This is a genomic window from Clostridium saudiense (assembly GCF_000577815.1).
GTDB classification, from domain to species: domain Bacteria; phylum Bacillota; class Clostridia; order Clostridiales; family Clostridiaceae; genus Clostridium; species Clostridium saudiense.
In genome coordinates, this window is the sequence record NZ_CBYM010000006.1 from 57,672 (window position 1) to 115,342 (window position 57,671).

At 27.6% G+C, this 57,671-nt stretch carries 53 protein-coding genes and 1 riboswitch (2 of these 54 cut by a window edge); of the genes, 10 read left to right on the forward strand and 43 right to left on the reverse strand.

Annotated elements, in window-relative coordinates:
• From helD to TY07_RS04810, 3 genes are all read right to left on the reverse strand, one after another.
• Nucleotides 1–2,198: the 5' portion of an RNA polymerase recycling motor HelD gene (helD, locus tag TY07_RS04800; RefSeq protein ID WP_042396150.1), read on the reverse strand. The gene continues 88 nt to the left of window position 1, outside the view; the window shows 2,198 of its 2,286 coding nt (coding positions 1–2,198); the start codon lies at nucleotides 2,196–2,198; its stop codon lies beyond the left edge, outside the window.
• A 267-nt stretch (nucleotides 2,199–2,465) separates the two neighbouring features.
• Nucleotides 2,466–3,821 (reverse strand): PFL family protein, encoded by a 1,356-nt coding sequence (locus TY07_RS04805; RefSeq protein WP_042396154.1) that lies wholly within the window; start codon nucleotides 3,819–3,821, stop codon nucleotides 2,466–2,468.
• Nucleotides 3,822–3,848: 27 nt separating this feature from the next.
• Nucleotides 3,849–4,118: an ACT domain-containing protein gene (locus TY07_RS04810; RefSeq protein WP_042396157.1), complete on the reverse strand. Its 270-nt coding sequence runs from the start codon at nucleotides 4,116–4,118 to the stop codon at nucleotides 3,849–3,851.
• A 157-nt stretch (nucleotides 4,119–4,275) separates the two neighbouring features.
• On the opposite strand from TY07_RS04810, the gene TY07_RS18315 reads away from it, so the two are divergent.
• A complete protein-coding gene (locus TY07_RS18315) occupies nucleotides 4,276–4,428 on the forward strand; it encodes a hypothetical protein (protein ID WP_172676198.1) in 153 nt (50 codons plus the stop codon).
• A 45-nt stretch (nucleotides 4,429–4,473) separates the two neighbouring features.
• On the opposite strand, the gene TY07_RS04815 is transcribed toward TY07_RS18315, so the two are convergent.
• A complete protein-coding gene (locus tag TY07_RS04815; protein WP_042396159.1) occupies nucleotides 4,474–5,739 on the reverse strand; it encodes a sensor histidine kinase in 1,266 nt (421 codons plus the stop codon).
• Between the two features lie 240 nt (nucleotides 5,740–5,979).
• Between TY07_RS04815 and TY07_RS04820 the strand changes: the two genes are divergently transcribed.
• Both TY07_RS04820 and TY07_RS18010 read left to right on the forward strand, forming a co-directional pair.
• Nucleotides 5,980–6,561 carry an accessory gene regulator B family protein gene (locus tag TY07_RS04820; RefSeq protein WP_042396161.1) on the forward strand — a complete coding sequence of 194 codons (582 nt, stop codon included), beginning with the start codon at nucleotides 5,980–5,982 and terminating at the stop codon, nucleotides 6,559–6,561.
• Complete coding sequence (locus tag TY07_RS18010) at nucleotides 6,539–6,676, forward strand: hypothetical protein (RefSeq protein ID WP_156327507.1); 138 nt, start codon at nucleotides 6,539–6,541, stop codon at nucleotides 6,674–6,676. Before TY07_RS04820 ends, TY07_RS18010 begins: the two co-directional genes overlap by 23 nt.
• A gap of 99 nt (nucleotides 6,677–6,775) precedes the next feature.
• Here the strand turns inward: TY07_RS18010 and TY07_RS04825 are convergent, their stop codons facing one another.
• From TY07_RS04825 to TY07_RS04905, 17 genes are all read right to left on the reverse strand, one after another.
• Nucleotides 6,776–8,044 (reverse strand): sensor histidine kinase, encoded by a 1,269-nt coding sequence (locus TY07_RS04825; RefSeq protein ID WP_042396163.1) that lies wholly within the window; start codon nucleotides 8,042–8,044, stop codon nucleotides 6,776–6,778.
• The gene (locus TY07_RS04830; protein ID WP_042396165.1) at nucleotides 8,044–8,763 is read right to left on the reverse strand and encodes a LytR/AlgR family response regulator transcription factor; all 720 of its coding nucleotides are present in this window, start codon (nucleotides 8,761–8,763) and stop codon (nucleotides 8,044–8,046) included. Before TY07_RS04830 ends, TY07_RS04825 begins: the two co-directional genes overlap by 1 nt.
• A gap of 323 nt (nucleotides 8,764–9,086) precedes the next feature.
• On the reverse strand, nucleotides 9,087–9,542 hold the full coding sequence (locus TY07_RS04835; RefSeq protein WP_042396168.1) for an S-ribosylhomocysteine lyase: 456 nt from the start codon (nucleotides 9,540–9,542) through the stop codon (nucleotides 9,087–9,089).
• Nucleotides 9,543–9,553: 11 nt separating this feature from the next.
• On the reverse strand, nucleotides 9,554–10,441 hold the full coding sequence (gene metF, locus TY07_RS04840) for a methylenetetrahydrofolate reductase [NAD(P)H] (RefSeq protein WP_042396172.1): 888 nt from the start codon (nucleotides 10,439–10,441) through the stop codon (nucleotides 9,554–9,556).
• Nucleotides 10,442–10,586: 145 nt separating this feature from the next.
• A riboswitch (SAM riboswitch) is annotated at nucleotides 10,587–10,784 on the reverse strand.
• A gap of 63 nt (nucleotides 10,785–10,847) precedes the next feature.
• Nucleotides 10,848–11,795 (reverse strand): MraY family glycosyltransferase, encoded by a 948-nt coding sequence (locus tag TY07_RS04845; protein ID WP_042396176.1) that lies wholly within the window; start codon nucleotides 11,793–11,795, stop codon nucleotides 10,848–10,850.
• Nucleotides 11,796–11,996: 201 nt separating this feature from the next.
• The gene (locus tag TY07_RS04850) at nucleotides 11,997–12,638 is read right to left on the reverse strand and encodes a V-type ATP synthase subunit D (RefSeq protein ID WP_042396179.1); all 642 of its coding nucleotides are present in this window, start codon (nucleotides 12,636–12,638) and stop codon (nucleotides 11,997–11,999) included.
• 3 nt (nucleotides 12,639–12,641) lie between these two features.
• Complete coding sequence (locus TY07_RS04855) at nucleotides 12,642–14,024, reverse strand: V-type ATP synthase subunit B (protein WP_042396183.1); 1,383 nt, start codon at nucleotides 14,022–14,024, stop codon at nucleotides 12,642–12,644.
• The gene (locus tag TY07_RS04860) at nucleotides 14,017–15,792 is read right to left on the reverse strand and encodes a V-type ATP synthase subunit A (protein WP_042396187.1); all 1,776 of its coding nucleotides are present in this window, start codon (nucleotides 15,790–15,792) and stop codon (nucleotides 14,017–14,019) included. The genes TY07_RS04855 and TY07_RS04860 overlap by 8 nt, the downstream gene beginning before the upstream one ends.
• Nucleotides 15,793–15,809: 17 nt before the next feature.
• Nucleotides 15,810–16,121: a V-type ATP synthase subunit F gene (locus TY07_RS04865; RefSeq protein ID WP_042396298.1), complete on the reverse strand. Its 312-nt coding sequence runs from the start codon at nucleotides 16,119–16,121 to the stop codon at nucleotides 15,810–15,812.
• Nucleotides 16,114–17,115: a V-type ATP synthase subunit C gene (locus TY07_RS04870; RefSeq protein ID WP_042396190.1), complete on the reverse strand. Its 1,002-nt coding sequence runs from the start codon at nucleotides 17,113–17,115 to the stop codon at nucleotides 16,114–16,116. The genes TY07_RS04865 and TY07_RS04870 overlap by 8 nt, the downstream gene beginning before the upstream one ends.
• 11 nt (nucleotides 17,116–17,126) lie before the next feature.
• Entirely contained in the window at nucleotides 17,127–17,711 is a 585-nt protein-coding gene (locus TY07_RS04875) for a V-type ATP synthase subunit E (RefSeq protein WP_042396192.1), read from the reverse strand.
• Between the two features lie 48 nt (nucleotides 17,712–17,759).
• Complete coding sequence (locus TY07_RS04880; RefSeq protein ID WP_042396194.1) at nucleotides 17,760–18,242, reverse strand: V-type ATP synthase subunit K; 483 nt, start codon at nucleotides 18,240–18,242, stop codon at nucleotides 17,760–17,762.
• 13 nt (nucleotides 18,243–18,255) lie between these two features.
• Nucleotides 18,256–20,205: a V-type ATP synthase subunit I gene (locus TY07_RS04885; RefSeq protein WP_042396196.1), complete on the reverse strand. Its 1,950-nt coding sequence runs from the start codon at nucleotides 20,203–20,205 to the stop codon at nucleotides 18,256–18,258.
• Nucleotides 20,192–20,518, reverse strand: a complete 327-nt coding sequence (locus tag TY07_RS04890) for an ATPase (protein WP_042396199.1) — start codon at nucleotides 20,516–20,518, stop codon at nucleotides 20,192–20,194. Before TY07_RS04890 ends, TY07_RS04885 begins: the two co-directional genes overlap by 14 nt.
• A gap of 207 nt (nucleotides 20,519–20,725) precedes the next feature.
• A complete protein-coding gene (locus TY07_RS04895; protein WP_042396203.1) occupies nucleotides 20,726–22,411 on the reverse strand; it encodes a B12-binding domain-containing radical SAM protein in 1,686 nt (561 codons plus the stop codon).
• A 16-nt stretch (nucleotides 22,412–22,427) separates the two neighbouring features.
• Nucleotides 22,428–22,925: a hypothetical protein gene (locus tag TY07_RS04900; protein WP_042396204.1), complete on the reverse strand. Its 498-nt coding sequence runs from the start codon at nucleotides 22,923–22,925 to the stop codon at nucleotides 22,428–22,430.
• A 184-nt stretch (nucleotides 22,926–23,109) separates the two neighbouring features.
• The gene (locus TY07_RS04905; protein WP_042396207.1) at nucleotides 23,110–24,390 is read right to left on the reverse strand and encodes a PQQ-dependent sugar dehydrogenase family protein; all 1,281 of its coding nucleotides are present in this window, start codon (nucleotides 24,388–24,390) and stop codon (nucleotides 23,110–23,112) included.
• Between the two features lie 201 nt (nucleotides 24,391–24,591).
• Between TY07_RS04905 and spoVB the strand changes: the two genes are divergently transcribed.
• Nucleotides 24,592–26,091, forward strand: coding sequence for a stage V sporulation protein B (gene spoVB / locus TY07_RS04910; RefSeq protein ID WP_042396209.1), 1,500 nt, complete (start codon nucleotides 24,592–24,594; stop codon nucleotides 26,089–26,091).
• A 65-nt stretch (nucleotides 26,092–26,156) separates the two neighbouring features.
• Here the strand turns inward: spoVB and TY07_RS04915 are convergent, their stop codons facing one another.
• Complete coding sequence (locus tag TY07_RS04915) at nucleotides 26,157–27,614, reverse strand: catalase (RefSeq protein ID WP_042396211.1); 1,458 nt, start codon at nucleotides 27,612–27,614, stop codon at nucleotides 26,157–26,159.
• A gap of 250 nt (nucleotides 27,615–27,864) precedes the next feature.
• Here TY07_RS04915 and TY07_RS04920 point away from each other — a divergent pair, with 250 nt between their 5' ends.
• Nucleotides 27,865–31,095 (forward strand): GGDEF domain-containing protein, encoded by a 3,231-nt coding sequence (locus tag TY07_RS04920; protein ID WP_042396215.1) that lies wholly within the window; start codon nucleotides 27,865–27,867, stop codon nucleotides 31,093–31,095.
• A gap of 68 nt (nucleotides 31,096–31,163) precedes the next feature.
• Here TY07_RS04920 and TY07_RS04925 read toward each other — a convergent pair whose 3' ends face one another.
• The 5 genes from TY07_RS04925 to TY07_RS04945 form a co-directional block, all read right to left on the reverse strand.
• Complete coding sequence (locus tag TY07_RS04925) at nucleotides 31,164–32,768, reverse strand: putative polysaccharide biosynthesis protein (RefSeq protein WP_042396217.1); 1,605 nt, start codon at nucleotides 32,766–32,768, stop codon at nucleotides 31,164–31,166.
• 20 nt (nucleotides 32,769–32,788) lie between these two features.
• A complete protein-coding gene (locus TY07_RS04930; protein WP_042396219.1) occupies nucleotides 32,789–33,757 on the reverse strand; it encodes an RluA family pseudouridine synthase in 969 nt (322 codons plus the stop codon).
• 105 nt (nucleotides 33,758–33,862) lie between these two features.
• A complete protein-coding gene (locus TY07_RS04935) occupies nucleotides 33,863–35,044 on the reverse strand; it encodes a M20 metallopeptidase family protein (RefSeq protein WP_042396221.1) in 1,182 nt (393 codons plus the stop codon).
• Between the two features lie 119 nt (nucleotides 35,045–35,163).
• Nucleotides 35,164–35,550 carry a hypothetical protein gene (locus tag TY07_RS04940; protein WP_042396224.1) on the reverse strand — a complete coding sequence of 129 codons (387 nt, stop codon included), beginning with the start codon at nucleotides 35,548–35,550 and terminating at the stop codon, nucleotides 35,164–35,166.
• Nucleotides 35,551–35,631: 81 nt separating this feature from the next.
• Entirely contained in the window at nucleotides 35,632–37,626 is a 1,995-nt protein-coding gene (locus TY07_RS04945; protein ID WP_042396225.1) for an ATP-dependent helicase, read from the reverse strand.
• Nucleotides 37,627–37,748: 122 nt separating this feature from the next.
• On the opposite strand from TY07_RS04945, the gene TY07_RS04950 reads away from it, so the two are divergent.
• Nucleotides 37,749–39,215, forward strand: coding sequence for a nicotinate phosphoribosyltransferase (locus tag TY07_RS04950; protein ID WP_042396228.1), 1,467 nt, complete (start codon nucleotides 37,749–37,751; stop codon nucleotides 39,213–39,215).
• Nucleotides 39,216–39,254: 39 nt separating this feature from the next.
• On the opposite strand, the gene TY07_RS04955 is transcribed toward TY07_RS04950, so the two are convergent.
• Both TY07_RS04955 and TY07_RS04960 read right to left on the reverse strand, forming a co-directional pair.
• A complete protein-coding gene (locus tag TY07_RS04955) occupies nucleotides 39,255–39,479 on the reverse strand; it encodes a hypothetical protein (protein WP_042396235.1) in 225 nt (74 codons plus the stop codon).
• A 263-nt stretch (nucleotides 39,480–39,742) separates the two neighbouring features.
• The gene (locus tag TY07_RS04960) at nucleotides 39,743–40,072 is read right to left on the reverse strand and encodes a hypothetical protein (RefSeq protein ID WP_042396237.1); all 330 of its coding nucleotides are present in this window, start codon (nucleotides 40,070–40,072) and stop codon (nucleotides 39,743–39,745) included.
• Between the two features lie 219 nt (nucleotides 40,073–40,291).
• Between TY07_RS04960 and perR the strand changes: the two genes are divergently transcribed.
• Together perR and TY07_RS04970 are read left to right on the forward strand one after the other, a co-directional pair.
• A complete protein-coding gene (gene perR, locus TY07_RS04965; protein WP_042396239.1) occupies nucleotides 40,292–40,699 on the forward strand; it encodes a transcriptional regulator PerR in 408 nt (135 codons plus the stop codon).
• A gap of 75 nt (nucleotides 40,700–40,774) precedes the next feature.
• Complete coding sequence (locus tag TY07_RS04970; protein WP_042396241.1) at nucleotides 40,775–41,698, forward strand: hypothetical protein; 924 nt, start codon at nucleotides 40,775–40,777, stop codon at nucleotides 41,696–41,698.
• A gap of 149 nt (nucleotides 41,699–41,847) precedes the next feature.
• Here TY07_RS04970 and TY07_RS04975 read toward each other — a convergent pair whose 3' ends face one another.
• From TY07_RS04975 to TY07_RS05035, 13 genes are all read right to left on the reverse strand, one after another.
• A complete protein-coding gene (locus tag TY07_RS04975; RefSeq protein ID WP_042396243.1) occupies nucleotides 41,848–42,363 on the reverse strand; it encodes a hypothetical protein in 516 nt (171 codons plus the stop codon).
• 109 nt (nucleotides 42,364–42,472) lie between these two features.
• Entirely contained in the window at nucleotides 42,473–42,769 is a 297-nt protein-coding gene (locus TY07_RS04980; RefSeq protein WP_042396244.1) for a hypothetical protein, read from the reverse strand.
• Between the two features lie 23 nt (nucleotides 42,770–42,792).
• Nucleotides 42,793–43,152: a hypothetical protein gene (locus tag TY07_RS04985; RefSeq protein WP_052330613.1), complete on the reverse strand. Its 360-nt coding sequence runs from the start codon at nucleotides 43,150–43,152 to the stop codon at nucleotides 42,793–42,795.
• Nucleotides 43,153–43,303: 151 nt separating this feature from the next.
• The gene (yihA, locus tag TY07_RS04990; protein ID WP_042396246.1) at nucleotides 43,304–43,906 is read right to left on the reverse strand and encodes a ribosome biogenesis GTP-binding protein YihA/YsxC; all 603 of its coding nucleotides are present in this window, start codon (nucleotides 43,904–43,906) and stop codon (nucleotides 43,304–43,306) included.
• Nucleotides 43,896–46,226 (reverse strand): endopeptidase La, encoded by a 2,331-nt coding sequence (lon, locus tag TY07_RS04995; protein WP_042396247.1) that lies wholly within the window; start codon nucleotides 46,224–46,226, stop codon nucleotides 43,896–43,898. The genes yihA and lon overlap by 11 nt, the downstream gene beginning before the upstream one ends.
• Before the next feature lie 172 nt (nucleotides 46,227–46,398).
• Nucleotides 46,399–48,054: an ATP-dependent protease LonB gene (gene lonB, locus TY07_RS05000; RefSeq protein WP_042396249.1), complete on the reverse strand. Its 1,656-nt coding sequence runs from the start codon at nucleotides 48,052–48,054 to the stop codon at nucleotides 46,399–46,401.
• Between the two features lie 160 nt (nucleotides 48,055–48,214).
• On the reverse strand, nucleotides 48,215–49,510 hold the full coding sequence (gene clpX, locus TY07_RS05005; protein WP_042396251.1) for an ATP-dependent protease ATP-binding subunit ClpX: 1,296 nt from the start codon (nucleotides 49,508–49,510) through the stop codon (nucleotides 48,215–48,217).
• 38 nt (nucleotides 49,511–49,548) lie between these two features.
• Nucleotides 49,549–50,145: an ATP-dependent Clp endopeptidase proteolytic subunit ClpP gene (gene clpP, locus TY07_RS05010; protein WP_042396253.1), complete on the reverse strand. Its 597-nt coding sequence runs from the start codon at nucleotides 50,143–50,145 to the stop codon at nucleotides 49,549–49,551.
• A gap of 155 nt (nucleotides 50,146–50,300) precedes the next feature.
• Entirely contained in the window at nucleotides 50,301–51,584 is a 1,284-nt protein-coding gene (tig, locus tag TY07_RS05015) for a trigger factor (protein ID WP_042396259.1), read from the reverse strand.
• A 513-nt stretch (nucleotides 51,585–52,097) separates the two neighbouring features.
• Nucleotides 52,098–52,286, reverse strand: coding sequence for a hypothetical protein (locus TY07_RS05020; RefSeq protein ID WP_042396261.1), 189 nt, complete (start codon nucleotides 52,284–52,286; stop codon nucleotides 52,098–52,100).
• Between the two features lie 381 nt (nucleotides 52,287–52,667).
• Entirely contained in the window at nucleotides 52,668–53,954 is a 1,287-nt protein-coding gene (locus TY07_RS17195) for a murein hydrolase activator EnvC family protein (RefSeq protein WP_052330614.1), read from the reverse strand.
• 34 nt (nucleotides 53,955–53,988) lie between these two features.
• Nucleotides 53,989–55,254, reverse strand: coding sequence for a TcaA 3rd/4th domain-containing protein (locus tag TY07_RS05030; RefSeq protein ID WP_042396264.1), 1,266 nt, complete (start codon nucleotides 55,252–55,254; stop codon nucleotides 53,989–53,991).
• Between the two features lie 6 nt (nucleotides 55,255–55,260).
• Nucleotides 55,261–55,599 (reverse strand): hypothetical protein, encoded by a 339-nt coding sequence (locus TY07_RS05035; protein WP_423752209.1) that lies wholly within the window; start codon nucleotides 55,597–55,599, stop codon nucleotides 55,261–55,263.
• Between the two features lie 196 nt (nucleotides 55,600–55,795).
• Here TY07_RS05035 and TY07_RS05040 point away from each other — a divergent pair, with 196 nt between their 5' ends.
• Both TY07_RS05040 and TY07_RS05045 read left to right on the forward strand, forming a co-directional pair.
• Nucleotides 55,796–56,386 (forward strand): ECF transporter S component, encoded by a 591-nt coding sequence (locus TY07_RS05040; protein WP_042396268.1) that lies wholly within the window; start codon nucleotides 55,796–55,798, stop codon nucleotides 56,384–56,386.
• A 226-nt stretch (nucleotides 56,387–56,612) separates the two neighbouring features.
• A complete protein-coding gene (locus TY07_RS05045) occupies nucleotides 56,613–56,795 on the forward strand; it encodes an alpha/beta-type small acid-soluble spore protein (RefSeq protein WP_042396270.1) in 183 nt (60 codons plus the stop codon).
• A gap of 133 nt (nucleotides 56,796–56,928) precedes the next feature.
• Here the strand turns inward: TY07_RS05045 and TY07_RS05050 are convergent, their stop codons facing one another.
• On the reverse strand, nucleotides 56,929–57,671 hold the 3' portion of the coding sequence (locus TY07_RS05050; RefSeq protein ID WP_042396273.1) for an endonuclease/exonuclease/phosphatase family protein. 43 nt of this gene lie beyond the right edge of the window; only the last 743 of its 786 coding nucleotides appear in the window; the start codon falls outside the window, past its right edge; it ends in the stop codon at nucleotides 56,929–56,931.

Here is a 57,671-nt window from a genome sequence, read left to right on the forward strand (position 1 = left end):
CTTTGATTCAATGTATTATTTGGATAATTCTTTTCTGTTGGATTATAGATAATAGTACCATCAAATTCTAATCCCTTTGTTAAATAAGTCGGAATAATTACTATATCTGTATGTGCTGCTTCTTTCTCATTTCCTTTTATCAAAGTATATTCTAAGTCAGTATACTTCTTCAATTCCTTATCTAAAAGCTTAGCTTCACTATAAGTTTTAGTTATAATTGCAATGCTATGTTTCCCTTGAGAATTTAATCTCTTTACTATTTCATCAATTAACTTTACAGATTCTCTTCTTGATACTGATTTTATAATTTGAGGCTTATCCCCATGTCTTAATACTGGTTTTGCACTCTTTATATTTAATTCTTGTGCTTTTAAAGCTGAATTAGCAAATTCTATTATTTCGACAGTTGAACGATAACTTTGACTTAAAGAAATAAAGGTTGCTTTACCATCAAATACTCCTTCAATTATATCTTCCCATCGTCTAATTCCTTTATAATGATATATTCCTTGAGCTAAATCTCCTACTAAAGTTAATGAGTTTCCTTTAGTCATATTATTGATTAAATATATTTGAAGAGGACTATAATCTTGTGCTTCATCCACAACAATATGCTTAAACTTATTTTTCTCATCTATACCTTCTAGCATCATATGAATATAAAATAATGCTGGTAAGTCATCTTCATCTATTATTCCATTTTCATGATTTCTAATAACATCATTTTTAATATATTCTGCTAATTCTGCAGGAATTCTATTAGCAGTGGCTATTTCAAACACTTGGTCATCTTCAAATAACTTATAATAAATATCACTACAAGTTATACCTCTCCAATGCTTAAAATAATCATTCATTACTTTTTTAGAATCATGGTTAACATGTTCTTTTAAGCTATCTCTTTCGTTATATATTTCTATTAATCTATGTCTTCTTTCTTCACCATCATTCATTCTCTTTTTTATTTCTCTAATTTTCAAATCCCATTCTCTATCAATTTGAATAAGAAGACTCGATATCCTTTCTTTCAATTTTAAACTTAGATATCTTTTTATTTCATCTTTTCTTTTGTTTATAGGATAATTTGAAAGGTCCTTTAAATAAAGTCTCATTATTTCTCTCTTTGAAAATAAGACATAACCTGAAATTAATATATCATCTATTTCTAGTGAACTTCCTTCTAATAGTGCTATGTATCTATCTATTATTGTTTTAAAAGTTAAATTCCCCTTTACTCTAGAGGAATCAATTATAAATTGCTTTTCTACATTATCTTCAATTTCAATAAGTTCTTTTAATTTATCATCCTTAGTTTTAATCTTTCCTCTTAACTTTAACTGTTTCATAACTAGCTCTTGAAATGTTGTTTGCTTCACATCACTCGTTCCCAATGTAGGAAGAATATCTGAAATATAATCTAAAAATAATTTATTTGGTGCTAAAACTAAAATATCTTTACCATCCATAGACTCTCTATATCTATATAGTAAATACGCCAATCTATGTAATGCAACTGTGGTTTTACCCGATCCCGCTGACCCCTGAACTATTATAGGTAAATTTTTAGGCCATCTGATTATATCATTTTGCTCTTTTTGAATTGTTGCAACTACTTCTTTTAGCTTCTTACCACGACTTTCTTCTAAATTAATCTTTAAGAATTCATCAACAAGTCCAGAACCTTCTTCACTATTTATAATAATCTCGTTTGTAGCCTCATCAAAAATTCTATCTATATTTTCATATTTATATAAAAATTTTCTTTTTAAATTCAAATCGCCTTCAATAACTCCCATTGGAGCCCTATAATATGCTTCTCCACCTGTACCACTATAATAAAGATCTGCTATAGGCGCTCGCCAATCTACAACTATTTCTTCACCATCATAAGTTGATGTTATTCCCTTTTTACCTATATATATCTTTTCTTGGTTTCCAAACTTTTCATCAAAATCAACTCTACCAAAGTAAGGATTTTTTATTGCCTCTTCATAATTTTCTATTTCCTTCTTTAAAAGATTATATATCTTTTCTGTATTTTCTTTTTCTTGACTATAACTTCCTTTAGCCTCTTTTGTTACTACTCTTAATTTTTGTTCTATTTCTTCTTGATACTTTTTCTTTTGTTCTACTTCTTTTAATATATCTTTACGCTTTTGTTCAAGAATTTCTTTCTCTAAAGCTAAATTTTCATTCATTTGTTCTCATCACGACCAATCTATTTTTTTCTAATATTTTATGCAACATTTAATAATAATCCACTATCTTTAATTTGTATAGTGATAATTATTTATAGTATTGCCTATTTTAAACACTTTTATTTTGTCTTTTCCAAATTTTATTATATTAAAAATATTAATTACTGTCCAAATCCCTTATTATAACATAAAAAATAGAGATATATAATGAAATATATTAATTTATAACTAATAAATTCATGTGATATCTCTAAATAATAAAATGATTTAATTCTTAAATGAATGTATCGGTGCTGGTATTCTACCACCTCTTTGAATAAAATCGAATGAAGAATATTTATTTACTTGCATTACAGGCGCTCTACCTAATAATCCCCCAAACTCAACCATATCACCAACTTTGCATCCTGGAGCTGGAATTATTCTAACAGCCGTAGTTTTGTTATTTATAACTCCTATTGCACTTTCATCTGCAATCATAGCCGATAATGTCTCTGCAGATGTATCTCCTGGAACTGCAATCATATCTAATCCAACTGAACATATTGCTGTCATTGCCTCAAGTTTTTCTAAATTTAATGATCCATTTAAAACAGCATCTATCATGCCGGCATCTTCAGATACTGGAATAAATGCTCCACTTAACCCGCCAACATGACTACATGCCATTACTCCACCTTTTTTAACTTGGTCATTTAATAATGCAAGCGCAGCTGTGGTTCCATGTGTTCCTACTACTTCTAACCCCATTGCTTCTAATATATGTGCAACAGAATCTCCAATTGCAGGTGTTGGTGCTAATGATAAATCTACTATCCCAAATGGTGTGTCTAATCTTTTTGAAGCTTCATGTGCAACTAATTGTCCAATTCTTGTTATTTTAAATGCTGTCTTTTTAATAGTTTCAGCAACTACATCAAAGCTCTCTCCTTTTACCTTTTCAATAGCTCTTTGAACTACTCCAGGTCCACTTACTCCTACATTAATAACCCTGTCAGCTTCTCCTACCCCATGAAAAGCTCCTGCCATAAAAGGATTATCTTCTACTGCATTTGCAAATACTACAAGCTTTGCACATCCAAACCCCTTTTTATCTGCAGTTAAATCAGCAGTTCTCTTAATAACTTGTCCCATTTCTTTTACTGCATCCATATTAATACCACATCTAGTTGAACCCACATTTACAGATGCACATACTTTGCTTGTTTTTGCTAAGGCTTCTGGAATTGAATTAATTAAAATTCTATCACCTTTAGTATATCCTTTATGTACTAGTGCTGAAAATCCTCCTATAAAATCAATTCCTAATTCATGAGCTGCCTTATCTAATGTTTCTGCAAATTTTACATAATCTGTTTCATCAGTTGCACCTGCTATTATAGAAATTGGTGTAACAGAAACTCTTTTATTAACTATTGGTACTCCAAATTCATTTGCTATTTCGTTTCCTACCTTTACCAAATCTTTAGCACATGTAGTAATTTTATTATATATTTTTTCCCTAGCTTTATCTCCATCACTATCTATACAATCTAAAAGAGAAATTCCCATTGTTATTGTTCTTATATCTAATTTCTCTTCCTCAATCATTTTAATCGTCTCTAAAATATTATTTGCATTCATAATTTTCCTCCATTAAAGCTTATAATTTTATACTGTATACATTGAGTTAAATATTTCTTCTCTTTGTATTTTTACTTCAACACCAAGTTCTTTTCCTTTTAACTCTAAAGCCTTCTTAATTTCTTCAAAATTATTACTGCTTAATTTTAAATCCAACATCATTATCATAGTAAAAAACTCACCCATGATTGTTTGATTAACATCTAAAATATTTATATTTAGCTTTTGTAATTCTGTGCTAACCCCAGCTATAATCCCTACTTTATCCTTGCCTATTACTGTTAATATCGCTTTCATTTTACTCTCTCCCTCATATATTTATAATTTAAGGAATTTTGCCCCATAAATTATATTAATTCTACACTTATATAGAATTATTGTCAATTTAATCCATATAGTTAAATAATAGATTTTTTATCATTTGGAATACTATTATTAAATGAGAGTGTTTTTTATGAGTAAAAATGTTAATTCTATTAATTCATCGCATCTAGCATCTATCGGAAATTTTACAAAACATGCTGTAGAATCTTTTGAAGAAGGCATTGTAAATGAACATAATTATTTAGAAAAAGTTGATAAAAATCTTAAAAGTAAAACTAAATAAAAAAATGATATGAAAAATACCTAGTATTTTTCATATCATTTTGCTTTATATTTCAATTAAAACATTAAATATGTCTTCTTCTAATGACATATTAACTTTACCCTTATATTTTTCAACTATATTTTTGACATTATATAAACCATATCCTCGGCCTGTCCCTTTAGTAGAAAATCTTATTTTTGAAATATCAGCTACCATACTTTTTGTAAGATTATCTACACTGTTAGATACTTCAATTATATATTTTCCTTCATAATACTCAGTTGAAATTTCAATTACTTTTTTCTCACTCTTACTTGCAGCTTCAATTGCATTATTTAATAAGTTGCTTAAAACTACTGTAAGTTCGCTATCATCTAAAGGCACTCCTTCAAGCTGGCTATCAATAAAATAATAGCAATCTATTTCATTTTTTTCAGCTTGATTTATTTTGCTTAATAAAACTGCTTTTAAAATTGTATTTTCTACTTTAGATAAATTATTTAATAAGTTTTTATTTTCAAAAACATTACCTATGTACTTTTTAGCTTTATCCTTTAATTCATCTTCTTTGCATACCTGTATCATACAATATAATATATTTAAATGATTCTTATATTCATGTTCATTAGCCTTCATTTCATCTATTAGCTCTTGTATAAGTGGATTCATACTTTCTTTTATTTCTGAACTTTTTTTCTTTTTATCTTTTTTATAAACATCATAAAAATAAAATACGTTTATTGAAATTATAGCCAAAAAAAGCACTGCAATTTCTGCAATAACACCTTGTTCAATGCTACTATCCCTAAGTAATATTCTATAAACAAATAAAAACATCGCTATATTAATAATAGCTAAAATAAAGTTATTATATGTACTAATAAACTTACTAAACTTCTCAATATTATATTTTTTATTCTTCAGTAATTTAAAAATTAAATAAATCACACAAATAAAATAAATAATTACAACAAATAAATACGGTCCCGTGATATATAAATCCCCCAAGAAACTAATACTTAATATCATGTATATAGATTCTAAAATTGCTACAAAAAAATATGTAAAAACTAATTGTATAATACATATAATAATATTTTCATCATAAATTTTACTAATTATTAAAGAAATACTTATAAGTGTTATTAGCAGGCTTACAATATTCCATGTTTCAATTTTATTAATTATAAAGAATAGACCTGTAGACATAATTGAAATGACTAACCCATTTAATAAATATTTAATTATTTTATCTTTTGCTCCTAAAAAAGCTATGCAATAAATCATTATCATACTTATTGTTTCAATAAAAGTAAATATCGTACCCATTGCAGCCCTCCTTTTCCGTTAAAATTTTACCATATTTCCATTTTTATTAAAAGACATTTTTTTACTATTATACTTTATAATGTATTATTATGTTCATTTTTAGAAAGTTTCTAATATATTTTTTCTTTTTTTCTTTTTTTCTTTCATTTTATACTAAATTTAATGAAAATTATGTTTTTAATGGTATTTAATTTTTATTTATATTATAATTATTAACGTAGTACTTAAGGAGGTATACTTTTGAGTAATAAGTTTATAAAAAAGCAATTAGATTTTATTGTTACTAATATTGAAATAACTGATATTTATGAAATTGATAAAATTAGATATGGTTTAGAAGTATTTTATGGTGAATTTTCTAAACTAATTATTATGATTTTAATTTCATTTATTTTGGACAAATTCTTAGCTTTTGTGTTAATGATTACTTTATTAATGCTAATAAGGCCTTATATTGGCGGAAGTCATGCTAAAAGCTATATAAGTTGTATGATTCAAAGTAATTTATCTTTTATCTTAATATATTACTTAGCCTATTTAATACCTTCACTACATATAATTTTACAATTTATATTTATATTATTATGTATTATGGTCATAAGGAAATTTAAACCTATTAATCCACTAAGAAAAACCGTTAATACACAATTCAAGAATTTAAAATTTAAAAACTTTGTAACAGTTATATTATTAATATGGTTTATTATTTCTAATGTATTTTTACCAAAGTATTATATCAATTGTGGTTTACTAATAATTTTTTATATAATAATAGATTTTTTATGGGAGGTTTGTAAAAATGAAAAAAAAGCTTATGGTTAAATTAGCTGCCTTAATGTGTTTAATTACTGCAACAACTTCAGATATTATGACATTAGCAGCTCCAAATAGTCTTTTCTTATGGGGAGAACCAACTCCACCAAAGAAAAAAAAATAATTAAGTTACCAATAAAAATAAGACAAAGTCAATTGACTTTGTCTTATTTTTTATATACATTTTTATTATCATATAAGATTTTTTTATAAAGTTTGTTCACTATCTTAGAAATATAATACTAATGTTAACAATATTTTCTTCTAAGCTCATTTGTATTTTCCCTTTATACTTATCTACAATAGCTTTAACATTAGCTAATCCATATCCTCTACCTTCACCTTTTGTCGTATACCCCACTTTAAAAATTTGAGTTAAATTTTCTGATTTTAAATTTTCAGTATAATTTTTAACTTCTATCTTATAATATTTTTCATCTTCAGATATATTTATTTCAACTTCCTTTTTATCAATTGATGAAGTTGCCTCAATCGCATTATTTAATAAATTGCTTAATATCACTGTTAATTCTGAATTATCTAATTTTATATCCTTAAAATCACTTAAAACATTATAAGTATATTTTACACCTAATTTCTCAGCTCTTTGAGCCTTATTGTACAATACAGCTTTAATTATTGTATTTTCAATATTTAATAACATAGAAAATTCTTCTGTATCATCAACAATATTCCCTATATATTCTTTTAACTTATCTCTGATTTCCTCAGCAGGAGTGACCTGAGCTATACTCCAAATAGTATTTAGATGATTTTTATATTCATGTTCATTTGCTTTTAATTTACTTATTAAATCATTAATAAGAGGGTTAAATGACTTTTTAATTTCTTTTTTCTTCTTTTCACTTAAAATTTTATATAAAAATACATAAAAATAACAATTTACTCCTATAAGTATTAACCCTAAAATTGTAATCGGAATCATAATCTTTGTATTCATTATTTTATTACTCATTAATACTTTTATAAATAAGAAAAATACAAATAAATTTAAAATAATAATATTTATACTTTTATATTTTGAAAAGAGTTTAGAAAATTCTATTTGCTTAATAGCTTTGCTAGTGCTAAGAAGGTATATTACTATAGACATTGTAAACACTAATATTATTAAATACATAAAAGGACTTAAATCATCACTTCCCATACTTACATATACAATTAGGCTAACTATTAATTCGACTCCAAGTAAAATTATTGAGCTGACAATAAATTCAATATAAGTTACTATTGTATCCTTATTTTCCTGTTTGCTTATTATCATAGAATTTAAAAATAATATTCCTATAAGAATTATTAAGGGATCTGCATAATATATGTTAGTAAATATAAAATATATCAATGAAATCACTACAGAAAGTAATATTTTTTTACATATATTTTTTTTAATATCTCCATTTATTAAAACATTATATATTAAAAATATAGACGTCATTTCAATAAATGAAATTACTAAACTCATCATTTCCATTATTCAATCCCCCTTAAGAATGCTTGTCTATATGTGTAACTTAATAAAGCAATATCGTCACATGATCTTAGCTTAATGTTCCACACCTTTTCATAAGTCTTCTCTATTTCCTTTACATACTTAAGATTAACTGCAAAAGATCTATGAGTTTGAATAATATTCTCATCATTTATACTTTTTAACACCTTAGCTAAAGAGGTTCTTTTCACGCTATATATTCCTGAAATAGTATGTATATCACATGTCTTATCACTATACTCAATATAAATAATATCATTATGATATAATTTAACTGATATATTTGAATCTATATCAATAAATGTATAATTTCCTTCCTTAATACTCTTTAAAGGTGATGAGTTTAAAAATACATCAATAATCTTGATGATATCCTTTTCCTTATAAGGCTTTACAATAAAATCATAACAATGAATACTCTTAAATGCTTCTATAATGTGTATAAGCTCTCCTGTTACAAATACGATTCCAGTTAAAGCATGTTGCTTGTATTGCCTTATTTTTTTTGCTAATTCTAATCCTGAAGAATCTTTTAATTGAATATCAATAAAAAATAGATGTATATCTTTTTCATTAATTATCTTTATTGCTTCAGCTTGTGATGCAGCTTCATATATTCGAACATCGATGAAATTTGACTTAATAATAGATGCCAGTGCCACACGCTGAATTCTTTCATCTTCAACTAATAATATGTTCATGTTCGCCCCTCCAAAATATGCATATAAGCTTATTATAATACAATATTGGACATTTTTCCACACCATCTATAAATTATTACTTTATCCAAGTTATAGTACTATACAAAAATTAATAATATAACTATTAAAGAATACGTATATTTAGCCATTAGAAAAATACTCTTTATTTATAATTATGCTAAAAATGAAAATTAAAAAAGCCAGTAAAAACTGGCTTTTTATTTATTAATAAATTAAATATTATAAAGTGAGTTACTATACTTAATATTTATGCAAAACAAACAAATCTACCCTCAAACTTGCACTAATTAGTGTATTATCTTCTACTCTCCATATATATTTAAAGAAAATCCTTTATTTAATACTTCTTTGGCATACTCTTTTGCTCCAAATAGTGATAAATCTCTATAGTTTCCACATTGGACTTCATTTGCTGCTGGTATTTCATTTGCATTTAAAATATCTTTTAGTGATTTTTCAACTGCAACTTTAATTTCACTAGCTTCTCTATCACCAAATATACTTAGATAAAATCCAGTTCTACATCCCATTGGAGATAAGTCTATTATTCCATCTAAATTACTTCTTAACTCATGTGCTAATAAATGCTCTAATCCATGCATAGCAGCAGTACCAAATGCTTCTTTATTAGGTTGTAAAAATCTAATATCAAATTTTGTTACAAAATCTCCTTGTGGTCCATTTAATGTACAACACTTTCTAATATAAGGTGCCTTTACCTTTCTATGATCTAATTCAAAACTTTCTACTTTATTCATTCTAATACCTCCTAAATTGCTTTTTGTTTATTAATAGAATTAATTATCGAACTTATACTTTCTGTTATTTTCCTAGCAACATATGGATTATTCATTGTATATAAATGAATTCCATCTACACCACTTGAAACTAAATCAACTATTTGCTCAACAGCATATGCAATTCCAGCATCTCTTAATGCCACTCTATCATATTCATATTTATTAACTATCTTTATAAATTTTTCTGGTAAATTAACACCACATAACGAAGTTAATCTTTCTATTTGAGCTTTGTTAGTTACAGGCATAATCCCTGCCTCAATAGACGATTTTATATTTAATTTATCCTTTTCTTCTAGAAAATTATAAAAATAATTATTATCAAAAAATAACTGAGATATAAAATGAGTCGCTCCACTTTCCTCCTTTAACTTTAAATGTATTAAATCTTCCTTTAAATTTTTCCCCTTAACATGACCTTCAGGATAACATGCTGCTGCTATGTTAAAATCTCCTCTTTTTTTTATATGAGAAATAAGTTCATATGCATATTTAAAATCTCCTTTTAAGACTCCACCTTCTGGTATATCTCCCCTTAAAGCTAAAATATTTTCTATTCCATGTGCCTTTAAATCATTTAATATATAGTCTATTTCCTCCTTAGTAGAATTTATACATGTTAAATGTGCTACTGCTTCAACTCCATATTTTTCTTTTACTAAGGAGGACAGTTCAGTTGTTCTATTATTTACTAAGCTTCCTCCTGCCCCATAAGTTACACTAATAAAATCTGGCTTTAAATCCTTTAATTCTTCTAAAGTTTTATAAATAGTATCTACTGAAGATATCGTTTTTGGTGGAAAAATTTCAAAAGAAAACACCAAATCCTTTTTTGCAAATATTTCATCAATTTTCATTTAAATAGCCCCCTTAAAATTTATAAAAAGCCTTTGTCATAATTAATATACACATAAAAAACTTCTTTATTATTATTTTTTATAAAATAAAAAAACCTAAAGGATATTTCCTTTAGGTATTATAAACACGTTTCCCAATAAAATATCCTTATCTCTCAGCCATTGCTGTTGGATTTAGCACCACATTAATATAGTTAATAATTAATAGTTTTTAGTTAATAGTTTATTAAAGAAATTCTAAAGAATTTCTTTAATAAACTATTAACTACTAACTTTTAACTAGTAACTGTTAATAGGTTGCTGGGTTTCAACGGGCCAGTCCCTCCACCACTCTTGATAAGTTTGATTAAATTATACAAAATTTTTTTCATTTTGTAAATAATTATTTTTTTGCTATTAAATCCCATTATATTAATAACATTAAAATAGAAATAATACTAAATACTAAACTTATTACGCTTATAAAACTAACTACTTGTTTTGTATTCAATCCTTTAGCTTCTAATCTATAATGTAATTGACTTCTATCAGCCTGATATATGGGCTTTCCTTCTGAAAATCTTTTAAAAATTACAAATATATTATCAAAAATCGGCACAGCCAGTGCTAAAATAGGAATTAATAAACTTAATATTGTTGCCGCTTTAAATGCACCATCTAAAGCTATTATACTTAATATAAACCCTAAAAAATTAGCTCCTGAATCTCCCATAAATATCCTTGCTGGATACTTATTATAAAACAAGAATGCTAATACAACTCCTGCAATCATTAATGAAAATAATAATGATGGTGATTGTGATAATATTACTGCTGATGCTGCAAAAGTCATTGCTGATATAAAGGATAATCCTCCTGCTAGGCCATCCATACCATCAGACCAATTAATTACTGTAGTAACCCCAAAAATCCAAGTTATAGTTAATATAAATTGAATAATTGTTGGTAAAACAACATATGTATTAGTAAAAGGATTAGTAAAACCTTGAAAAACTACTCCTGACTTATACACAATTATTGCTGCTAATAATTGAACTATTAATCTTGGTATAATAGCAAATTCTTTACCAATACTTTTATAATAATCATCTACTACCCCTATTATCAATATTAATAGTGCTCCTATAAAAATACCATACTTTTCTTTAAAAGGATGATCATAAAATACTATAAAATAAGGTATAAAGAATCCTATGAACATAGAAATACCACCACAAAGCGGAATTGGTCCTCTATGCTTTTTTCTCTTAGTTGGTTTATCCGTAAAATTATATTTAAGTGCCACTTTCATTAGTATTGGTGTCAAAATAAATACTATTGAAAATGACAAAATTGTCGCTATTAAATACTTCATTAAATTTCTCCTTAAAATTCCACATAATATGCACTATTATGTATTCTATTAGCATTATACTATTATTTCTTTCTATTATCAAATACATAATATAATCTTAATAAAATGAAAAACTTTAACTTCATTTCTATATAATAGTTTGTATAAAAAGTAAGGAGCTGTCATTTTAAAACAGCTCCTTTTTGTGATAATGTTAAATAATTATGCTCTTGAGTTAATCATATCTTTAACCTTCATTAATCTAGTTAAAGCTCCTCTTTCATTTTCATCAAGTTTCATTCTTATGAACTTAATAGTTTCTTCTAATTGAGGTATAGTCATATATTCAAGCGCATTAACTCTTCTTCTTGTCTTTTCAATTTCATCAGCCATTAACTGAGTTGATTTCTCAACTTCAGCTAACTCAAGTAGATTAGGAAGTATAGATTCAAGCTTTCCTATAGCATCATCTAATTCAGAAGATGTATTGGCAAAACCATATGGATAAATGCTTCCTTCACTATCTTGTAATTGTCTGTGGAATTTCATTTGTGGAACATTAACACTCATTATGTTTTTTGTTCCTACTTCAACAGATACACTATCTTTTGGATAAGCAACTGCTTCTTCTAAGAATTCCGAGCTCATTACAGCACTAGCCATAACGAAATCTTTAAATGAACCTTCAAGTTCAGCTTCAACTGATTTTCTTAGTTCATTATTATATTTAACAAGGTTAATGAATTGTCTCATTAATTCATCTTGTTTATCTTTAAGAAGCTTATGTCCTCTCGCTGCAGTAGATAATCTCTTCTTCAGCTTAGATAGCTCCATTCTAGTAGGATTGACATTTAACTTTGCCATATTCTACTCTTCATCTCCCTTTGGCATATACTTTTCAAGATATTCATCTCTGATTCTCTTAAGTTCTGTCTTAGGAAGAATCTTAAGTAATTTCCAACCTAAATTTAAAGTTTCTTCTATTGATCTGTTAGTTTCAAATCCTTGAGAAACATATTGTTCTTCAAAAGCTTCAGCAAATTTAGCAAACTTTTTATCTGTTTCTGATAATGCAGATTCACCTAAGATTGCTGATAACTCTTTAGCTTGCTTACCTTGAGCATAAGCTGAGAATAATTGGTTCATTGTATCAGCATGGTCTTCTCTAGTCTTTCCCTTACCGATACCCTTATCTTTAAGTCTTGAAAGTGATGGTAAAACGTCGATTGGAGGCATAATTCCCTTCTTGTATAATTCTCTTGAAAGGATTATTTGACCTTCAGTAATATATCCAGTTAAGTCTGGAATTGGATGAGTTTTATCATCTTCAGGCATTGTTAATATTGGAATTTGAGTGATAGATCCACCTCTTCCATTAATTCTACCTGCTCTTTCATATAATGTAGAAAGGTCAGTATATAAGTAACCTGGGTAACCTCTTCTACCTGGAACTTCTTTTCTAGCTGCAGAAACTTCTCTTAATGCTTCAGCATAGTTAGTGATATCTGTCATAATAACAAGAACGTGCATGTCTTTTTCGTATGCTAAGAATTCAGCAGCTGTTAATGCCATTCTTGGTGTAGCTATTCTTTCGATAGCTGGGTCAGAAGCAAGGTTCATAAATAATACAGCATTATCTATAGCACCAGTCTTCTTAAATTCATCAACGAAGAATTGAGATTCTTCGAAAGTAATACCTATAGCAGCAAATACAACAGCGAAGTTAGCATCTGAATTTAATACAGTCGCTTGTCTCGCTATTTGTGCAGCTAATTGAGCATGTGGAAGACCTGAACCAGAGAAAACTGGTAACTTTTGTCCTCTTACTAGTGTATTTAATCCATCAATAGCAGATATTCCTGTTTGAATGAACTCTGATGGGAAGTTTCTTGATACTGGGTTAATTGCTTCCCCATTAATATCTAATTGCTTTTCTGGTATTATCTTTGGTCCGTTGTCAATTGGATGACCCATTCCATCAAATACTCTTCCTAGCATATCTTCTGATACACCTAATTGAAGTGGCTTTCCTAAGAATTTAGCCTTAGTTCCTTTTAAGTTAATTCCTGAAGAACCTTCAAATAATTGAACCATTGCTTTAGATCCATTAACTTCTAGAACCTTACCTCTTCTTAATTCACCAGTTTGTATTTCAACTTCAACTAGTTCATCATACTTAACGCCGCTAACTCCTTCAACAACCATTAAAGGACCAACAACTTCTGTAACTGTTCTGTATTCCTTAAGCATTAAGAACCCCTCCTTCGTTGATTAAAGTATCAATGTCAGCTCTTAATTCAGCAGCAATATCATCCATCTTAGCTATGTCATCTTCATGGATATATTTACTTCTTGCAATTTTGTCTCTTACTTCTAATCCTAAGATCTTATCTAAGTAAACTCCTGCTTCTAAAGCTCTTTCTGCTTCTTTTCTGAATAATAATACAAGCTTTAACATTTTGTATTGTTTATCTAATGAAGTATAAGTATCTATTTCGTGGAAACCATTTTGTTGTAAATAGTCTTCTCTTATAGACTTAGAAACTTCTAATTTTAATCTATCTTTTTCTGATAATGCATCTATACCTACTAAGCTTACGATTTCTTGTAAAGCTGATTCTTCTTGTAATAAAGTCATTGCTTCTTGTCTTAATGCAGACCAATCTTCAGCAACTGTCTTATTTAAGTATCCATCTACAGTATCAGCATATAATGAATATGAGTTAATCCAGTTTATTGCTGGGAAGTGTCTCTTATATGCAAGTTGAGCATCTAATCCCCAGAAAACTTTAACTATTCTTAATGTTGATTGAGTAACTGGTTCTGAAAGGTCTCCCCCTGGAGGTGATACCGCACCGATTGCAGTAACTGCTCCTTCTCTTCCATCTTTACCTAAGCATACAACTTTACCAGCTCTTTCATAGTAGTCAGCAAGTCTTGATCCTAAGTATGCTGGATAACCTTCATCCCCTGGCATTTCTTCAAGTCTACCAGACATTTCTCTTAATGCTTCTGCCCATCTTGAAGTAGAATCTGCCATGATTGATACTGAGTATCCCATATCTCTGTAGTATTCAGCTATTGTGATACCTGTATATATACAAGCTTCTCTTGCCGCAACTGGCATGTTTGAAGTGTTTGCTATAAGTACTGTTCTCTTCATTAATGATTCACCAGTTTTAGGGTCTTTTAACTCTGGGAATTCATTAAGAACGTCTGTCATTTCGTTACCACGTTCACCGCATCCAACGTAAACAACTATTTCAGCATCTCCCCATTTTGCTATTTGGTGTTGAACAACTGTCTTACCTGCTCCGAAAGGACCTGGTACTGCAGCAGCTCCACCCTTAGCTACTGGGAAGAATGTATCTATAACTCTTTGTCCTGTAGTCATTGGTGCTTCTGGTTTTAATTTTTGTGCAAATGGTCTACCTTTTCTTGCTGGCCATTTTTGCATAAGTTGAACTTCTCTATCTCCCTTAGCAGTTTCAACAACACAAACTGTATCTACAACTGTAAAGTCTCCAGCCTTAATTTCTTTAATAGTTCCTTCTACTCCATATGGAACCATTATTTTGTGTAATACAACAGATGTCTCTTGAACTGTTCCGATTACATCACCAGCTTCTACTTTATCTCCAACTTTAGCTGTAGGATTAAAAGTCCAAACTCTTTCTCTGTTTAATGAAGTAACTGATACACCTTTTGTTAAGAATGGTGATTGAGCTACTTTTTCAAATGCATCTAGTGGTCTTTGTATTCCATCGAACATTGACTCTATAAGTCCTGGTCCTAATTCAATACTTAATGGTTCCCCTGTTGTAACAACTGGGTCCCCTGGCCCTATTCCTGTAGTTTCTTCGTAAACTTGGATAGATGCCTTATCGCCTCTCATTTCAATGATTTCTCCGATAAGACCCTTTTCTCCAACCTTAACCATATCATAAATATTTGCTTCGTCCATTCCTTCAGCAACAACTAAAGGACCTGCAACCTTGATTATCTTTCCGGTCTTCAAATCTCTAACCTGCCTTCCTATAAAATATTCACACCAACAGCTTTTTCTACGCTATCGCTGATTCTCTTTGAACCTATATTTAAAGTTCCTTGATTACTTGGAATTAATATTACAGCAGGAAGCATTTGCTTATTGTAACGTTCAATTGTTTCTTCAATTGTTACTGCAACTTGCTCTGTTATAAAAATAACTGCGTATCCATTCATAGCCATTCTATCAACGGCAATTCTAGCTTCATCAGCTTCTACAACTGGAAATACATCTATTCCAATAGCTTTGAATGCTAAAACTGAGTCTTTATCTCCAACTACACCGATTTTCTTATACATAAATATCACGCAGCCTTTCTCTTATTACTTCCTCAGCAATATTATTAAGCTTACCAACCATTATAATTCTAATGATTTTGATTTCTGTTTCTTTAGCATAAATATATGATAAAATTCTTTCTGGTCCAAATGTTACAAGCTTACCGCTTTTCATTAAATCCATAATGTAATTATCACTTAATTTTTCTAAAAGATTTGCTGAATTAGTAGCTATGTAGCTTTCAACACCTTCTTTTATTAAATCTGAATAGGCACTAGTACTTAATTTAGAAATAATATTTTCTGGTGTTTCATTAATGATTGCTACTAATGTATCTTTGCTTATAGATCCACCACTAACTAAAACTTCTGATGCAAATTCTCTTCCTTTACCTTGCTTTTTAATTCTTAGTAAAGTTCTGACATTTGTAGCATCAATAATTGCATTTACAAGTTTATCTGTAAATTTATAATTTAAAGATTTCTTTATTTCAACTAACTCTTTAAACATATATCTATCTACAATTATATCAATATTTTGAGGATCTTTATTTGCTTCAAAATCAGCAATTACTTCTAAAACCGCTTTTTCAACATTTCCTTTTAAATCTCTAAAATTATCTGTATCTATTTTTCTCTTTAATTCATTTAAGTCTTCATTACCTAAATCAATTAACATGTTTGAGAAATCTTTATCTAAGAACTTTCCTTTTAATAATACCTTAATATTATGGTATTTATATTTAATGCTCATTAGATCTACTATTTCTTTTACTGGGCAAAGTTCATAAACTAATTTATAAACTCTTTTAAGTTCTGTACTTAAAACTTCTTCATAATCAGCCGCTCTTTTAACATTACCCATTATATTAGCATACTCAGTTTCACCAAGTATTTTTAAAACTTCATCAGCAGAATTAGCTTCTAACATTCTTTCTACTTTAGATTTATCAAGGAGTCTTGTTTCCAATACCCAAATTCTTGAAAGAGCTTGAGTAAATTGCATTACATCCATACTACCCCTCCTTAACTAAATAACACCTGCGCCACTTCGAACTCTAACTCATCTCTTAATGAGCTTACTAGAGCTTCAAAAGTGCTATTTATTTCTATACCTTCATTTTCTAAGATGAAACCACCTTTAAAATTACCAGCTTTTTCACTTAAAGTGATTTGTGCTTTTACCTTTGAGTTTAATTCTTCAATGAAGGCTGCATCTACAAACTTTAACCCTGTTTCATTTAAAATTAATGTTTGCTTTCCAGTTAAATTCATTGTTGAAATTGTATTTTTAACAAAGTTTAAGAATTCTTCTTTAGATAATTCTGTTAACTTATCTATACTCTTTTCGAAAACTTCATCTATAATTTCTTGCTTAGCTGCTAATTTGTTATTTCTAACTTTTAATTTAGCACTAGAAATTACTCTTTCTTTTTTAGATTTTGCTTCAACTTCAGCTTTTTCTAAAATTTCTTGTGCAATTTCATTTGCACTGCTTATTTTTTTAGAAAGAATTTTATTCTTTTCTTCTTCAGCAGTTGCTAAGATATTTTCCTTTCCAGCTTCTGCATCCTTAAGGATTTTAGAAGTTATATTCTTTACATTTGACATAATCTATATCTCCAATCTTTATGATGCTAATAATATTGCATGTATTAATTACATTGCCATACTTACTAACATGAATGATATAACGAATCCTAATAATGCGTAAGTTTCAACCATTGCTGATAAGATGATACCTTTTGTGTTGTGTTCTGGTCTCTTAGCTAATATTTGGATACCTGAAGCAGCAACTCTACCTTGAGCTATACCTGAGAATAAACCAGCTAAAGCGATTGGTAAACAAGCACCTATTAAGTATAAACCTTGTTCTAAAGACATTCCTGATGACATCTTAGTGTAAGCAACGAAACCAACAACGAAACCGTATAAACCTTGAGTACCTGGTAATAATTCTAATACTAATGCTTTACCGAACTTTTCTGGTTCTTCTGTAACTAATCCTGAAGCCGCTTCCCCAACTAGTCCAACACCTTTAGCTGAACCTATACCTGATAAACCAACTGCTAATGCAACACCTAAAGCTGCAAATATTAAACCACCATTATTTTCCATAAAAAATTGTATCCATGTATTCATTTTTCAAATCCTCCTAATTTTCCTTTAAATTCATATATTTTTCTGATGCTTTAAATGGAGTAAATGCTTTTCCTCCACCTTCGTAGAATTTTGAGAAATACTCTACGTATTGTAATCTTGCTGTGTGAACATATGCTCCTAATAAACCTAATAATAAGTTAAATACGTGAGCTGCTACAAACACAAATGGTAATAATATTATTGCTGGACCAGTTAATGATTTCATTAATAAGTTTAATGCTCCTGCAATACATCCACCTGATAAACCTAATGCCATAAGTCTTGTATATGAAACTAAGTCACCAATATAGCTTGTTATTCCATATAATGAATATAAACCTTGACCTATTTGAGCACCTTTTGTCTTTTCTGCTCTACCACCAGTTAATACTATTACAAGCATACCAAATATCATAGCTGCTATAGCAATGTATTTAACTATTGATGGCCATCCTAGCATTATAGTTCCTGCTAATACTCCAATAGAAATTAAAGTAATTAACCATGAACCAACATCATAAAATGCATCCTTTGGTTTTCCTACTTTAATAAGCGTATATGCTTTTATACATAATCCAAAGAATATTTGTATAACACCAAATACTATAGAAGCCACTAAAAGTGTATTAACATCTTCAGTTGGATTTATTAATCCTGGTATTTTAACTGCATCTCCAAAGAATGATCCGTATATTAAACCAATAACTATTGTTGGTATACTTAAGAATAAGAAGAATCTAGCAAAATCTTCATTTTTCTTATTTAATTTTAAGAATTTCATTGCACAGAAGGCAGCTATTAACATTACTAATCCATATCCAACGTCAGCAACCATCATACCAAAGAATATTAAATAAAATGGCACTAATAATGGAGTTGGATCTACTTCATTATATTTTGGTAAACTATACATCTCTGTAACAGATTCAAATGTTTTGTTAAGCAATCCATTTTTTAATTTAACTGGAACCGCATCAACTTCATCTTCTTTTACTTCTTCAAATGATATATAATAGTCGTCATTTAAAGCTTCCTTACATATCTTTTGTAATTCTTCATTCTTTTCTACTTCACACCATCCTTGAATAGCAACAGTGTTTGTAGTTCTTAAGAAGTTATTTGAAGCTTTATATCTTAAAACTATGTTTGTAAGATAATCATAAACTAATTTCATTTTCTTATAGTCTTCTTCAAAAGAAGCTACTTCTTCTTTTACGAAGAATATTTTTGATTTTAATTCTTCTATCTCATGAGCATGATTTGTTATAACAACTTGTGGTATTTCATCAAACTCTGATTTAAATGAACTAAATCCAAATCCTCTTAAAAGATTTAATACTTCATCATGTCTTTCTTTTAAAGACACAACTAATATGTTTATATCGTTATTACCTCTTGAGATAATTTCAACATATTCAGCATCTAAACTTTCATTAAGTTGTCCTTCATATTGCTTTGAAATACTTCCAACGAAAGTTGACACCATATTTAGCTCATTTAGAGCTTCAAAAGAAATATCTAAGGCTTGCCATGGAGTTAAAACTTCAATTTCGCCTTCTAGCTTAGTAATTTTGCTTTCTATGCTGTGAAGCTCATCTTCCTTCTCCTTAACTTTACAATAAATTTCGTTCCAGTTTATGTTCTTAACTGCATTTTCTAATTCATCAATAGTTAAGTTTTCCTTGTCATCCTCTAATGCTTTTAATCCTGACTTTTTAGGCATATAGTGAGTTAAAAAGTCTAGAGTAGTTTTAGCCTTTGATAAATCTTCTTCATACTTTGCAATATTTGAATCTACTTCGTCTTTATTAAGATTTTTTAACTCTTCATTAGCTTCTAATAAATTTTCATCTTGTAGATTTATAAATTCTACATTTGAAAATCCTTGTAATCTACGAAGAAGTTCTTCTTTTTTAGATTCAAAAGTAAGCAAAGTGAATTTGTTCATCTTAACTATTGCCATGAATCTTCACTATCCTCTCAACAACTATATTAATAGCATTATCTTTTAAATCTTGAGACATATTACGTATAGCCTCTATTTCTTTTTCTCCAATCTTTAAGATCGGTTCTGCATTGCTATTTCCTTCTTCTAAAGCAGCATTTAATAAGTTATTAGCTTTTGCTTTTGCTTCGCTTATTATTTCATCATATTTGATATCTGCTTCTTTAGTAGCACCGCTAACAATTTCTTTTGCATTTTGTTTAGCTTCTGAAATTATCATTTCAGCCTTTTTCTCAGCTTCCTTTATCTCATTAATTGCTTCTAATGCCAAAGTCTCACCACCTTTACTATATACAAGTTGGATAATATAAATATTAATACTTAATATAGTATTAATTACTTTTTATCTCTTTTTTAATTATACACGGTTTTTACAATTTTTCAACTTTTTTTTGTTAACATTTCCTAAACAACACTTTAATTTTGTAATAATTATCTATTTATTATATTTTTTACTTACTTATTTTCTTTTTGTAATTTACTTATTTTCTTTTATGTTAACTAAATTATCAATTTCTATAATGTCTCCATCATATCCAAATAAGAAATATGATTCTCTTTCTTCTATTTCACCAGTTTTTATATATTTGTTTATATCTATGCAAAAACCCTCTACATAATAATCTTTAAAGGAGTATTTTTCTCTTAATCTATCTTTAAATTCATTTTCTTTTTCCTTACCTACTCCTTTTCCTAAGAATTCTGGCATCCCTCTTCTTTTATTAAACATTAAGTAATCATACTTTACTATATCTCGTAATATTTTATTATCTAGTTTTGTTATTTCCATATTGAAATCTAAAAATACTTTATAATATTCACTATTACCTATATTTCTATCGAAGTATCCCTTCTTATCAAAGTAATTTCCCAATTCTAAATAAAAATCATAAGGAGTATCAAAACACTTAACTAATATTTTTATTATGTTATTGAATTTCTGTGAATTATAATATTTATCTACCATACTTTCTACTTTTTTTAATATTAAAAGCTCATCATAAGAAATATCCTTTGTAGAAATAATTTCGTATGGAGGATATGGTGAATATCTCATTCCATACTCTTCAGCTTCTTCTCTCATAGAAGATCCCCTAAGAAGCTTTAAGAATCCTAACTGTATTTCTTCAGGTTCAATACTATATACATCATTAAATGATTTTTTAAATGATACTATGTCTTCACCTGGTAATCCTGCTATTAAATCTAAATGCTGTTTTATATTTTTTATTTCTAATAATTCAACAACCTTTTCTTTAATATCACTAAAATTAACAAATCTATTAATTCTATTTAATACATCATCATTAGTAGTTTGAACTCCTACTTCAAATTGGAATCTATCTTTAGGTGCCTTTCTAAGCAATTCTAATTCTTGTGGTTTTAAAATGTCTGCTGATATTTCAAAATGAAATTGAGTTTTTGTTTCAGCATTAATTAAAAATTCCCATATAGCTGTTGAAAATTTAAAATTGCAATTAAAAGTTCTATCTACAAATTTAACAAGTCTTACTTTTTTATCTATGAAAAATTGCAATTCTTTTTTTACTCTTTCAATATCTAAAAATCTTACTCCATGAGTTGTTGATGAAAGACAATATTTGCAGTTAAATGGACAGCCCCTTGATGCCTCGTAATACACTATCTTATTATCTAAATCTTCATCCATCTTATATGGGAAAACTATTTCATTCATACTCATAAGAGGTCTATTACCATTTCCTATTACTTCATTGCCTTCTTTAAAATATAATCCTCTTATACTTCTAATCTCTCTTTTCCCAAGGCAATATTCAATAAATTCTCTATATGTTTTTTCTCCTTCTCCCTCAATTAAATAATCACCATTAAGTTCCTTTAATATATTTAAACTATCATAAGATACTTCTGGGCCACCATATAAAATTTTTATATCACTATTTACTATCTTTATAAGATTAGATAATCTTTTCACCATCTCAACATTCCAAATATATGTTGAGAAAGCAACTACATCAGGTTTTTCCTTTATAATTTCTTCAAGTACTTTTTCATCCCTATCATTAATTGAAAACTCCCTAATTTTGCATGTATAATCCATGTCTTCAGTAAATGCTTTTAGATACCTCACTGCTAAATTACTATGAATGAATTTTGAGTTAATTGCTGTTAATAAAACTTTCACTTTCTTCTTCCTTTCGTTACTTTATTTTTTCTCCCCTAATGAAAAATATATCCTCCCAAAGCTTCTCTTCCTTAATACTATACATATTTTCTAACATTTTTTTAGTATTATCTATATTTGATGTAGAAATAGGGTTTAAATTTTTAAACTCAAACTCTTTTATTTTACCAGATGGTAATACTGCCATCACCTTATTATTTGATACTTCTCCCATCTCTTTATTTATATCCCAAATATATATTTCTCCACCTACTTTTATTAATTTACTTACTTCATTTATCAATTGAACACGAGCTGATTCTCTCCATAAATTACTTAAGTAAAAGAATATAGTGCATACATCATACTCACCTTGTATACTTTTTTCATCTATACTTCCTTCTAATAGATCAACACAAACTTCGTCAATTGTATCTTTAGAAATATTGTAAATTACTCCGTAGCTTTCACCAACGTCTAGTACATCACCTAATAACTTAACACCACTTAAATTTAATATAATTGTTTTTCCCATATTTACTCTCCCTTTTATAAATTATTTTTCTTTTAATAAATTTTATTATTATTATATTCAACTTATGTAAATCATTTTTAACAATTATTTTTTCTTTTGGTATTTAAGCTTTTATCTTTCCTTATTTATATATAATAATACAAAAAAATATCTTATGGAATTCCCATAAGATATTTTTAGGATTTTATTTATTTTTTCTCTTATTTTTAACTTTATATATAATAGTCATTACAATAGCAATTACCAATATAGCAATAAAAATCCAAATTATATTTGGTAAATTAAATGAACTATTATTTATTTCTCCTTGAATCTTATATATGCATCCCGCTTTACTATCTAATAAATATATACTTGAATTATTATAACGTATTTTTTCTATATAGCTATTTTTATCTAAACTTACGATAGCTTTTGAAGTTCCTAATTCAGTTAATACATATATACAATTTTCTTTATTATCAGCAAAAATTACAGTATCCTTTGGAAAACACTTTCCTTCATAATCAATAGCTAGTCCTTTTAGGGATTGTAAACTATTATGTTGATATCTAGGTGGCAATGGTGTCTCTGTTGGATGATTTTCAATAATATATGATAATTTATTAGTTCCATCAGAAAATCTTGGAGAAGTAATAGGGTCTCCACCACTAAAATCAGGCCACCCATACCATGCCTTTTCTTTTATATCATATATATAATCAACATCATCTTTTACTTCTCTTCCTCCCTCTTCATTCATTCCACCTACAATTGCAGTTAATTCACCCATACTATTTGTAGCTATTCCTTCAACATTTCTAATTCCAGTTGCATAAGTCGAAAGCTTTCCAGTATTTAAATTGTATTTTAATATTGAAGCATTACTTAACATACCTTCTTTTATTTTTTCCCCTGAATTCACTACTTGTCCAAATTTAGTAAATCCATAATTTCCATTATATCCAATACCAGTTGATACCCATTCGAAAGATGCAATATCTTCATTTTTATTTCCCTCGTCTACAATTCCTGCATTTGTATTTGAACCTATAGTTATATATAAATATTCATCTTTTAAAGTAATATTAGTTTTATTATTAATTCCTAAATTAGGCAATCCAGTTACTATATCTCTAAATTCCTTATTAGATAGATCATAAGCTATTACTCTATTATCCGTAGCTATAATTATAGAATCTCCACTACAAGCAATATCATATATATTTAACGACTTATCATATATTAATACTTCTTCATTATTACTTTCATTAACTACTTTTATTGTATCTTTAAAAGCTATGTACAAATTATTAGCTCTGTCAAACGTAAATGATACTGCTCCCTCTACTGATTTATTTGTAATTGACCAATCAATATTTTTATAAATTAAATTAAGATCATACCCTTTGCTAAATTTATAAATTCCAAAAGAAATACTAACTATCGCAACTGATAAAATTATGCATTGCAAAAATTTCTTCATAAGCCTCACCCCTTCATAATAAATTTATTTTTTTACATAACAAAATATTACTTATATTTAAATAATGCTCTTTAATATCATATTGTTTTATTCTACTGAATAAGTATTAATGTAATTCAACTTTATTAAATATTGGTAAATTGTTTAATTAGTATTCATATGTTTTTGCTTAATAAATATCTACAAAAGGAGGAAAATAATTTGGAAAAAGATAATTTCTTTAAAAATTCATTTTTTTTAACTGCTTCTAACATTACAACCGGAATACTCGGATTTATTTTTTCTATGTATCTAGGAAATATTGCAGGTCCTGAAGGTCTTGCTATTTATGGTTTAGTTATGCCAGTATATAACTTATTTATTTGCTTAATGACTGCTGGAATAATTGCAGCTATTTCTCAACGTTCCGCTATTTATGAAGCTAATGGAGAATATAATAATTTATTTAAAACTATTCGATCCGTTGCTTTTTTTAACATAATATGGGCAATGGTTATTGGAATTATAGTATTTTTTCTTGCACCTTACATAAGTAAATATGGAATTAAGGATCCTAGAACTTTAAATGCCATAAGAGTTACTTGTCCAGCCATGGTTTTTATTGCACTTTCAAATATATTAAAAGGTTTTTTCTACGGAACATCCAAAATCACTGTTCCTGCTATAATTGACATATCTGAAAAAGCAATGAGAATAATAACCATAACTTTACTTATATATATGTTTAAAGCTCAAACATTAACTTCAATAGTAACATTAGCATTTGTGTCACTAGCTATAGGAGAATTGCAAAGTCTTTTATTACTTTATATTTATTTTAGATATACAAAAAAAAGAATGCCTATAGGTCACGATAAACCTGAAAGAAAAGCTCAATTATTATTTAATGTTCTTATAATTTCATTACCTTTATGCTTAAATGGATTCTTAGGAAATGCTTTTTCAACAATTTCAACATTAGTTGTTCCAAGACAGCTTGTTGCTTCTGGTTTAGATTATAGTTCTGCATTAAACTTAATAGGTAAATTTAATGGAATGGCCTTAACTATAGTTACTTTTCCCTTAATTGTTGTAAATTCAATAAATACGCTTCTCGTACCTGATTTATCACAAACTATAAGCAATGGTGAATATTACAATGCCTCCGTAAGAATAAGAATGGTTTTAAAAATTGCTTTTCTATTAGGAATGGCAACAACAGTAATTTGTCAACTTATACCAGATTCTCTTGGACAGATGTTTTATCATAGAGATGACTTAGGATTATACATTAAGCTATCTTCACTTTCAGCACCTATATTTTTTGTTTCAAATACAATGGTGGGAATATTAAATGGACTAAACAGACAAAGTATTATATTAAGAAATTCAATAATAGTTTCTGTTACCGAAATACTATGCTTATACTTTTTCACAGCTATACCTAGTATAAATATTTTTTCTTACGTAATTACTATATTTGTTACTTCAACTTTAAATTTAATAATTAATTTACATGAAATAAAAAAACACATTGAATTAAATTTATCTTTATTTAATATAATTATTTTTTCTTTAATAGGAATTTTAATTTTCTTAATTTTAAATTTAGCAAATAAGTATTTACTAACAGATTTATTTTATTTTAAAAATATATTAATAATAATATTTACATTCGGAGTATTTGCTTATTTAAGCAGATTTGGAATAGATGAATATTAAAAATAAGGTGAAAAAGCTAGAACAAGTTAAAGCTTTTTCACCTTATTTTTAAAGTCCTCACATTTTTAATCTTTAATTTTTAACCCTTTTTTTATACACTCCCCAAAATCCTTATCTGCTTTTGTAAAATTAGCAATTAATCTTTCCTGAATCTCTCTATTTACTTCTTTTAAATCACATAAAATATTATATATTAAATGTTCTCTCTCCTTTTTTGACAAGCTTCTATACCTTTCTCCAGCTTGAGTAAAATCATCAGCCTTTTCAATCACCTTTCTTACTTCTTCACCGTTCAAACAAATATGTTGACTTGCTATATCCTTTGCCAAATTTGGTTTATTATTGTCAAGCATATTGGGTCTATAATTAACATGTCCAGGATTTCCTCTATATCTCATATTACCATTTTGATGATAATTACAAACCTTAACTTTTGGAGCATTAACAGGAAGTTGATTAAAGTTTGGTCCTAATCTATGCCTTTGAGTATCCCTATATGCAAATAATCTCCCTTGTAATAATTTATCATTTGAAGCCTCAATTCCTGGTACCAAATTTGAAGGTGCAAATGCAGCTTGATTTGTTTCTACAAAAAAATTATCTGGATTTTTATCTAATGTCATAGTTCCAACTTTAATTAATGGAATTTTATCTTCTGGCCATATTTTTGTAGCATCATAAACATCAAAGTTAAGCTTATCAATATCATCCAACTCTAGAATTTGAACATATAAATCATATTTAACTTTTTCTCCTCTAGCTAAACACTCATATAAATCTTGTCTTGCTATATCTGGATTTATTCCTGCTAACATAATTGCTTTATCTCTATCTATTGTTTCAACACCTAAAAGTGGCTTCCAGTGATATTTAATTAACCTTCTCTTTCCCATAGGACATACCCAGACATATGTGTTAACCCCAAATCCCTCCATTTTTCTAAAGCTTTTTATAGTCCCCAGATCTGAATATACATATGTTATCATATTTGTTGATTCAGGATTAACTGAAATAAAATCCCAAAACCTGTTTAAATCAGTTACTCCTGTGTCTGGCGCTGGTTTAAATGCATGAATCATATCTGGAAATTTCAAAGCATCTCTAATAAAAAATACTGGTAAATTATTACCAACAATATCGTAATTCCCCTCATCAGTATAAAATTTAACTGCAAATCCTCTTGGATCCCTCGCTGTATCTGCAGAACCTTCTGAACCTATAACTGTTGAAAATCTTACTAAAACAGGTACTCTTTTATTTTCTTCTGTAAAAACCTTAGCTATTGTATATTTTCTCATAGAATTTGTTACTTCAAAGTATCCATAAGCTGCAGATCCTTTTGCATGTACTACTCTTTCCGGTATTCTCTCCCTATCAAAGCTAGCAAGCTTTTCAATTAAATTGGTATCTTTTAATAAAACAGGACCATCCTCCCCTACAGTTAAAGAGCTTGTATCATTAGAAATAGGAATGCCATTATCAGTGGTTAATGTGCAATCTTTTTCATCTCTTTTATTTTTCATAATTACTCCTTAAAATAAATTTCCTAATATATACTATTCAAATCGTGTTTTTTTTATCTCTTTTCATCTAATAAATGATTAATTTTTGTAAATAATATGATATAATATATATTACTGGTTAAATATCATGGAATTTAATTGTAAATTTAATTTTTTTATATTTTTAAAATTAAATTTAAATACTAAATACTTTATAATTACTATAATTCCACATTAAACACTAATTTTATTTTTTTATTGAGAGGTTATTATGCTAAATATAGATATTGGTCGCTATTCATCTATTTTAAAAGAAATTGAAAGAAATGAAGCAAGTATTTTTTTAATTAAAAAAAATGGACAATCCTTCGATTCAAACTTAAATTATTTAAATAAATCTTCAAATTCAGAATATAATACTTTTTATACAGACTATAAGTTCTACCCCATTTTGGAACCGTATTCACCATTTTGTTCACTAATAAAAAACTTTACGAATACCAAAAAAGACTTAGATTATTTAATGAATGAATTATCTGTATATCCGGCACATAAAGAATTATTCAAAAGTTTTATTTTTAATGGTAAAGCAAATAGAATAGAAGAAATTTTACCCTTTGACTACGCATATGAAAAATCGAGATTTTTCACAGAGTTTTTAAATTTTTTTAATTACTATGGTAAGAAAAAAACACTACTTATTACTTTAGAAAATATAAATTATGCACCTATATCTACCATAAACTGGCTCAAATGGTTATTTACTAGTTCTTCCAATAATAACTTTAAGATAATACTTACACTAAATGATTACCATTATTATAACGAAAATTTTCAAAGCAATTTTGACGACTTAATTCAATTATTAGAATTAGACGGCTTATTACTTGAGTTTTCTAATAAAATTTTAATAAATAAAACTCAAAGCTCTGATAATAATTATATAAATTTAAATAATAGTGATAATTTATTTAACGGCGATAATTACTATAATTTTTTTGCTTTAGAGGAAGCTCTAAATTTTTATAAAATAAATTATGATTTAATAAAAGAAAATAATTCAAAACACACTTTAGAGGAATTATACCTAACTTTATTGAAATTAGGAAATACATATTGCTTATTAGAAAATTATGATGAAAGCTTAAAATATTACGAATTACTCTCAAATGTTTCATTAGAAAATGGAAATGACTATTTTAGACTCATAGCAATTCAAAAGCTTTCTATGATTAATATATTAAAGAAAAAATTTTCTTTAGCCGAAATATTATCAAAACAAAGTTATACACTTTCAAAAAAACTAAATAACGAAGAGCTTATTTTTAATTCCTATTCTTTAATATTTTGGATTAATGAATTTGCTAAATATAGAACAAATTTAAATAAATTTAATTTTGCTAATGAATTTATTTATCTTGCAAAAAAATATAAGCGAAAAAATATGCTTGCATATTTTTTAACTCATTCCTACTATGAAATTGAATATTCAGGTCCTGAAGATAAAAAGATATCATATTCTAACGAAGGGAGACGCTTAGCACTTGAATTAGATAATCAAAATTGTATATTATCTTCTTATCTAAAAACTGCTTTAGTTTACGCTGTAAGAGGTTTTTATAATATAAGTATAACTTATTATAAAAAAGTTGAAGTTTTATTATTGGAAATGAAAGATTATTTTAGACTAGCTCAAACTTATAATGGTATAGGATATTATTATTTAACAAATGAAGATTATATAACAGCTAACTCTTATTACGATTTGGCATTATTAAATTTGAGATATAATTGGAATTTTGATGAAATATGTATGACTATTTTTAATAAAGGATTTAATTTTCTTCTTTCTAATCAATATACAAAAGCAAATGACTGCTTTAACATTTGTTTATCAATATTAAACGTATTAAAAGTAGATAGATTACGTTTGACTACATTAACTAGATTATATGGAATTGTAGGATTAAATAATTTTTACTTAGGAAATTACTATAAAGCGTATTCATTTTTATCAAACATGAAGACTCAATGTAAAGATGCTACAATTAAATTCTTTAAAGATGATGATGATGAATTCTTTTTATCAAATTTTTTACAAGGTCTTTTACTAAAAACAGAAAATAAATTGATAGAAGCTAAATCATTCTTTGAAAAAGCTAACTATTATCTTGGTTTACTTGAAGGATCTTTAAAATGTTTATTACCTAAATTTAATTATGAATACTATTCTTTATTAACTGAATTAGGTAATTTTAATGAAGCTAATAAGTATAAAGAATATGGAATAAGATACTGTAGAGAAAATAATTTTAACTACTATCTTTCTATTCTTGAAGGTAATGATCCTAATCCAATTCAAATACCTCATGATCCATCATCAATGAATTGGGTAGTAGAAGCTGCTAAACAACAAGCATCTTTAAATGAATTAAATTCAAAAGTAGATGAAATAAACTTTTTAAATCTTTTCCAAGAGAACTTATCTTCTTTAGATGATTTAGATAAAGTTTTATCAAGTTCTATGTCCTTAATTGAAAGTAGATTTGCATTAGATTATTCGTTTATGTTATTACACGAAAATTCAACTATAGATTTAATTTATTCTTCAAGTAATGACGATAATATAAATAATAAATTACCAAAACTTATTTCACTATTATCAGATTATAAACAAGGTTTTGTTTATCCTAATCATTCAACGTCATTGACAAATAAATTAAAGTCTTTTATTAACAAAATTGAATTACTAATAAACTCAAATATACATTCATTTATTTTTATTCCTATTTTGAAGGATAATAAATTAAAAGCCTCTTATTTATGCTTAACTAAATCCTCTGGAGAAATGATTAATAATGAAATTACACTTAACAATGAATTTTTACGCTTAATAAACTTAACAACTAAACAGTTATTTGAAACTATTCGAAGAATTGAAGGACAACAAAAATTATTACAAAGTGCTTATACAGATATGCTAACTGGAATTTGTAATAGACAAGGATTTTATAATAGACTTTCAAACTTATTAGATTATAATCCTAATGATTCAAATACTGTAACATTATTTTATATCGACTTGGATAACTTTAAATACTACAATGATTCTTTTGGACATAAAATTGGGGATCAAGTATTAATTTGGTTTGCAGAAATACTCAACTCTGTAACGCCTAAACATAATTCACCTATTAGATACGGTGGAGATGAATTTTTACTTTTACTACAAGATTATTCTAATGAAGAAATTTTATCAGTGGCAAATAACATATATAATTCTTTAGAAAAATATATTGGCTTTAGTGATAGAATATCAAAAATCTTGATGAAAGATATCACTATCCCCAACGAAAAACTATTATCATGCTCTATTGGTATAATAACAATGAATATAACAAGCTGTACTACTATGTCTGATTTAATTGAAAGTGCTGATCATGCAATGTATGAAGCAAAAAAACGTGGAAAACATCAATTTATAGTTGCTAACAATATATAAATATAAATGGTCTGTTACTTAACGTAACAGACCATTTATATTTATATTTATATTTATATTTATATTATTTACATATTCTTTCTTAAAAATCTTGGTAATAAAGTAAATAACTTAGGTGAAATCATATCTAAATCTTTCTTCTTTATACCACCAAGGAAAATCATAGCTACAAAGTATACAGCTCCACCTATAGCAATTAACATTAAAGCTACTATTGACGTTATAGCCCTTCCACCTTGTACTATATTCATAAATCTATTTATTGGAATTTTACATAATGAGATACTTAATGCCATAACACACGAAGCTAATAATGGTACTAAAGCCATTTTAACTATAGGTATTCTCATTTTAAATATTCTTCTTAATCTATTATGATTTATTATTACGGGAACTAAAAAAGCAAAGAAACTTGCAAATACAGCTCCTAATATATTAATATCCTTTATTCCAACTAAAAAATAGTTAATAACAAATTTTATTATAATACTTAAAAAAGCAGTGCTTAATACTAAATATAATTTATTTATTCCTTGAAGAATAGTATTTTGTATAGCTGAAAGTGACATAAAAATCAACACAACAGAACCATACATCAATAATTGATATCCCTCTGTACTACCATAAATCATAATATATACTTCTTTACTTAGCATAGATAAACCAACTGCTGCTGGTATTGTTATTAAATAAGTTAATCTAAAGCTATATGCTATATGTGATTTTAACTCTTTCTTTTTCTTTGTTGTAAATGCATTTATTATTCTTGGAAAAATTGCTGAACTTAATGCTGTTACTATTGATAACGGTACATAAAGCAATGTATTATAACATCCTAGTATTCCATATAACTCAGTTGCTCTATTATCATTAAAACCAGCTGCAAGAAGTCTTCCCTTTACATTTATAGTATCAATCATACCACTTGAATTTTGTAATGCAGCTACCATTATTATCGGCACTCCATACTTAACAAGTTTTTTTAGTATCATTTTATCACTAATATGTTTTTCTGCTTTATTTTCTTCTTCTGCTCTTTCTTCTAATCTATTTCTATCATATATTATTAAGATAAATATAAGTGCTACAATTGCACCTATAGTTGTACCTACAGTACCTCCAGCACTTCCCCATTCTATGCTTATTCCTACAAGCACAAAAGCAAATATTAAACTTAAAACTACGTTAACAAGCTGCTCTATAACTTGCGAAATAGCTAGAGTCTTCATTTCCTCTATACCTTGAAGGTATCCTCTATATGTAGCTAATAAACAGCTAAAAAATACTGTTGGAGCTAGAAACATTAAAGAAAGTGTTGCTGTTTCCCATTTAGTTATTTTAGCAATCGGTCCGATAAGCATCATAAATGCAATTGTAATAATAGCACCGATAATCGCTAAATACCTTCTTGCTAATTTCATTGCCCTTAATGCATCTTCTTCATGTCCTAAAGCCCTTAATTCCGATACAACCTTTGCAACTGCTGGTTGTGCTCCTAAGCTTGTAATAGCTAATATAAAAACAAAATAACTGTAACTTGCATTATATATTCCTATTCCTGTTGTACCAATTATAGCTCTTAACAATGGAATATATGCTGCTGACATTACTTTTACAAGTATCCCCGCTATAGATAATATAAGAAAACTACGACCCACTGATTTCTCTTCCATAACTTTCCCCTTTTATGATCTTATATAGTAAATTTAAATACATCCTTCTTAATCTTTTTAAACATTGGCGGAAGCGCTTCTGCTATTGTTTTATTCTTTAAATACTCAAGTTTCCCATTAGCGCCCTTAAAAATAAGCTTATAAGCATAAAGGAATTGATAATTTAATCCAAACTTATTATCAAAGAATGAATTTAACTTTTTATCTCCATACTTAAAGTCACCTATGATAGGATTTCCTAAATGACTTAAATGTGCTCTAATTTGATGGCTTCTACCTGTAATAAGGTCAATTTCTAGTAATGAATATGCTCCATTAGTTTGAACTGTCTTTACTTCCATAGCAATTTCCTTAGTGTTAGGTCTCTTTTCATCATATACCTTAGATATATTTTCATTTTCATCTTTTGAAATATATCCTTTGTATACTCCATCTTTTATTTTACCTTTTACTAACGCATTATAATACTTCTTAACATTACCTTCTCTAATCATTTCGTTCATAGTTCTTAATGACTCAAAATTCTTTCCAAAAATAACTACTCCTGAAGTATTTCTATCTAATCTATTGCATGGAGCCGGTGTAAATGTTTTTTCTTTTTCTGGTAAGTAATCACCTTTTCCATTTAAATAAGACAATACATAATCTGTAAGTGAAGGTTCTGCTCCCTTTTGATCTGGATGTACTAAAACCCCAGGCCATTTTTCAACAATTAAAATGTTCTCGTCTTCATATGTAATCATAAGTCCGCTTGAATTTACTTTAATAAATGTATCTTCTTTTTTCTCTTGCTTACTTTGTAAATATCTAATTTCAATTACATCCCCAAATTCTAATGGATAATTTTCTTTTTTCTTTACTCCATTAACTCTAATGTCACCCTTTCTTAAAGCTTTAAAAATAGCACTTAATGGAACATCCTTTAAATACTTTCTTAAAAACTTATCCAATCTTTGCCCTGCTTCATTTGTTCCTATTTCAATTTTCAAAAAACCAACTCCTATATTGTATGACTGTTTACAATTATTTAACATAACTATAAACAGTCTATTTTTTTGTCATTTTATCCATTTTAATAGATTAATATTATTTTCTTATCTTGTCAAATAATTTACCGCAATTTCACATTGAATTGCCACTCCAATTGGCAATGCATCCTCATCTATATCAAATAAACTATTATGTGCTGGATAAATTATTCCTTTCTTCTCATTTCTTATTCCTAAGAAATAAAATACTGAAGGTACTTCGTTTGCAAAGTATGCAAAACTTTCAACACCTAATTTAGGATTCTTTTGCAACTTAACATTTTCTTCACCAATTACTTCCTTAGCGCTTTTTTCTAATAATTCCACCATGTCATCATCATTATATAAACATGGATAAGATTCTTCAATCTCAATTTCTGCACTTCCTCTAAAAGTTGCACAAACACCATTTACAATTTCTTTTAACCTTCTTTTTGAAAACTCTCTATCTTCCATAGTCATAGTTCTAATAATACCAGCCAATTTCACTTCACTTGGAATAATGTTTTGAGCAGTCCCACCATGAATACTACCAATTGTAACTACAGCTGGATTAACTGGTTTTATCTCCCTACTTACTATACCTTGAAGCGAAGTAACAACATGACTTGCTATAACTATTGGATCGATTGCAGTATCTGGATAAGCTCCATGCCCTCCAGCCCCTTTAATAGTTATACTAAATGGATTTGAAGCTGCATTTACTGTCCCCTTTTTAACCATAATAGTTCCACAATCAATAGTTTCTTCAACATGTAGTCCACACATCACATCAACTTTAGGATTTTCAAGTACTCCTTCTTCTATCATTACCTTTGCTCCACCAGTAGTTTCTTCTGCTGGTTCAAAAATAAGTTTTACTGTTCCACTAAACTCAGCTTTATACTTATTTAATATCTTAGCAACCCCTAGAAGAATTGTTGTATGTCCATCATGACCACAAGCATGCATTTTTCCTTTAACCTTAGAAGCATACTGACAACTCTTTTTATCTTGCATTGGTAGTCCATCAATATCTGCTCTTAAAGCAATAACTTTTTTATTTCCTTCTTTAGTTCCATTGATAATTCCACAAACTCCAGTTTTTGCAAACTCCTTAAATTCAATTCCCTCTTTGATTAAAAACTCTTTTATATATCTTGAAGTATTAGTCTCCTCAAACCCTAATTCTGGATATTGATGAAGAGTTCTTCTTATTTCTTTTAATTCTTCTTTAATATTATGTGCTTCTAAATTAAAATTTTTCATTATAAACTTCTCCCCAAAAAATTTACAGGCTTATATTTGAAATATAAGCCTATTGAATTAATTATATATTATGTATTTCTTTTATTCAATTAGTTTAATAATTTATAGATTTTTTAATACTATCTTAACATTTTCTCCAGTTCATATAATCTAAATCTTTCAGGTTGTTGGAATTCTGCACCTGATGCTCTCTTTTCAATTAACTTTTTATACTCCTCAAATTGTGCATCGCCTAGCTTTTTTCTTATCACATTTAATTCACATTCCCTAATATATTCTCTTTCTTCTTGTGATAATACAACATATTTATTTAATTTATTTATTATTTCACTTAAATTATCTTTTTCTTCACTGCTAAGTAAATCTTCATTTTTATCTATAAATGCTTCTATTTTTTGCCCTTCTTCAGGTGAATATGCTTCAGGATAAAGCTGACATAGGTTTATCCCTATAAACAAAGTACATGTAAATATCAATAGTTTAAGAATTTTTATATATTTTTCCATAGCTACTCCTACCTTCTAGTAAAAGATTTTCCCGTATCATTTAATATTATTACCAGAATAATAAATATTAATTAAATAAAGTTACTTAATTAATATAATCAAATTATTTTCCATTAATACTCGTAGAGAAAATGTTCTTAAAATTTCTTCTTTAAAATCTAAAGTTATTTTATCACCTTCTATAGACTTAACCTTACCATCTCCATATTGTCTATGATAAACACTATCTCCAGTTTTAATACCATAATCTACAACGCTACTTTCCTCTTCTAATCCACTCTCTAAAATAAATCTAGACATATCACTAAACTTACCCCTTATAGTCTTAGGTGAAAAGACATATAAATTTTTAATAGCTCTAGTAATTGCAACATAAAAAAGTCTTCTTTCCTCTTCTAAGTTATCTTCCATTGATGACTTATGTGGAATAGTTTCTTCATTACAATCTATAATAAATACATTTTTAAATTCCATTCCTTTTACGCCATGGATTGTACTCAAAATAACCCCATCTTGAACTACCTTACTCTTTTCTATTTCTTCCTTAACATTTTCTACATGAGCCAAAAATTCAACAATAGTTTTAAAACCTTCTGCTGCACCTTTTAATTCTTCTAATACATCTTCTAAATCACTAAAATTTTGATTAAATTTATTAGCATATTCCCTTAAATAATCAATATATCCAAGTGAAGATATTATATATTGAATTGCACTACCTAATGAAATTTTATTAAGATATATAATTTCCTTCTTTAACTCATCAAGTTTCTTTGCTTGAAATGGAGGTATATCATTTTTATTAATTAAAATATCAAAAACATTTCTATGCTCCCTATATGAAGAAACATAACTCAAATTACTTTTACTTACATATCTAAATGGCTTATTAATAATTGAATTAAAAGCTTCTTTATTAAATTGATCTATAGATAAAGTTAAATAATTTATTATATCCTTACATATAAAATGTTCAAAGAAATTATATCCTTTATCTAATAAAACAAAAGGTATTTTTCTTCTAGTAAAAGTATCAACTAAACTTCTTGCTTCCATATTTGTTCTATAAAGCACTGCATTATTACTGTAATTTTCTCCAACAAAACTTTTTATAATATTTGCTATTTCTTCTCCTTGAGCAAATTCATTATAAGGCTTAAATAACTTAACAACTCCCTTATCACTTTCATAAGAAATTATTTCCTTATTATTTCTACCTAAATTATTAGCAATTAATTTCTTAGATATATCTACAATATTTTTTTTACTTCTGTAATTTGTTGATAAATATACCTTCTTACCATCTTTAAATGACTTTGAAAAATTTATCATATACTCTGGCTTTGAGCCTCTAAATGAATAAATACATTGATCTTCATCACCTACGGCAAATAATTCATTTTGAGGATTTATCATCTTAATAAATTCTATTTGAAGTTCATCACAATCTTGAAATTCGTCGACTAATACATACTTAAATATCTCTTTATATTTACTTAAAATATTTTTGTTATTTTTAAACAAATATAATACCCTAATAGATAAATCATCAAAGTCCCATAACTTCTCTTTAGTTTTATATTCTTCATAATGTTCATAACATTCTTTAAATATTTCCATAGAAATTGAAGGCTTAAAGTTTTCTATATCGCCTAAAGAAGTTTTAAAAAGAGAAATATTATTTAAAACCTCTCGTATTTTATCATCATTAACATCATCAAAATACTTTCCTAATACACTCTTTACAATTCCATGTCCTTTCCCATTGTCAATTATATTTATTTCATAACCTTCCCTTAATAAAATTTTATAAAACAATCCATGAAATGTTCCAAAAAACGGAGCCACATTTTTATTGAAATTATTCTTATACCTTGTTTTCATATTTTCTGCAGCAGCACGTGTAAAAGTAATAACAATTATGTTCCCTATCTTTACCTTTCTTTCTTCAATTAAATAATTAACTCTATTAATTATTACTGTAGTCTTACCACTACCTGGAGCTGCTACTACTAAAGTGTTCTTATCTTTTATATTAATAGCTTTCACCTGATAACTGTCTAATAATATCTTCATATGTTCTCCTTTAAGTTATTTATTTTAATTATCTCCATAATTATTATATAAATAACTATATTGTAATAATTTATATATAGTTGTACAATAACTTTAGGTATTTTTCAATAAAGGAGATAAATATGGAAAATTTAATGAGATTTGATGTTACCAATGAAAGAAATCTTACTATGTTAGTAGATTTTTATGAATTAACAATGGCTAATGGCTACTTTAATAAGGGTGTTCAAGATAGAATAGCTTATTTTGATATGTATTTTAGAAGAGTTCCTGATGGCGGTGGATATTGTATAATGGCTGGTGTAGATCAGCTTATTGAATATTTAAATAACCTTTCTTTTACAGAAAGTGATATAAAATATTTAGAAGAAAAAAATCTTTTCTCTGAGGAATTTTTAGATTACTTAAGAAATTTTAAGTTTACTTGTGATGTATGGGCTATTCCTGAAGGAAATCCTGTATTCCCTAATCAACCTTTAGTAACTGTTAGAGGACCTGTTGTTCAAGCTCAATTTATTGAAACTATGATTCTTTTAACAATTAATCATCAAACTTTAATTGCTACTAAAGCTAATAGAATTTGTAGAGCTGCTGATGGTAGAACTGTTATGGAATTTGGTTCTAGACGAGCTCAAGGCTATGACGGTGCTATTTACGGTGCAAGAGCTTCTATAATAGGTGGATGTGATTCTACAGCTTGTACAATTGCTGATAAATATTTTAATATTCCTGCAGTTGGAACAATGGCGCACAGCTGGGTTCAATTATTCGATACTGAATATGAAGCATTTAAATCATGGGCAGAAACTTATCCTGATAATTGTTCTTTACTTATTGATACTTATAATGTTCTAAAATCTGGCTTGCCAAATGCTATTAAAGTATTTGATGAAGTATTAGCCCCTCTTGGGAAAAGACCTACAGGAATAAGAATAGATTCTGGAGATATAACTTACTTAACTAAAAAATGTAGAAAAACTTTAGATGCTGCAGGTTATCCAGATTGTAAGATAATAGTTTCTAACTCACTTGATGAACACATAATAAGAGATGTGTTAGCTCAAGGAGCTTGTATAGATTCATTTGGGGTTGGTGAAAGATTAATAACAGCTAAATCAGAACCTGTATTTGGAGGCGTATATAAACTAGTTGCTGTAGAAAAAGATTCTACCGTGATTCCTAAAATAAAAATTAGTGAAAATAGTGAAAAAATAACTAACCCTGGCTTCAAAAAAATATTTAGATTATTTGATAAGACTACAGATGTAGCTATTGCTGATGTTATTGCCTTAAATGATGAAGTAATCGATGAAAGTTCTGAATTAGAAATTTTCGATCCTGTTCATACTTGGAAAAGAAAGAAAGTTACTAATTTCTATGCAAAAGATTTATTAGTTAAAATCTTTGATAATGGTAATCAAGTGTATACTTCACCTTCTGTACTTGATATTAAAAAGTTTTCAAAACAAGAAACTTCAAAGTTATGGCCTGAAATTTTAAGATTCGAAAATCCTCATACTTACTACGTGGACCTTTCACCTAAACTTTGGAATTTAAAACAAGAGTTATTAATTGAAAAATCTAAGTAAATTAAAAGAGTCACCGAGAAAACACTCAGTGACTCTTATTTATTCATCTTTATACCCTATATAAGAAGGTATCATATATTCTAGCTTAGTATTTTGAGAATATGCAAAATCCTCATCAAGTATATCCTTAAAAACAACCTTTTCCTCTGCTAAATGTTCAATAAAAGGGCAAATTTCATTGTTATTTAGAGCTGGACTCATTGGACACTCATTACTACAACTAACTTTTTCCCTTCTGCTTGACCAAAATGGACATTTACTCATAACCCATACCCCCACTTACCTGTAAACGAAATCACATACTTATTATATATGATTTTTATCAATAAATAAACACTTATACATATTTTTATGACATTTTACAAAAATTTTACTTTCGATAAATATTAATTTGATATCTCACTATTTTATACTATTTATATATAATATAACATAATTTCTCATTAAATCAATATTTTTATAATATTTCAATAAAAAAAGAACTAATTTCTCATCAAAATTAGTTCTTTTTTACTATTTCTTTTTTTCTATCTCTTTAATGCTGAGTTCTTAACTACAGAAATTTTAATTATTTCATTTTGGAATGCTTTTAATAAAGCTTTTTCTAAAACCTTTTGTTGATCAAAGTTCTCAATATCTTTACATTCAGCAAAAACTTTATTTAATTCACCATCAACATTAGTATAAGTTAATGTAACATAAGGTTTTTCATACTCAACATTAACTATTTTTAATCCCCATGATATTTGTGCATAATCCCCGTCAAGAGTTAATTTAGTTAAAGATTTTAATTTTTCATTTTCTTCGCTAGGATCATTAATTATTAATAATTCATCGCCTACTTTATATTTTGCCATAAAAATTCTCCTCCTTAATTTAAACATAATACTAAACTTTATATTATGCAATTTACATCTTTTATATGTGCAAATTAATTCTTCTTATAAAATATCACAATATGTATATATTTACAATATTATTTTATTTATACCACTTTATTAATTAATAAATATTATTGACAAAGAATAATATTTTCTTATATAATTATATTAAATAAATATAGGAAGGTGTCATTAATGGATGATATAATTTTAACATTTAAAGAAAAGAAATTAAAATTAACGCCCCAAAGATTAGCTGTTTATCAATATTTAAAAAGCACAAGTGAACACCCTTCAGCCGAAACAATTTATAAAGCATTACAACCTAACTATCCAACAATGAGTCTTGCTACCGTTTACAAAACTCTAAAAACCTTAGTTGAAATAGGATTGGTTCAAGAATTAAATGTTGGTGAAGGAAACTTTAGATATGATGGAAACTGTAGTGAACATGGTCACATACAATGTATTCAATGTGGTAAAGTTGATGATTTATGCGACATAGATTTTTCACCATTAAATAAAATGGTTGAAGAAAATACTCACTATAATGTAAAATGGAACAAACTTTTCTTCTATGGATTATGTAAAGATTGTCAGTAGTATTCTACTGACTTTTTTTCTTGCTTAAAGTTATTTATTGTATAGCAATCACATATACTTTACTGAGGTGATGCTATGTTTAATTTTAATTTACAAAAAAAGAACTTTTTAAAATTAATACCATTAATTTTTTTTGTAATCATTTTAGGATTATATTTAAATACATACATGAGAAATTCACAAACTCTATCAAATGCATATAATAGCAATAAAAATAATCAGGAATATGATTTTGATGGCGATGGCGAAAATGATGAGTTATCCATTATCTCTACCAATTCAACTTATTCAATAAAAATTAAAAACTCTCTGGGAGAAACATTATTAAAAAGTAACGAATTTGACTATTCTTTACTTGATATTTCTCCATCTTGCGCTATAAAAATTTCATACATAGATTTGAATAGAAATAAGATTCCCGAAATAATAATAAGTGGATTAAAAAACAACAAATCAACTTTTTATATTTTTAAATGGGAAAATAATAGCTTTCAAGAAGTATTTTTTACTCAAAATAATATATTATCTATTTTAGACTTTAACAATTCGAAAACCCCTAAAATTTATACAACATCTTCTTCTAAGGGTGATGAAGCTACAGAAGGCTATATTTTAAATTCTACCACACTGAAAGATATTAGTTTTAGTTCACCAAAGATACCTTCACTTAATTCTATTCAATTATTAATAGATTGTGTTGAGGCTGATTATGAGCTCGATGATGCTCCAGATATATTTACCTCTACAATAGAAAGTGATCAATTAGGACTATTATGGAATTTAGATAAAAGTAATTATAGATATTCATTTCAAAAAGCTTATTGTTATGATACTACTTGGAATGAATTTGGTAATACATCTTCATTATGTTGGATACTATCTTTCGAGAAAATCAATTTTACTAGCTCTGATTCAAAACCAAAAGAACTCCTCTTATATGTTACTGCAGAAATAGATGAATCAAATCAATTTAAAATATCTTCCATAATAAAAAAGTAATATAAAAGGCCGCTAAAAAAAGCGGCCTAAAAGGGGGATGGGGGGGTTTAGCTTAATGAAGATTTCTCTTCATTCGCTATAGGAGAATACTCTCCGGTACATTAATAGTATTAACCTTTTACTCAATTTTATACACCTTTAAAATTTTATTACTCATCAAATATACCATCGTTATACATAGTAATTACCCTATCGATGAATCTACCTCTCTCGCCACCTACAATACTTCTAATAGCTCTAAGCATTTGAATATTCTCATCATTTCTTTCTCCTTTACCAGCAAAACTTTCATTTGTAGTAAAGTTTAAATCATCATCTATAGTATTAACATTCTCATTATTTGAAGAATATTGATTGTTATCATTTGAATTATTTCTTATATTTGATTCATTTCCCATATTGTTTATATTCCCCATTAAATTTCCCAAGTTTAAATTATTAAAATCAAATCCTTGTGTATTCATTGATTGTAATAAACTATTTATTTGATTCATATCAATATTTCCAAACATACTACTTAATAATTGATTAGGGTTTATACCAAATGGTCCATTATTATATGTTGGTCTACTATTAGTATTGGCATTTACGTTAGCATTATTTCTATTATCACTTGTACCTTCACGTCTAGTATCGCTTCTATTTTTATGCTTACGCTTGGACATATAAGTACCTCCAAATTATTTCTTTACTCCATTATATGTAATTAAACTGTATATGTTTATAAAAAAGGATATTTTTTTGGAGGGTCATAAAGACCCTCCATCCTCTTAACTAGCAGCAGCAGTCACTTTCACAGCAGCAATTGCTTCCTACGGTATTTCCTCCAAATAGATTTCCATAAGATCCACCACATAGTAAGAATAATAAGATTATTAAATATGAGCAATTATTATTAAGAAGTCCTGATCCACAAGCAATTAATAAAAATATAATTGGTGCTACACAATTATTTAATCCACCAAAAACATTTCCACAGCATGATCCATAATTGTTAGCTGTAGCATTATTGCAGCAACAAGGTTCACAACATTCTTGACAACAACATTTCTTATTTCTCTTCTTTGACATAATTATTCCTCCTTCCTACTAAGCTATAGTAGAGATCCATTGCAATTTGTATTAAATCCATTATTTCCACAACCAAAAGTACCATTACATAAGAATAATATTACAAGTAAGAATAAATATCCTCCACCACAGAATGATCCATTATTATAAGCATTATTATAAGAATTATTACAACAGCAATTATTTGAAGCTGTATTTCCACAGCAGCATCCTGTATTAGCAGTTCCACCTTGTCCAGCATAGAATAAAATTAATAATATCCAAATCCAGCTACCAAAACCACAACCAGTAGTTAAAAAATTATTTCCAACAGGTTCTGATGCAGAAAAACTAGGACAATCCATGTCATTCAATTCATCAATCATATCATGCATACTAGGCATCTTTACATTCCTCCTAATGATTTATTTTTTTGTTTTTATACTATATACTATTCTCTTTATTTTCATTTGACACTATTTTCCCTTCCCATCCAATAATTTTTTTATCTTTTTCTCCAATAAAAAAACTACCCTTTCACAGGTAGCTTTTTTATTAAACTGACTTTGCCTCTTCTGATAAATCTTCAAAAATATTATTTATTAACTCATCTTTTCCCTTTTTATTTAATGAAGAGAAGAAATAAAATTTATCAGTACTTCCAAGTCCAAGTGTTTCTTTTATTATTTTTTTACTCTTACCTAATTCATTATTAGATAATTTATCACTTTTTGTTGCAATTACAATGCAATCATAATCAAAGTGCTTTATCCACTCATACATCATGATATCATCAGCTGTTGGTTTATGCCTTGAATCAACAAGTAAAATTACTCTTTTTAATTCTTCTCTATCAGTTAGGTACATTTCAATAGTTTTACCCCAACTTTCTTTTTCCTTTTTAGAAACTTTAGCATATCCATATCCCGGTAAATCAACTAAGTAAAAATCATTATTTATTAAGAAAAAATTAATTAATCTTGTCTTACCAGGCGTTTGTGAAACTTTAGCAAGTTTTCTTCTATTTGTTAAGGCATTTATTATTGAACTTTTACCTACGTTAGATCTTCCAACAAAGGCAATTTCATTTCTACCATCTATAGGATATTGATTCCTTTTAACAGCAGATATAATAAATTCTGAATTTTTAATTATCATTATCATCAACTCCGATTAATGCATTTTGTAATACATCCTCAACCTTGTCAGCAAAAATTAAATTTAATTTCCCCTTAATTGAAGATGGTATTTCTTTTACATTCTTTTTATTATCTTTTGGTAAAATAACAGTCTCTATTCCTATTCTATGTGCTGCTAAACATTTTTCTTTAACTCCACCAATAGGTAATACTCTTCCTGTTAATGTTACTTCTCCAGTCATAGCTACACTACCTTTAACTTTTTTCTTAGATAATGCAGATACTAAAGCAGTAACCATTGTCACTCCTGCAGATGGGCCATCCTTTGGTACCGCACCTTCTGGAACATGAATGTGAATATCATTCTTTTTATAAAATTCTGCTGGAATATCATACTTATCAACATTAGCTCTAACGTAACTATATGCTGCCTTTGCAGATTCTTGCATAACAGATCCTAATTGTCCTGTTAATTCTAACTTACCGCTTCCCTTCATTACTGCAACTTCAACTGGTAATGTATCTCCTCCATATGCAGTCCATGCTAACCCGGTAACAACTCCAACCTTATCTTCTTTTTCTTCTTTATCATACTCAAAAACTACTGGTCCTAAATACTTTTCTAACTTACTTGAAGAAACAATAATACTCTTTTTATTTGTTTTTATTAACTCAGTAATACTTTTTCTAACAACCTTATTAATTTGTCTTTCTAAAGATCTAACTCCAGATTCTCTAGTATAACCATTAATAATTTCTTTAATTGCGTTATCTGATATCTTTATTGCATTATTTTCAACATTACATTCATCCATTACCCTTTTTACCAAGTAATTCTTTGCAATATTAAATTTTTCATCATAAGTATATCCTGAAACCTGTATTATTTCCATTCTATCTAAAAGAGCATGTGGAATAGTATCCAATGAATTTGCTGTTGTTATAAACATTACATTAGATAAATCAGTTTCAACTTCCATATAGCTATCTCTAAATGTTTTATTCTGTTTTGGATCTAATACTTCCAATAAAGCATCAGCAGGATTTCCCTTATAATCATTACTTAACTTATCTATTTCATCTAATAGTATTAGTGGATTATTAACCTTAGCTTCTTTTAAAGCAAAAATAAGTCTTCCTGGCATAGCACCAATATATGTTCTTCTATGCCCACGAATTTCAGCTTCATCACGAATACCACCTAATGAAATCCTAACAAACTTCCTATTTAATGATTTAGCCACAGATTCAGCTATTGAACTTTTACCAACTCCAGGAGGTCCTACTAAGCAAAGTATAGGGCCCTTTAAAGACTTTGTATATTTCTTTACTGCTAAATATTCTAAAATTCTTTCTTTAACTTCATCTAAACCGTAATGCTCATTATCTAAAATTTCTTCAGCTTTTTTAATATCAAATGAATCTTTCGTAGCTTTATTCCAAGGAATTGCTACTAGCCAATCAAGATAATTCCTTATATTGTTAGCCTCACTTGAATTTGATGTTTTTAATCTCGATAATTCATATTCCGCCTTTTCTTTTACTTCTTTAGAAAGTTTAAGCTTTTTTAATTGCTGCGTATATTTGTTTATTTCTTTTGACTCTTCATCTTCTCCTAGTTCATCTTGAATAGCTTTAATTTGTTCTCTTAAGAAATATTCCCTATTACTCTTATCAATCTTACTCTTAACTTTATTGCCTATTTCTTTTTCAATTTCAACTATTTGAATTTCTTCATCAATAAACACAAGTAACTTTTCTATTCTTTCATAAACATCTATAGTTTCTAATATTGATTGCTTCTTTTTATCATCTAATTGAATATAAGCGGCTATTAAATCAGTAATCTTACTTAAATTCTTCTCTTGCTCCATCATTTTAAGTACTTTACTATCATCACCTTCTGTTGAGTAAATGTACTCTGCAAAGGCTTTTCCTAACTGATTTCTGAAAGCTATATCTTCATTACTTTCAACTTCAGTTGCTTCTTCTACTATTTTTTCAATTTTAGCTTGTAAGAATTTTTCCTTTTCTTCAAACTCTAATAGTGTAGCCCTTTCAAGCCCTTCAACTAAAACCCTTGTAGTTCCTTTTGGCAACTTAAGTATTTGTTTAATTTTACATATAGTTCCTATACTATACATATCGTCTTTACTTTCTGGAATTTCTACTTCAGGGTCTTTTTGTGTAACTAAGAAGATTTTGCTTTCATTTAACATTGCTTCTTCAAGAGCTGCAATAGACCTTTCTCTTCCAATATCAAAATGTATAATCATATTGGGAAAAATAGTAATACCTCTAAGAGGTATTAACGGTAATAAAATAGAATCAGTATTCATTTTCCCCCTCCATTCTAATCATCATAAATAAAATATCTAACTTTTAAATTATACACGTAAAACTATTTTTTTTCAACTTTATACTAATTCTCATATTAATTTATTACCGTGAAGGTTTAAATAGGAAAAACAAATGACAAATACCTATAATCAGCATTTGTCATTTAACTCTTTATAACTCCTTTGCCTTTGCTGAAAGAATATCAATTTTTGTTTTATCATTATTTAATATACACACGTCTAATACCTCTTTTATATTAGAAACTTTAATCACATCAATTCCTTCATAATTCAAAAATGATTCATTCCAGTTATCAGCTGGTATTATAACTCTATTTGCCCCTGCTTTTTGAGCTGCTAATATTTTTGCATTAACACCACCTATAGGATTAACCGTACCTAAAAGACTAATTTCTCCTGTCATCGCAACTTTATTATCTATAGGTAATTCTAATATAGCACTATATACAGCAGTAGCAATTGCTATACCTGCTGATGGTCCATCTACCGGTATACCTCCTGGAATATTAATATGTATATCATATTTATCACATTTTAAATCATATATATTATTTAAAGCGGTTAATACATTTTGTATTGAAGAAAATGCGGTGCTTTTTCTTTTTACTTTCCTATTACTCATAGTAATTTCTTCTTCTTCAATAATACCTGAAATCTTTAACTCCCCTGCCCTACCTTCTATCTTCTTTGCCGTTGCTTCTATTTCCATAAGCATTCCAATATTAGCTCCATGTACAGCTAACCCATTCACCACACCAACTTCTGGTCTATCTGAAATTTTCTTTTCTTGTATTTCTGTATATTGACCATTTTCTATTACCCACTTAATATCATCCTCAGTAATATAATCTCTTTCTTCATTAATAGCAATTCCTGAACACAATTGAATTAAATTAACTACTTCTCTTCCATTGTTACAAAATCTACTTATAAGATTTAATCCCTTATCAGAAGTATTTAACCCAACTTTACTAATTGCTTTTTGGGCAATTTCCCTTATTTCATTTGGTTGCAAGCCTCTAAAAAACACTTCAACACATCTTGATCTAATAGCCGGAATTATTTCATCTGGACTACGTGTTGTTGCCCCAATCAACCTAAAATCAGCTGGTAATCCATTATCAAATATTTCTTTAATATAAGTCGGCATATTAGGATCTTCAGAACTATAGTAGGAGCTATCTAAAAATACCTTTCTATCCTCTAAAACCTTTAGTAGTTTATTCATTTCAATAGGTTGCAACTCACCAATTTCATCAATAAATAATATTCCTCCATGAGCTTTTGTAACTGCGCCTGGTTTAGGTTGAGGTATTCCAGCCACTCCCAAAGCACCTGCCCCTTGGTAAATAGGATCATGCACTGATCCTATTAGAGGATCTGCAATTCCACGCTCATCAAATCTAATTGTGGTAGCATCAATCTCCACAAATTTAGCATTTTCTTTAAATGGTGATTTTTCCTTTCTCTTGGCTTCTTCCAGTACTAATCTTGCAGCAGCAGTCTTACCTATTCCGGGCGGTCCATAAATAATAACATGTTGAGGGTTAGGACCACATATGGCTGCTTTCAAAGCTTTAATCCCATCTTTCTGACCAATAATATCATCAAATGAAGTTGGTCTACTTTTCTCAGTCAAAGGTTCTGAAAGCTTTATCCTTCTCATTTTCAAAAGTTTTTCCATTTCTTTTTTATTTTCTTTATCAACTACAACAGTTCTAGAACGAGTAGCTTTATTGCTATTAAATAAGTATATGATAAATAGAACCATCATTATAGTTTGTAAAATAATCATTATCTCACTCATGAATTTATATCCTCCCTTTTTTTCTAAACTCTCTTTGTATTATTAACCTATAACTGTTCTATTATTCCATAATATGTAGCAATAAATATTATTTTTTCTATATTAAGGGTATCGTTCAAAAATAAAAAAAATCACCTCTAGAAATCTAGAGGTGATTTTTTTAAGCAGTTTCCATGCCTTTTCTTTTTTTAGCTTTTTTAGTTTTTAAAACAGGTCTAACTTCATTTTCACCAAGTCTAATTAATTCTGGTAACTTCTTAGATTTAATTGAATCCTCAGTTATAACAACCTTACTTATATTTTCGTCTGATGGTACATCAAACATTACATCAATCATTATATCTTCAACAATTGCTCTTAATCCTCTAGCACCTGTTTTTCTTGCTATAGCTTCATCTGCAATAGCTTTAAGTGCATCTTCAGTAAATTCTAACTCTACATTATCTAATTCAAACAATTTACTATATTGTTTTACTAATGCATTTTTAGGTTGACTTAAAATATTAATTAATGCATTTTGATCTAATGATTCTAGAGAAACTACCATTGGTAATCTTCCTACAAATTCAGGGATTAAACCAAACTTCAACAAGTCCTCTGGAAGAACATTTTTTAATAACTCTCCAACATCTTTTGCTTCTTTTGATTGTATTTCAGCTCCAAATCCCATAGTGCTAACTCTTGTTCTTTTTTGAATGATTTTATCAATTCCATCAAAAGCTCCACCACAAATAAATAAAATATTTGATGTGTTAATTTGGATAAATTCTTGATGCGGATGCTTTCTTCCACCTTGAGGTGGAACAGAAGCTGTTGTTCCCTCTAATATTTTTAATAATGCTTGTTGAACCCCTTCACCAGATACATCTCTAGTTATGGATGGGTTTTCAGATTTTCTAGCAATCTTATCAATTTCATCAATATATACTATACCTTTTTCAGCTTTTTCAACATCATAATCAGCATTTTGTATTAATTTTAATAAAATGTTTTCTACATCTTCTCCTACATATCCTGCTTCAGTTAATGTAGTAGCATCTGCTATTGCAAATGGAACATTTAAAAATTTTGCTAATGTTTGAGCTAAAAGTGTTTTACCTGAACCAGTAGGTCCTAATAATAATATATTACTTTTTTGAAGTTCTATATCATCATCATACGTATTTGCTTTTACTCTTTTATAATGGTTATAAACTGCTACAGATAGTGCTTTTTTTGCTCTATCTTGCCCAATAACATATTGATCTAAATATTCTTTTATTTCATTTGGTTTAGGAAGAGCTGTAGTATCTAACTCTACATTATCTTCAAATTCATCTTGAATTATATCTGAGCATAAATCTATACATTCATCACAAATATATACTCCAGGCCCAGCAATTAATCTTTTTACTTGATCTTGATTTTTACCACAAAATGAACACTTTAATTGCTTTTTATCTTCAAATTTAGCCATAACCTCACCTCACTTTGGCATGAAATTGCCAAAAATAATTATTTTTTATTTTTTACTATTACTTCATCAATTAATCCAATTTTTAATGCTTCATCAGCACTCATGAAGTTATCTCTTTCACACATTTGAACCATAGTTTCATAATCAACTTTTCCATTAGTAGATTCAGCCATAGTTCTTGTTAAAGTTTCTTTTATCTTTAATATTCTCTTTGCATGAATATCAATATCAGTTGCTTGACCTTGGAATCCTCCTAAAGGTTGATGTATCATAATTTCACTATTTGGAAGAGCATATCTCTTACCTGGAGCACCGCTTGATAATAAGAAAGCTCCCATTGATGCTGCCATACCAATACAAATAGTACTTACATCACATTTAATATATTGCATAGTATCATAAATAGCCATTCCTGAAGTAATTGAGCCTCCTGGACTATTTATGTAAAGATATATATCTTTATCTGGGTCCTCACTTTCTAAGAATAATAATTGAGCTACTACAAGATTAGCAGTTACATCATTTACCTCGCCGCTAAGCATAATAATTCTATCTTTTAAAAGTCTTGAAAAAATATCATAAGACCTTTCTCCTCTTCCTGTTTGTTCAACAACGTATGGAATATAATTGCTCATACTTAATTCCCTCCTTTTCTCTTTAAAACCCTTCTTACTTATAATATATCCAACTAATCAAAAGTAATTATATTAAAATTATATAAAATTTACTTTATTTTGTTAAAGAAATATTTGAATAATTGCCAGAATTTCTTCTGGCAATTAAATTAGGACTATTTATTATTTTCTAATAAGAATTTTACTGCTTTGTTTGTGATTACATCAGATCTTAATGCTGCTTGTTGGCTTTGCATTAATAATTCAACCATTTTATCATCTTCTGATGCAGAATACATTTTAGCAACTTCAACAGCTTTTTCTTTTATTTCTTCTTCAGTAGCATCTATGTTTTCAGCTTTTTCTACAGCTTCTAAAACTAAATCAACTTTTACTTTAGTAGCTGCATTTTCTCTCATATATTCTCTCATCTTTTCTTCATCAGTTCCAGTGAATTGGAAGTATTGTTCTAAATTTAAACCTTGATATTGTAATCTTTGTTGTAAGTTTTGAACCATTTTATCTACTTCTTTTTCTACCATTACAGCTGGAATTTCAACCTTTGCATTTTCTGCAACTGCATTAATTACAGCTTCTTCAAACTCTCTATCAGCTCTTTCAGCATTTGCTGCTTCTAACTTAGTAGTAATATCAGCCTTTAATTCAGCTATTGTATCAAATTCTGAAGTTTCTTTAGCAAATTCATCATCTAATTCTGGTAATTCTTTTACCTTTATTTCTTTAATAGTAACTTCAAATTTAGCTGGCTTACCATTTAACTCTTCCTTACCATAGTTTTCTGGGAAAGTAACATTTACTTCTACTGTATCATTTACTTTAGCTCCAACTAATTGTTCTTCGAAAGTATCTATGAAAGTTTTAGAACCAATTTCTAAAGAGTAATCATGACCTTCTCCACCTTGGAATGCTTCTCCATCAACAAATCCTTTAAAATCAATAACAGCTATATTTCCATTTTCAACTGTTCCTTCTTCTTTAGATTCAACTCTTGCATTCTTTTCTTGCATTTCTTTAAGCTTTTTAGCAACTTCTTCTTCAGTTACTTCGTAAGTTTTCTTTTCTACTGATAATCCTTTATATTCACCTAATTCAACTTCTGGATAAACAGTTACTTCTGCAGTATAAACAAAGTCTTTTCCTTCTCCAACTTCTACTACATCTATTTTTGGATAGTCAACTGGGATTATGTTATTTTCTTTTAATACTTCACTATAAGATCCATCGATTGCAAAATTAACTGCATCTTCTAAAAGAACTCCAACACCGTAATATTGCTTAACTACATTCATTGGAACTTTACCTTTTCTAAATCCAGGCACATTAAAATTCTTAACATTCTTCTTATAAGCTCTTGTTAAAGCTTCATTGAATTTATTAGCTTCAACCTTTACTTCAAATTTAACGACATTTACGTCGATTTTTTCCATTTTAGCTTCCATTGTATATTCCTCCTAAAAAAGTATCTCTTGTTTGATTAATACAACTAGCTTATTATAACATATTAAAGCTAATTTTTTCAAATGTTTGTTCATAAAAAGCAAAAAACATCTAATATTTTTCTTACTACACATAATATACACAAATTACCATCTGTATATATTAATAATTAATATGTCTTTTCCTATATAACCAATCTATTATTCTTAACCAAAAAATCAATTAACTAATTACGATATATTTTACCAATTATCACATGTTCTTTCAAGACATTACTAATATAAATTATTACTCTTAATCCCTTTTTATATTCTTCTTAAAAATTTTTTCACACATCTTCTAATACACCTTCATTAATAAATGCTTTCCCTTTAATTAAATATATATTCAAGATATTAATATTAATTTCATTTATAATTAACAATATTTTTATTCTACAAATCTATTATAATTTTATATTTTTTCCAAAGTTTTCTTCCTTAGAATTCGACATTTCATTTTTTCCTTTTATATCTTTATTTATTATTACAGCACTTTTTATTACATCCTTTTCTTTTATCACATGCTCCTCCCCCCTTATTGCAGCAACCACCGCATTTAATAAGCCCTAACTCCCTCATTTCCTTAATACTTAATTTAACTTCATTTTCTGAATAAGGTTCATAATCCGGGGTATCCTTAAGCATATTTTCTCTTTTTTTCATTTTTATTCCTCCCTATAATTGTTATTTTATTTAATTTTACCATCTATTTTCTTCTAGATTTATACACAAAAAAAATTTTTTCAACTTTTTTTTGTAAATATTATTTGATTTTATTAAATTATATTGTATAATATAACTATAGTATTCAATAAAATACTTATTAATATAGCCCATACCGCTCTATAATTTAATAAATTATAGAGTTTTAATAAAACCCCACACAATCACTTATTCCCTTTCTTAAGTGATTGTAATCCCTTAACCTGTGCACTTTGCACAGGTTTTTATTCTTTATAAAACAAAAACTACCTGAGTATTATTTTCTTTATTATATTTAATTATTCAAAAAGCTGTATCTTTAAAGATACAGCTTTTATCTCTTTAATACGGTATATAATTTAAAGGATCAACAGCTTGCCCATTAATTCTTATTTCAAAATGTAAATGTGGGCCTGTACTATTTCCAGTTGAACCTACAGTAGCAATTACATCACCTTGCTTAACTGTATCTCCATAATCAACATCTAATGTTTGAGCATGTGGATATAATGTTTGTACCCCATTTCCATGTCCTAAAATAATTGTATTTCCATATCCTGTAATCCACCCTGAATATTCAACTACACCACTTTTAGATGCTTTAATTGGGTCTCCATAATTCCCTGCATAATCTATACCTTTATGTAATTTATATTCTCCTGTAACAGGATTAACTCTATATCCATAATTACTAGTAATTCTACCTGGAACAGGTCTTAAAAATCCACTATCTGTTTGTAAATTATTGTCTACCCCATTACTCCCATTGCTACCACTAACATTATTTATTATTCTATCAAGTTCTGCTTCTAACTCTTCATTATGTGATTCTAAATGTGCTATTTCACTACTAATCTTTTCACTATCATTTTCTAAAGCAATAATACTATCTTGCTTTTCTCGTTGCATTGCTAAAAGTTCATTTCTCTTGCTTTCCTCTTCATTTTGAATTGCAACAACTTTATTTTTTGCTTCCATTATATCACTTTGCTTCTCTTCTATTGCTAACTGCGACTCTTCTTGCTCTTTAATTTTAAGTTCTATTTGTGCAATCTCATCTGATATAATTTCTTGATTTTCCTTATAGCTCTTAATTAAACTTTTATCAAAATTTATTATTTGATTTATATTATTTAGATTTTGAAAAATTTCAAAGATATTCTTACTTTTAATTAACATGTAAATATATTGTTTTGATAAATCCACCTTATAAACACTTCTAATTCTTGCGTCTAATAATTCCTTGATTCTATTCTCTTCCTCTTTAAGTTCCACAACATATTTCTCTTTATTTTCAACTTCTAACTTACTTTCATTTATGGAGTTAATTAACTCAGAAATTTCACTTTGCATATTATCTATTTGTTTTTGATATTCACTTATTTCAACTTGAAGAGCATACAACTCATTTTCCTTTTCAGTAATAATCTCTTCTAAATCACTAACTTCATCTTTTTTCCCTTGAATTTCACTATTCAGATTAGATTTTTCCTCTTCTAAACTTTCAATTTTATTTTTATTATCTTCTATTTCATTTTTAATTGAATCACTTTTTTCGGCAAAAACATAATTTGTATTAATTAACAATATAATTAATACTGCATAAATAATTTTGTTTTTAAACTTCATATATCCCCCATCTTATCATCATTTGTTTTAAACTTTACTCTATTTCAACCTTTTGTATTTCAGTTATTCGAAAGTTATTATCAATATATTCTAATCCTAATATAAATGAACTCTCATTATAAGTTTTAAAGAAAGGTAATATTTTTTTATAGATATTATAATTAATCTTTGTTACAACACTTGCCTTATATACACTATCTTCATATTTAAAATCACTTTTTTCAATTTCTACATTCATATCTGCAATTTCATAATTATTAGAAAATAGTAATGTTTTTTCATTTATATAATTATATACTGAATCTCTAACACTCTCTGTACAATTAATGATGTTCTCCTTATTTCTTTTATTTAATCCTTCAAATACGGATTCATAAAACCCATTAATATCTTTACTTACAATATTAATTAATTCATCATTTACCATGCTTATATCTAGCTTAATATATTCCTGATTACTTATATTTTCTTCATCACTTTCTATAGTTCCCCAAGGAAATTCTCTCTGTAATTTAATTACTATATCTTTTTCCTTAGGTATAGGCCCAAAGTTTTTAATCTCCTTTGCTAATAAACCTGTATTCTCATTATTTATTAATACCTTTGCATCATCAAAATTTGAATATAAAGTAACATAATTGCCATCAATCTTAAGTTCAACCTTTTTGTCTTCAAGTATGCTTATATTAATATCATTACAAATATCTCCAAATTGTGTTTCATAAGTATATTTAACATTATAAATACCTGGAATAACATCAAACTGGGCAACATCCTGCAAATTAAATTTCTTATCTTCAAATTCAACCTTTATATCTTTTGTGTTAGTAGTAAATTCAACTTCAACAGTATCTAAAGCAATATAATATCTTTTATAAAATAGTCCTTGCTTACTTTTTATTTCAAAATTTCCGTATTCTCCATTTTTTCTTAATTCATTTATTAATTTTTTTATTTTATCTTCATTTCCACTGTAATAATTAAAAAGAGGCTTAAATTCACTTTCTGATATTTTTTCATCCCTTACTCTTATAATTTTAGCTATTTTGAAGCTATTTTCAGTAATTAATGACTTTTTTAAATCCTCTAGCATTTCCTCTTCACTTATATTTATTGCATTAAACAATATAAATCCAAAAATCATCATAAAAGAAATTAATGAAATAATAATTACCTTAGTTCTATTTAATACTTCTATTATCCCTAATTCTTTTATATTTTTTATATCACTTATTTTACATTCTAAATAAACTTTAAATTTGTTGGCCATATTCTTAAACATAATAGTTCCTTTTGCCATTTAATCTTACTCCAAAATATCTATAATCCATTTTCCACAATCAACACACTTATATAATCTTATTACAAATAAATCCATTATTTCACCTTGTGCTCTTGTAGGATTATTTTCAAGTTCTTCCTTAGTTATAAACTCATCATTTCCATCTATAAATCCTTGAATTTCTACTATATAATTTTTATTGGTTTTATTACAACATTCATTTTCACCAACACATTCAATTTCATCATAACTTAAAAAATTTTGCAGTTCTTCAATTATAGGAATTATATCTTCATATTCATTTATATTATCTAAAAAATCCTCTTCATTAAAATTCAAATCATTAATACTAAATAATCTCATTTTCTTCATCTCCTTGTGTAATTAGTTTACACTTTCATAATATACTACATTTCCTGTGCTATTCAACATTTTATTTCATTATTCAGTGTTTTATTTATTTATATGATGAATAATACTTGAATAATTTATCGCTTTATATTAAATTAATGTTTGAATATAGTTATAAAATTTTAATAATAAATTAGGAGAGAGATCAATGAAAAATAAAAAAAAATCTAGCTCTAAGACTAGAAGACTTGTTCTCATAGGAGCTCTAGGTGGAATTTCAATATTCCTTGGTGTAAGCGGATTAGGATTAATACGTTTACCAATATTCAGTCTTACTATTATGCATATTCCTGTAATCATAGGAGCATTATTAGAAGGCCCAGTAGTCGGAATATCAGTAGGTTTAATTTTTGGATTATTTTCAATGTATCAAAACATTACTGCTCCTGGCTTAACTTCTTTTATATTCTGGAATCCTATTGTGGCATTAATTCCAAGAATGTTAATTGGTATTGTAGCTTATTATTCATTCAAACTATTTAAAAGTAAAATTAAAAATACAGGAGTATGTGCTGGAATAGCTGCAGTTTTAGGAACATTAACTAATACAATTGGTGTATTAGGATTAACTTATATTCTATATCTTGATCAATATGCACAAGCTAGAGAAATTTCAAGAGAAGCTGTTGCTGGCACTTTGCTTACTGTTGGATTAACAAACGGAATTCCTGAAGCTATAGTTTCAGCCCTAATAACAATTCCAATAGTCGTTACAATGCTTAAACTTAAAAGAAATTAACTATTTTTGAATGCATATTTTGATAAACTTCTTATCAAAATATGCATTGAATTTTCTTTTATGATATTTTTCCACTTCCACATCTTAGTTAATATATTCTTTTTTTCCTATACTTCCTTTACTTTTATAGATTATATAATTTACTTCTACACATAATACTAGTGTAAGTAAGAAAGATTACTTACAAAGGAAAATAAATATTAATTTATTTAAAGGAGGGTCTTTTATGGCTCAAAAGTTAGTACCAGAAGCAAAAAACGGATTATCAAAATTTAAGAATGAAGTAGCAAGCGAAATGGGTGTTCCTTTCACAGACTACAACGGAAACTTAACTTCTAAACAATGCGGAAGCGTTGGTGGAGAAATGGTTAAGAGAATGGTTGAACAATACGAACAAGGAATGAAATAACTAACTCCACAAAAAAATAAGTTAATAAAATTAGAGAGTGTGAATATTGCATAATATTTACACTCTCTTCCTTTTTTCTTTTAAAATGATAATAAATTTTATTAACAGTTATAAATAAATATCATCATCATATTTATATTAAAACTTCTACCCCATAGTGATCTGAGATAATATGTTTATTATCTTTATTAAAGATAACTTTAGATCTCAAAACTTTTATTTCTCTATTTGTCAGTATTAAATCTAATCTTTTATCTTCTTCTTGCATTTCCCATCCTGCAATTTTACCTTTTACTGTAACACCATCATCTTTTTCCTCAGCCATTACATAAGTGTCTTTTAAACCTAATTTCATTAAATAATCATAACCTTCATTTCTTACATATGCATTATTATTAAAATCCCCCATAACAAAAGCTAATCTATCATCACTTATATTTTCAATAAGCATATCAGCATGATATTTAAAAGGTTCTATATCATCATTCCACCATCCAGTATGACAACTATAAAAATCAACATCATTACCTTCAATATTAACTGTGATACTTATAATTTTTCTACTTCTATAATTTCTTTTATTATCACTTTTAGAAACATAAAATGATTTACAATCTTTTATTTTATGTTTAGTTAATATGGCTAATCCTTCTTCATATATATCATAACCTATATGGGAGTAATCCCATATAAAGTTATATTTACTTTCATTAATTTTATTTAACTCTTCAATTAATAGCTGTGCAAAATTATCCTCTTTTATCATAGCCTGTAATAATTTCGAATTAATTTTTTGACTAACTTCTTGAAGCGCTATGACATCATATTGTTTTTCTTTTATTATCTTAGCCAAATATTTAATTTTTTCAATTTGAT

Coding starts and splice junctions, on each gene's coding strand:
- TY07_RS04805 (WP_042396154.1), bottom strand. CDS start 3,821: ATGAATGCAAATAATATTTTAGAGACGATTAAAATGATTGAGGAAGAG.
- TY07_RS04810 (WP_042396157.1), bottom strand. CDS start 4,118: ATGAAAGCGATATTAACAGTAATAGGCAAGGATAAAGTAGGGATTATA.
- TY07_RS18315 (WP_172676198.1), top strand. CDS start 4,276: ATGAGTAAAAATGTTAATTCTATTAATTCATCGCATCTAGCATCTATC.
- TY07_RS04815 (WP_042396159.1), bottom strand. CDS start 5,739: ATGGGTACGATATTTACTTTTATTGAAACAATAAGTATGATAATGATT.
- TY07_RS18010 (WP_156327507.1), top strand. CDS start 6,539: ATGAAAAAAAAGCTTATGGTTAAATTAGCTGCCTTAATGTGTTTAATT.
- TY07_RS04825 (WP_042396163.1), bottom strand. CDS start 8,044: ATGGAAATGATGAGTTTAGTAATTTCATTTATTGAAATGACGTCTATA.
- TY07_RS04830 (WP_042396165.1), bottom strand. CDS start 8,763: ATGAACATATTATTAGTTGAAGATGAAAGAATTCAGCGTGTGGCACTG.
- TY07_RS04835 (WP_042396168.1), bottom strand. CDS start 9,542: ATGAATAAAGTAGAAAGTTTTGAATTAGATCATAGAAAGGTAAAGGCA.
- metF (WP_042396172.1), bottom strand. CDS start 10,441: ATGAAAATTGATGAAATATTTGCAAAAAAGGATTTGGTGTTTTCTTTT.
- TY07_RS04845 (WP_042396176.1), bottom strand. CDS start 11,795: ATGAAGTATTTAATAGCGACAATTTTGTCATTTTCAATAGTATTTATT.
- TY07_RS04850 (WP_042396179.1), bottom strand. CDS start 12,638: ATGGCAAAGTTAAATGTCAATCCTACTAGAATGGAGCTATCTAAGCTG.
- TY07_RS04855 (WP_042396183.1), bottom strand. CDS start 14,024: ATGCTTAAGGAATACAGAACAGTTACAGAAGTTGTTGGTCCTTTAATG.
- TY07_RS04865 (WP_042396298.1), bottom strand. CDS start 16,121: ATGTATAAGAAAATCGGTGTAGTTGGAGATAAAGACTCAGTTTTAGCA.
- TY07_RS04870 (WP_042396190.1), bottom strand. CDS start 17,115: ATGGATGTAATGCAATTTACTCAAGCTCTTTCAAGAATTTGGGTATTG.
- TY07_RS04875 (WP_042396192.1), bottom strand. CDS start 17,711: ATGTCAAATGTAAAGAATATAACTTCTAAAATCCTTAAGGATGCAGAA.
- TY07_RS04880 (WP_042396194.1), bottom strand. CDS start 18,242: ATGAATACATGGATACAATTTTTTATGGAAAATAATGGTGGTTTAATA.
- TY07_RS04885 (WP_042396196.1), bottom strand. CDS start 20,205: ATGGCAATAGTTAAGATGAACAAATTCACTTTGCTTACTTTTGAATCT.
- TY07_RS04900 (WP_042396204.1), bottom strand. CDS start 22,925: ATGGGAAAAACAATTATATTAAATTTAAGTGGTGTTAAGTTATTAGGT.
- TY07_RS04905 (WP_042396207.1), bottom strand. CDS start 24,390: ATGAAGAAATTTTTGCAATGCATAATTTTATCAGTTGCGATAGTTAGT.
- TY07_RS04915 (WP_042396211.1), bottom strand. CDS start 27,614: ATGAAAAATAAAAGAGATGAAAAAGATTGCACATTAACCACTGATAAT.
- TY07_RS04920 (WP_042396215.1), top strand. CDS start 27,865: ATGCTAAATATAGATATTGGTCGCTATTCATCTATTTTAAAAGAAATT.
- TY07_RS04925 (WP_042396217.1), bottom strand. CDS start 32,768: ATGGAAGAGAAATCAGTGGGTCGTAGTTTTCTTATATTATCTATAGCG.
- TY07_RS04935 (WP_042396221.1), bottom strand. CDS start 35,044: ATGAAAAATTTTAATTTAGAAGCACATAATATTAAAGAAGAATTAAAA.
- TY07_RS04940 (WP_042396224.1), bottom strand. CDS start 35,550: ATGGAAAAATATATAAAAATTCTTAAACTATTGATATTTACATGTACT.
- TY07_RS04945 (WP_042396225.1), bottom strand. CDS start 37,626: ATGAAGATATTATTAGACAGTTATCAGGTGAAAGCTATTAATATAAAA.
- TY07_RS04950 (WP_042396228.1), top strand. CDS start 37,749: ATGGAAAATTTAATGAGATTTGATGTTACCAATGAAAGAAATCTTACT.
- TY07_RS04955 (WP_042396235.1), bottom strand. CDS start 39,479: ATGAGTAAATGTCCATTTTGGTCAAGCAGAAGGGAAAAAGTTAGTTGT.
- TY07_RS04960 (WP_042396237.1), bottom strand. CDS start 40,072: ATGGCAAAATATAAAGTAGGCGATGAATTATTAATAATTAATGATCCT.
- perR (WP_042396239.1), top strand. CDS start 40,292: ATGGATGATATAATTTTAACATTTAAAGAAAAGAAATTAAAATTAACG.
- TY07_RS04970 (WP_042396241.1), top strand. CDS start 40,775: ATGTTTAATTTTAATTTACAAAAAAAGAACTTTTTAAAATTAATACCA.
- TY07_RS04975 (WP_042396243.1), bottom strand. CDS start 42,363: ATGTCCAAGCGTAAGCATAAAAATAGAAGCGATACTAGACGTGAAGGT.
- TY07_RS04980 (WP_042396244.1), bottom strand. CDS start 42,769: ATGTCAAAGAAGAGAAATAAGAAATGTTGTTGTCAAGAATGTTGTGAA.
- TY07_RS04985 (WP_052330613.1), bottom strand. CDS start 43,152: ATGCCTAGTATGCATGATATGATTGATGAATTGAATGACATGGATTGT.
- yihA (WP_042396246.1), bottom strand. CDS start 43,906: ATGATAATTAAAAATTCAGAATTTATTATATCTGCTGTTAAAAGGAAT.
- lon (WP_042396247.1), bottom strand. CDS start 46,226: ATGAATACTGATTCTATTTTATTACCGTTAATACCTCTTAGAGGTATT.
- lonB (WP_042396249.1), bottom strand. CDS start 48,054: ATGAGTGAGATAATGATTATTTTACAAACTATAATGATGGTTCTATTT.
- clpX (WP_042396251.1), bottom strand. CDS start 49,510: ATGGCTAAATTTGAAGATAAAAAGCAATTAAAGTGTTCATTTTGTGGT.
- clpP (WP_042396253.1), bottom strand. CDS start 50,145: ATGAGCAATTATATTCCATACGTTGTTGAACAAACAGGAAGAGGAGAA.
- tig (WP_042396259.1), bottom strand. CDS start 51,584: ATGGAAGCTAAAATGGAAAAAATCGACGTAAATGTCGTTAAATTTGAA.
- TY07_RS05020 (WP_042396261.1), bottom strand. CDS start 52,286: ATGAAAAAAAGAGAAAATATGCTTAAGGATACCCCGGATTATGAACCT.
- TY07_RS17195 (WP_052330614.1), bottom strand. CDS start 53,954: ATGAAGTTTAAAAACAAAATTATTTATGCAGTATTAATTATATTGTTA.
- TY07_RS05030 (WP_042396264.1), bottom strand. CDS start 55,254: ATGGCAAAAGGAACTATTATGTTTAAGAATATGGCCAACAAATTTAAA.
- TY07_RS05035 (WP_423752209.1), bottom strand. CDS start 55,599: ATGAGATTATTTAGTATTAATGATTTGAATTTTAATGAAGAGGATTTT.
- TY07_RS05040 (WP_042396268.1), top strand. CDS start 55,796: ATGAAAAATAAAAAAAAATCTAGCTCTAAGACTAGAAGACTTGTTCTC.
- TY07_RS05045 (WP_042396270.1), top strand. CDS start 56,613: ATGGCTCAAAAGTTAGTACCAGAAGCAAAAAACGGATTATCAAAATTT.